Here is a 57,671-nt window from a genome sequence, read left to right on the forward strand (position 1 = left end):
CACCGGCGGGGAGGGCGCGCTGTGGGGGCTCACCGGCAAGTTCGGCAGCGACGACCCGGTCGCCGTGCTGACCGAGGCGCGCCGGCTCGGGCTGACCCCGGCCGGGTTGTCCTTGCACGTCGGGTCGCAGCAGATGACCGTACGGGCGTGGGAAGGCGCCTTTGATCTGCTGGCCGCCGGGATCGAGCGGCTGGCCGGGCAGGGCATCACGCTCGACCACGTCAACCTCGGGGGTGGGCTGCCGGCCGCCGGTTACCCGGATCTCGTCCCGCCGACCGCTGCCGTGTTCGCCGCGATCCGCGACGGGATGCGGCGGTTGCGGGCGCTCGCCGGTGACGGGCTCGGTTTCGTCGTGGAGCCCGGCCGCTATTTGGTCGCCGACCACGGCGCTGTGCGGGCGCGGGTCGCGCGATTGACCGTACGGGGAACGCCTTGGCTCTATCTGAGCTGTGGGCGCTTCAACGGCCTGTACGAGGGGGACAGGGTGCGCTACCGGCTGGAGTTCCCGGGGCACGACGGCGCCGCGCTGACGAGTGCCATGGTTGCCGGGCCCAGTTGCGACAGCGACGACACGCTGGGCGGTGGACCCGTGCCCGTGCCGGCCGGCCTGCGCTCCGGCGATCCGGTGTGGATCCACGCCGCCGGCGCCTACGCGACCAGTTACACGACGGTGGGCTTCAACGGCTTCGAACCGCCGGCCTGCCACACCGTACGGGCCGAACGGATCCGCTCGATCGCGGGCGGGGACTGGGATGCCATCGCCGAGCTCGAGTTCGCCGCGTACGGCAGCCACGGCCTCTCCGAGGGACGAGCCGCCCTGCAGTCACGGGCCGCGAGCTCGCCGTCCACGTCGTTCGTGCTCGACATGGGCGACCGCGTCGGCGGCTATTTGATCGCGCTGCCGTACCCACGGTTCCGCGTCCCCGACCTCGCCCGGCCGGAGCCGGCCGTGTTCGATTCGGCCAACCTGCACCTGCACGACATCGTCGTCGACGAGAAACTCCGCGGGCGTGGGTGGGCCCGGCGTTTGCTGCGGCGGCTCACGGCGGTCGCCCAGGCCCAGGCGTACGAGGGAATCTCGCTCGTCGCCGTGGACGGCCTGGCCGGGTTCTGGTCGTCGCACGGGTTCCGGCCGCACGCCGACGTGCCGCCACCCGGCGGTTACGGACCGGACGCCGTCTACATGTCCCTGGGGATCTGATGTCGTTTCAGCGTTCCCGCGCGGCCGTGGCCGCCCTCTTCTTCACGCTGGGCTTCCAGTACTCGACGTGGGCGGCCCGGCTGCCCGCGCTCACCGACCGGCTCGGCATGAGCGCCGCCCAGGTCGGCGTGCTGCTGCTGGCCGCCGGGGTCGGCGCGCTCATCTCGTTCCCGCTGGTCGCCCGCCTGCTGACCCGGTACGGCTCGCGCCGCCTGGCCGTGGCGGCCGCGCTGGTGCTGGTGGCCGCCCTCGCCGGGCTCGCGGCCGCGCCCAGCTTCCCGGTGGCCGTGGCCGTCGTGCTCGTCGACGGTGTCGCCGTGGGCTGCCTCAACGTGGCGATGAACGCGCAGGGCGCCGCGCTGGAGGCGGCCTTCGAACGCACCACCATGGCCAAGCTGCACGCCCTGTTCAGCGGCGGCATCTTCAGCGCCGCCCTGCTGGCCTCGGCGGTCACCGCAGTCACCGGTTCGGTCGCGGCGCACTTCGCCGTGGCCGGCGCCCTGCTGATCGCCCTGGTCCTGACGGCCCGGCCCGCGCTGCTCACCCACGACCTGCCGGCCGCCGGCAGCACGACCGGCGGCGGCCGCTTCCGCCTGCCCGCCGCGGTGACCGTGAGCGTGGGGCTGGCGATGCTGCTGGCCACCGTCACCGAGGGCGCCATGACCGACTGGTCGGCCCTCTATCTGCGCGAGGTGACCCACGCCGAGGAGTACCTGCTGCCGCTGGGCATCGCGGTCACCTCGGCCGCGATGGTGATCGGCCGGTTGTTCGCCGACGGCTGGCGCGACCGCTGGGGCGACAAGCCGGTGCTGCTGGCGGGGGCCGCGCTGGCCGGTCTGGGCCTGGCCGTGGCGCTGCTCGTGGGCGGGGTCGTGCCGGCGCTGGCCGGGTTCGCCTGCGTCGGCTTCGGCATGGCGCCGGTGAGCCCGTGCCTCTACGTCGCCGCCGCCCGCCAGGGCCCGGCCGCGCTGACCGTGGCCGCGGCGATGGGCACCGCGGGCCTGCTGATCGGCCCACCGGCGATCGGGTTCGTCGCCGAGGGCGCCGGCCTGGTCTGGGGGATGGCCGCGGTGGTCGCGACCGCGTGGCTGGCCGCGCTGTGCGTCCTGCCGGTGCGGTTCAGTCCGTCCGGACGGCCTCAACCATCAGCGACACCCCCGGAAGCGACTGAACCGGCAGGTAACGCTCCGACACGATGACCGCGCTCAGCGCGGCGTTGACGATCGGGTTCATCTTCTTCAGGTCGCTGGTGGTGGACCTTTTCCGCACGTACGCCGCGGTCGGGCGCAACAGCACGTTCCAGCTCCACAGCCGCTCGATGCGCAGGCCACCACGCTCGACCGCCGCGCGCAGCGTGTCCCGCGTGTAGCGCCGCAGGTGCCCGACCGCCACGTCGTGCGCCGACCACAGCTTCATGTCGCAGGGGACGGTGATCAACGCGCTGCCGCCGGGCCGCAGCACCCGGCGCATCTCGGACACCACCCGCTCGTCGTCGTCGATGTGCTCGAGCACGTCGAACGCGCAGACGAGGTCGACCGAACCGGGCCGTACGGGCAGGGCGCGGCCGTCACCCCGTACGGCGGGAAGGGCGCGCTGCCGCGCGGCGGTGGCCCCGTCGTGACCGTACTCGACGGCGATCGGCGACCAGCCGTGCTGCAGCAGCACCCGGGTGTTGCCCCCACCGGCGGCCCCGATGTCGAGGGCGCGGCCCGGAGCGCCCGGCAGGCGGCGCAGGTAACGACGGAGCAGCGCGCGCCGCTCCCGATACCACCAATGGCGATCCTCGAGCGCTACCAGTTTCTGAATCTCTGCCCCGTCCACCCGAGCATTATTGGGGCGGGGCGGTGAATCCGCACTCCCTACTTTCCCCTTCCGATATCGTGTCGTTACCCCATTCATTGAGTCATTTCGATGAAGATGGTGTGCTGAGGCGGTCCGTGACCGCGGTGGTGACGGCGCTGGTGGTGGCTTCGGATCCCGCGCCTGAGCGGGCCGACGATCGCCAACGACGACCAGGCCACCGACACGTCCGGGCCGGGGCGCACGCCCACGGCGGCGTGGTGCTCGAGTCCGTGTCGTACTGGTACCGGTTCGGCGAAGATCGAAACCCACTACCGTTTGAGGCATGTTCGCACTGGTGGTTCGCTTTGATTGCCGTGACCTGGCCGCGGCGCAGCGGTTCGACGAGCTGACCGTCGACGTCGTACGCGAGATCGCGGCCAAGGAGCCGGGCACGCTCACCTACACCACGCACGCCGTGGCGGGGGAGCCGCTGGCCCGCGTCTTCTACGAGGTGTACCGCGACCGCGACGCTTTCGAGGCACACGAGACGGCCGAGCACGTCAAACGGTTCCACGCCACCAAGGACCCCCTGCTGACCGCAACCCGCGTCGAAATCCTGGAGCCATCGCCGCGGTGAGCTGGGCTTTCCATCTCTACGAAGCGATCCGGGCCGTCGGTGACCGGTCACCGGGCCGGCGGCGGATCCCGGCTAGCACGTCCTCGTCGGTGACCGGCTCGGCGTGGGCGAAACCGACCCGCCGCAGCGCGCCGAGCCGGGCCTCGCGGGCGATCATCGCGACCTCGGCGGCGGAGCTCCCCTCGGTCATCGAGGCGTACGTCCCGTACCGCTCGGCGAGCTCGTCGCTTCCCAGGTACATGGCGAACAGCGCGGTCCGGCCCGCCCGGTCGGGCAGAGGCACCTCGATGTGCAGCCCCAGCCGCCCCGGGCGCAGGATGGCCGGGTCGATGGCGTCGGGGTTGTTGGTCGCGCCGATGATCGAGACCTGCCCGAGGTCGACCATGCCGTCCATCTCGGCCAGCAGCTGGTTCACCACCCGGTCACCCGCGCCGCCGTCGGTCGCGCCGCCGCTGCGCCGCCGGGCGACGGCCTCGATCTCGTCGAAGAAGACCACGCACGGCGCCACCGAACGCGCGCGGGCGAACAGGTCCCGCACCGCCTGCTCGGACTCGCCGAACCACTTGGTCAGCAGCTCCGGGCCCCGTACGGCGATGAACCGCGCGCCGCATTCGTGCGCGACCGCGCGGGCCAGCAGCGTCTTGCCGGTTCCGGGCGGGCCGTACAGCAGGACGCCGCGCTCCATGCGCAGCCCGGCCTCGGCGAAGACCTGCGGCCGCGAGAGCGGCAGCACCAGGCGCTCGCTCAGCTCGGCGGCGGTCCGGTCCAGGCCGGCGATGTCGGCGAACGTGGTCGACGGGACCTCCGACACCACGCTGCCGATGGCCGACGGCGACACGAGCGTCAGAGCCTCCTCCCAGTCGCCGGGCTGGATCTGCAGCGGGGCCCGCGCCGTCGGAGTGGCGGACTCCAGTTCCTCGGCGGGAAAGGCGCGGCGAAGCGCGACCCGGCCGGCCTCGTCGCACAGGGCCTCCAGGTCGGCGCCGACGAAACCGGCCGTCCGGCGGGCCAGGTCGGCGTTGAGCTCCGCTCGTTGCGGCTCCCCGAAAGACAACGCCAGGTTACGGTTGTGCACGGTCAGGATGGCGCGACGCTCCTCCTCGCTCGGCGCGGCGACCCCGACCTGATGCCCGATGCGGCCGAGCCGCCGGATCGCCGGGTCGATGTGGTCGCGACGTGTCGTGGTCGCGATGACGATCGGCCGGTCGGGCGCGTCGAGCAGCTGTTGCAGGACGCTGAGCAGCGGCGGGAACGAGCCGGGCAGGGACCGGTCGCCGGCGATGTAGTCGAGGTCGTCCAGGATCACCAGGTGCGACGAGCCGGTCTCGGCGGCGAAGGCCGCCCGCAGTTCCGCCTCGGCCTCCGCCGGCTGTTTCGCGGCCAGCTCCGAACCGCTGAGCATGGTCGTCCGGGCGCCGCTGGTCGCCGCGACGGTGCGGGCGAGGAGCGTCTTGCCGGTGCCGGGCGGGCCGTAGATCAGGACGCCGGAGGGGGCGGTCACACCGAGGGCGGCCAGGTCGGTCCGGCGCCGCAGCGGCAGCTCGACCTCGCGGCGCAGCAGCGCGATGGCGTGGTCGAGGCCGCCGATGTCCTCGTATCCGAGAGCGCGGCCCGCCACGCCGGGAGCCCGCCGTACGCTGATCTCCAGCCGGTCGCTCATCGACGCGACCTCGACCGGCACGCCGGCCACGCGCACCGACACGACCGTGTACTCGCCCCGGCCCTCCGAGCCGAGGGGCTGGTGGGCGAAGCGCAGGCCGGGATACAGCAGGTAGTGGCCGTTGCGGAGGAACTCGCTGAGGCCGGTGCTCGTGTCCGGGTCGGACCCGGTCCAGCTGTCCAGGCGCACGTCGGCCTCGTCGGCCGGCCGGACCTGTCCGGCGTCGAGCGGGGTCACGTCAACCCGCTCGCCGTCGGCGACACCGAGAGCGGCGGACTGCCAGCGGTCCAGCAGCACCCGTTCGGTGTGGGCCAGCCGGTTGGTGAGGTCCCAGGCGAGCCGGCAGAAGATGGTCGCGCCGGCCGACGCGATCCGTACGGGGCTGCCGGCTGCCAGGCCGGGGATGCTGGCCAGGCAGCTGCCGTAGATGGTGTCCGCGCCGGCGCCCTGCACGATCGCGGTGCTGATGGCAGTACCTTCTTTCGTCATCGGGAGCCTCCGAGGAACGCTTTGGGTGCTTGTCCCTCGAGGACTGACATGAGACGGCGTCCTCGGAGGTGACCGGTGGAGGTCTGACGCCTTCGAGGATGTTGTCCCGTGAGGACTGGTCCATCAGCACGACGCCGCGCCTCCACCGCACCTGACCTGCGAGTTGGAAGGAGGTTGCCGTGCTGGGAGTCGGTCTGGACTGGGCCGAGGACCACCATGACGTCGCGTTGGGCGTGCCGGGCAAGGGGGTAATCGAACAGTTCCGCATCGACCACGGCCCCGAAGGGGTGGCCCGGCTGGTCGCCCGCTGCCTGGCCCTGGAAACCGACCCGGCCGAGGTCCGGGTCGTGCTGGAAACCCGGCACGGGCTGCTGGTCGAGGCCCTGCTCGATGCCGGGTTCACCGTGCTGCCGGTCAACCCGGACCTGGTCGCCCGCCGCCGCGGCCCGGCCAAGAAGAAAGACGACGCCGAAGACGCACGGATCTGCTGCCTGCTGGCCCTCGACCCCTTTGTCGAGCTGCGCAAACTGATCCCGCACGGCGAGCTCGGCGCGGAGCTGCGGGCCATTGCTCGTGACGACGACCGGGCCGCCCGCGACGAACGGCGCCTGGGTAACCGGCTGCGCGCCGACCTGCTCGCGGTGTTCCCCGCCGCGATCGACATCGCCGACGGCGACCTGGGCGCGGCAGTGTTCCTGCGCCTGCTCGAGCGCTGGCCCAGCCACACCGAGCTGGCCGCCGCCGGCCGTGACGCCGTCGAAGCCCTGGCCCGCGCCAACCGGCACGGCTGGCCCGACCGGTTCGCCGAACGGGTCATAGCTGCCCTGAACAGCCCGCGGCTTGCGGTGCGCCCGGAGCTGGCCCGGGCGAAGGCCGGCAGCATCCGGCTGGCCGCCGCGCAACTGTTGCTGCTGCGCGAGCAACGCCGGGTCTGGCAGCGGCGGATGGGTGAGCTGCTTCTGGGAAGCCCGCGTGTCGGCCGGGCGAAGCAGCCGAAGGAGCCCCGGCCGGGGAACGCGTTCCCTGGCGGCGAGATCTACCTGAGCATGCCTGGCCTGGGTGATCGTCTCGCCGCCAGGGTCGCCGGTGAAATCGGCGAACACGTCGAGCAGTTCACCACACCCAACGCCCTGCAATGCTATGCCGGGACCGCCCCGGTCACGAGACGCTCCGGACGCAGCGAGTTCGTCATCGCCCGCCGCCTGGCCTACAACCGCTACCTCGGCAACGCCGTACATCAATGGGCCTTCTGCAGCCTGCAGCAATCCGGCTGGGCCCGCGCCTTCTACGACGCCAAGATCGCCAAAGGCAAGAGTCACAACGCTGCCCTGCGTGCCCTCGGCAACCGCTGGCTGGAGATCCTCTGGCACTGCCTGCGCCTGAACGTGCGCTACGACGAAGCCGTCCATACCGCCCACCGCACCCACGCCCTCAAACAGGCTGCTTGAGGTTGACAGAGGATGTCTCATCCCGCCTCCTCGTCCACGACCTTCGAATCGGGCCCGATTCCGGATTCGGCGGCGACGTCGGATTCGTCCGCGACCTGGGATTCGGACGCGACGTTGGATTCGGGCGTGACGTCGGATTCGGGCGCGACGTCGGGTTCGGTCAAGACGTCGGGTTCGGCTGCGGCCTCGGATGGGGGCACGGCCTCCACCTGGGGCGCGGGGAAGATGCTGTGCACACCGGTGGTGCTGACGATCTCCCAGCACCCGCCGTTGCCCTCCCGTTCCACGGCCTCGGCCAGCTGCGCCGACCCCGTCCAGCTCAACGTGTCCTCCGGGGCCGGCTCGACCTCGCGGATCGACTGCCGGTCGGCCGTGCGCGGTCCCGGCTCCACCGGCGCGTCCCGGTCCGGCGCGGACCACCACCCGATCCGGTCGACGTCGTCACCCGGCTGGTACGGGTCGACCACCACGGCGACGGCGGCCGGGTCGAGCTGCGTCCAGGCGGCGAACGTGGTGACGTCGGTGTTGGACAGGTACAGCCCGATCCTCGGGTGGGTGTGTACCCAGCCGACGATCTTTTCGACCGGCCGCAGCACGCCGTCCGCCTCGATCGTGTCCGAGGCGTTGTGCAGGATCTCGATCGCGTTCACCGCGAACGCGCAGTGGCTCGACGCGTGCGCGAGCTGAGGTGGGAAGACCGCCAACGACACCTGGGTCGTTCCCTCGTCGCGGCGGCCGAGCAGCACCCCGCCTCGTTCCACCGGTCCCAGCTGCCGGAGGAACGCGACCAGGGTCCGGGCGAGCCCGGGTTCGAACTGGACCCGAGGCCTCTCATCGCCGGGTTGCACGAGACAACGCTCCCTTCGGCGCGGCGTCGCCCAGCAGGATCAGCGGGGGCTCGGCGCCGGCGTCGGCGTACGCGCCGTCCAGCGCCGTCCGCAGCCGGGCGAGAGCATTCCGGCCGACCAGACCCGTCGCGGTGTTCATCGGCAGGATCTTGCGGCCCTCGCCGTTGAACACGCCGATCGCCTCGGAGAGCGCGGCCTGGCTGATGTCGATGACGATCGGGGTGAAGTTGGGGTCGAGCGCCCGCCAGCGCTGCGACGTGGCGTGGTCGGTGCCGGACAGGAACACGCCGAGCCGCGGATGGGTGTGGACCCAGGTGACGACGATGGTGTCGCCCCGGACGCCGATGGCCGGCGCGACCGCGTTGATGGCGTGACGCACCCGATCGACCTCGGCCGAGGGGAACTCGCAGGCCACGGCGTTGGCGTGGCGCTGAGCGGGGAAGACCGCGCCGAACACCAGCAGGGTTCCGGGCGTCCGAACGAGCAGCGCGACGCCACCCTGTTCGTACGCTCGTGGGTTGAGGTTGCGCCGCGCCTCCGCCCAGAAGCCCTCGTCGAGCGCGACGGCGAGCTCGGCCTGCCCGAGCCGGTCCTCCCAGCCCGGCCGCAGCAGGGCGGGCGAGCCGGTACGCGCCGGTTTCACCCACCGCCATCGCCGGCGGCGGGGCCCGCGGTGGAGGGAGACCGCCAGCAGCGGGCCGGCGGCGAGCGGAGGCAGCAGCAGCCAGGCGCCGATCGGCTGCCGGGCCAGGGTGAGGCTCATCGCGACGGCGATCAGCAGGGCGGTGCCGAGCAGGCAGAGGCCGTAGCCCAGGCGCAGGGCGGCCGGGTCGGCCTGCGCCCAGCTGGCGGTGAGCACGGGCAGGCCGATGACGGCGAGGGCAACGGCGATGGAGAGGCCCCAGGCGGCGGCCTGCTGACCGGACGTGTCGCCGCGACGGCCGGCCACCACGTACGTGGCGGCGAGCGCGACGAAGTAGACGGCCCAGATGAGTACGCCGGCCGTTCGCGGCCCGGGATGAGAGAAGCTATCTGGCTGGGCTGACATGGTTCTCCACGTTCAGGAGTTGCTTGGCGTATTCCAGGGCGTTGCCGAGCGTCCGTTGTGACGGCGGCGCCTGCAGCCAACCGGCCGCGAAGGTGTTCCAGCAGAGGCTGGGCAGCGGGCTACCGGCCCAGGGGCAGTAGTGCTTGGCCGACGGCCAGATGTTGACGTGCCGGATGTCCCGGTCGGCCGGGGAGCGGACCCAGGCCGGAGGGATGGCGGCGCCCAGATTCGAGACGTCGACGATCAGCAGGTAGGGGCAACGGACTAACCTGTCCGGGTCCCGGCCGCCGCGGATGCCGGTCACGCTCAGGCGGATGGCCATCACCGGCCCGGGCGGTTCGGTCGTGGTCCGCCCGGACCGTCGTGGCGGCGGTGTGACACCGCGGGCGATCACCCCGAGGTCGGGATAGCCGCTCGCGGCCAGGCGCCGCACCGCCGCGTCGGTGACGCCCATGTCATCTGGCCGGGCTGTCGGGATTCACATTGGCGAGGACCTGGCGCACGGCCTCCAGAAGATTGGCCAGCCCGCGCTCGGCGGTGGCCGTGCCGCGCCACGCCTTCGGGGTGTCGCCCCAGCAGAGCGTGGGCATCTTCCTGCCGTTGAACGGGCACACCTCCCTCGCGCGGTAGATGTTCCTGTGCTTGATCCGCGAGTCCTCCGGGGACGCTATCCAGATCGGCGGGAGGGCGGTCTCCAAGCTCCGCACCGAGGCCAGCACGCGGTACGAGACCGGAACGCGGTCGCTGCGTTTGCTGCCGGAGATCCCGCCGATGACCACCGCTATGGCGGTGATGAGGTTGCCGCTGGTGGCCAGCGGCTGGAGGCTGGGGAACATGCCGGTCGCCCGGCGGAAGTCAGCGCTGCTGATCGGAATGGACACGGATGCTCAGCTCCTCGGTGGGTGTGGCCTCTAGCAGGTGGGCGGGGCATTCCCCCGGGTCACGGTCGGCCGCGCGATAGCCGGCCAGGACCCCGTCGATGCCGTTCCAGGCGTGGAACCGGGCCACGGCGGCGGCGTTGCCGGTGAGCTCGGCGATCAGCGTCGCGGCCTGGATCCCGCCGATGATCGCCGCGCCGGTGGCGATGGACGGCACCGGCACCGGACCGGTCACGTCGGTGCAGGAGAGCCGGACCGGGTCGAGCGCCACGGATCGGCCCAGCCAGCAGACGACGCAGCGGCCGTTGTCCTTCGGGTCGCACACGTGCACCCGGCCGACGAACCCGTCGACGGCGCCGTTCACCCAGGCGATGCCGAGCCGCTCGGTCAGGCAGTTCAGCACCCACCGGGTCTGCTGGTTGTCCGGGCAGGACAGCACCGCGTCGGCGGAGCGCAGGGCCGAACCGAGCCGGTCGATGCGTCGCCGCTGCTCGGCGACGGCCGGGTCCACGTCGAGCAGCACCTCGTCGCCGAGCAGCTGGTCGCGCCCGTGCACGTCGATGACGGTCTGGATCCCGGTGACGGTGATCTCCGGGTTGATCGCGGCGAGCCGTTCCGCGGCCCGTTGCGCCTTGGGCCGGCCGATGTCGGCGTGGGTGTAGAGCACCTGCCGGTTGAGGTTGTGCCGTTCCACCTCGCCGTCCATGTCGACCACGCACAGGTCGAGGTCGTCGGCGGGCGTGGCGGCCAGGGCGGCGCCGGCCCAGCTGCCGAGGGCGCCGGCGCCGACCATCACGACCCGGGAAGCCGGCAGGCGGCCGGGCACGGCGACGTCCGGTCCGGCGAACGGCGACCAGCTCAGCGCGGGCGCGGGCCGGGCCGGCAGCCGGTTCGGCCGGACGGTGACGCCGGCCGTCGTGGCCCGCGCAGGCAGGCTGACCACCACGGTGTCGTCGTCGATGATCATCGTGATGCGGGCGTCCACCGGGGCGCCGTCGCGGAGGATGCGGAAGCCGGCGGCGACGGCCGGGCCCGCGGCGACGCCCAGCACCGCATGCAGGTCGGGCGCGTCGAGCCCGGTGCCCGCCGCGTACCGGCCGATGCCGGGCTGGCGCAGCCACAACCGTTCCTCGGTCCACCCCGACAGCACCGCGGGACCGCTGACCAGCGCCCCCAGCCCGGCGATCACCGCCTGGGCCAGGAGCCCACCGCAGACGCAGGCCAGGGCCGCGGTCAGCACGTTGGGTGCGGCGGGGCCGTCCGGGCCAGGTTCGGGGCCCACCGACAGGGAGGTGGCGTGCACCTGACCCCAGATGTCCACCGGTCCGCGGGCGTCGATTCCGGCCAGCTCGCCGGCTCCCGGGACGGCCACGGTCAGCGCCCGATGCAGCGGCGCCCCCTCCGCAGTGACGTTCACCGCCGGGTCGAGGTCGTGCATCCGGCGGACGAGCGCGGCGCCGAGGTCCGTGCCGACGTCGTCCGGCCGCAGCAGGAACTGGCCGGAGACGTCGGCCGGGGTGGCCGGGCGAGCCGCGTCCCGCAGATGGATGGCGCCGTGCCGGGTGGCGACGCCCAGCATCGCCAGGCACTGCAGCAAACAGGTGAGGGCGGGACCCGTGCCGGCCACCTCGACGGACGCGTCGGCCAGCACGTCCTGGGCCACGAGCGCCTGCTGTCGTGCGTACTTGTCCACGGTCAGACCCGGCCGGCGGAACCACCGCGGACCTCGTCGCCGGGCAGGCCCACCGACAGGGTCAGCCCGGCGAAATCGGTGGCCTCGCGGTTGTCGACGACCTGACCGTCCTTGTCCCGGACGCTGAACTGGTTGCCGGCCGCGATGAGACCGCTGGCCTCCACCGCCTGCTGCACCGTCTGCCCGGGCTGCACCTCGACCGGCTGGTTGTTGCCGTCCAGGGCGTTGCGGAAGTTGACTACCGTCGTCATGAGGTCTCTCCGTTGTCGTGCGAATCGGCGCTCCTGCGCCGCTTACCGTGTTCTGACGGACAGGGACGCCAGGTGACCGCCTCGGCCGGCAATCCGCGGCGGCGCAAGTCCCCGTCGAGCCGGGACAGGGTTCCGAGCCGGGGCACACCGACGATCCACACGCCGTGCTCGTCCGCGCGGACCTGCAGCGGCGGTTGCTCCGGTTCCCAGTCGAGGTAGGGCGCGTAGCGGCGGCGGCCCAGCTCGGACCGGAGGACCATCTGCTGGTTGGCCGAGCCGCGCCACACCAGGCGGGTCGGCCGGCCGGCTTCGTACCGCCCGGTCACCAGGACATCCGCGTACGAGGCGGCGAGCTGCTGGTGAGCGTCGAGCTCCTCGGGGGTGTGGCCGGTGAACAGCAGGATGTCGGGTTCGCCGGTCGTCCCGGCGCGGAGGCGGTGGACCTCCTCGAGAAAGACGGCGAGCGGGCCGGGCTGGGCCAGCGGTTCGCCGCCGCTGATGGTCAGGCCGTCGGCCCCCTGATCGAGGGCCTGCCGCCACTGGGCGGCCAGCCGGTCCACCGGCACCTCGAGGCCGCCGCCCGGATCCCAGGTGTCCAGCGACATGCAGCCCTTGCAGGCCAGCGGGCAGCCCTGCACCCAGACACCGAACCGCCGGCCGGGGCCGAGCGCGCTGACCGGGAAGTGGGTCCGCGCGACGCGCAGCGTCTCGCCGGTCATCGCCGTACCTGCAGGCCGCGCCGGTGCTGAACGGCCTCGGTGAAGGTCGGGTCGCCCACGGACCGGGCGAGCGCGGCGAAGTAGGCGTCCTCGGCGGCCCCGTACGCGTCCCGGATGGCTCGTTCCTGCACCTCCGGGTCACCGCCGGGCGGGCCGTCCGGAGTGGGCGGCGACAGGTACGCCGGGTTCAGCCGGGTGGCCATCGTGCGCATCAGCAGGTCGACCCGGTTGCGCTGGGTGCGATTGCGGACGTACGCCTCCTGGAACGGATGGCGCCGCGCCAGGCCGAGCATGAACGCCATCGCGCCGACCACCAGCATCAGCGCCACGAACATCAGGATCACCGTCAGCGGTGTCACGGCGACCTGCTCGGGGCGGGTGAGGTTCTCCTCCAGCACCCGGCCACGCAGCAGGCCGAGCACGACGACCACGAACAACCAGCTCGCCACGAGCACGGCCGCCGCGTACCAGCCGTGCCGCTCCCCGCCGGTGGCGTTCCGGCTGCGCAGCAGCGTGCCGGACAGGAACGGGCCGAGCACGATGACCGCCGACGTCAGCAGCGTCATCCAGCGGATCAGGGCGCCCTGCTGCGGCACGTCGCCGAGGAAGTAGTCGAAGACGGCGAACTGCACGACCGCCTCGGCCGCGACGAGGACGCCGAGGATCAGCACCCGCCAGATCAGCCGCAGCGGGATCGACTCACCCTCCCACGGCGTACGGTCGCCCTCATGCGGCTGCTCGATCGGGTCGAGCACGCCGTCGAGGTCGGCGGCGGCGCGGGCCTCGGCCGCGGCGTCCTGGGTGGCGAGCCCGGCCATGCGCGCCCGGGCGTCGTCCATCCGGGCCTGCGACTCGTCGCGCCGGGCCTGGGCCGCCGCGATCCGCTCCTGGGTGTGCTGCTGGGCGGCCCGCAGCGAGGCCAGCGCCGCGTCCCGGCGTTTGCGCAGCTCACGGACGTAGTCGGGGTCGAAGTCCTCGGACGGCGGGTCGTCCGGGCCGCCGAACGACCAGTGGTCGAACATCATGGCCTCGGCGTCCGCGGCACCCTGGCGCTCCGCCTCGGCGGTCAGCTCGGCCGCGGAGATCCGCGGGTCGACCTGGGGCCGCGGCAGGGGTGTCGCGCGGGTCATGACGAGGCCGCCGGCGATGGCCCACAACGACCACCACCGTTCGATCAGGCGCTGGAAGAAGGTCATGGTCTGGCTTCCTGACGGGAATAGACGTGGACGACTCCCTCGGCGTGCAGGGCGAAGCGGACCCGGGTTTCCGGGCGCAGCAACCGGCGCTCGGAGGCGGGGATCTCGATGCCGTCGAGAAAGGTGCCGTTCGGGGTGGGCACAGGCTCTATCCAGGCGCGGCCGTTCGGATCGGTCCCGACGACCGCGTGATGGCGGGACACGTTCGGATACGACCCGAAGAGCGCGGCGTGCGGGCCGCGCCGGCCCAGCTCGACGCGGGCGTCCCGGCCGAGCTCGACCTGGCCGGTGGGGAACCGGACCACCAGCACGGGCGGCGTCAGCGATCTGCGGCACTCGGGATTGAGGCATTCCGTGTTGCCGGGGTGGGGCACCGGCGTGCCGCAGTTCCAGCAGGCCGACCGGTCCTCTTCCGGCTGCGGCATCGGTTCCGGCTCGAGATCCGGCTCGGGCTCGAACCCCGTCGTCGTCTCCCCGGCGTACGGCTCGACCGGCACGATGTGGGTCGGGCACATCCCGGTGTCGTCGTCGAACAAACGGCCGGGACCGCACCGGGGGCAGACCTGGCTCACCACCCCCGCCCGCCCGTGGCCACCCTGGCCTCGAGCCGTGGCCCGGCGGTGGCGGTGGCGGGATAGGCGGCAATGACCTCCACGCTCGAGCCGGGCGGGGCGTCCAGGTCGAACAGCTCGCGCGCGAGCGGGTTGATGAGGTTGCTCTCCAGCAGGTTGCCGATGCCGCGGCCGCCGTTCGGGGTGTCGATCGTGCAGGCCTCGCGCAGCTGCTCGCGGGCGTGGTCGGTCAGGCGGAGCGACATCTGCAGCTCGCGTTCGACGGTCCGGACGACGTTGCTCAGCTGCAGTTCGAAGATCGTTGCGGCCGCGTCCTTGTCGATGAAGTTGAAGACGACGATGTTGTCACCCAGCCGGTTGAGCAGCTCCGGGCGTTCCAGCGTGACGGTGAAGTGCTCCCGCACCGCGGCCTTGACCGTCGCCTCGAGGTCGGGGTAGGGCATGCCCGGGTAGACCTGCTGGACCCGTTCCCCGGTCGCCTTGTCGGTGGTGATGATGCCGAGGTTCGACGTGAAGATCAGGACGCATTCGGAGAAGTGCGTGGTGATGCCCTGCCCGTCGGTGAGCCGGCCGTCCTCCAGGATCTGCAGGAACTTGTCCAGCACCGACTTGTTCGCCTTCTCGATCTCGTCGAACAGCACGACCTGGAAAGGGTTGCGCCGGACCGCGCCGGTCAGCTCGCCGCCGGCCTCGAAACCCACGTAGCCGGGAGGCGCGCCGGTGAGCCGGTCGGCCGCGTGATCCGCCGCGAACTCGCTCATGTCGAACCGCAGGTAGGCGTTGACGTCGCCGAACAGCAACTCGGCGATCTGCTTGGCCATCTCCGTCTTGCCGACGCCGGTCGGCCCGGCGAAGAACAGCACACCCCGGGGTCGGGACACGGAGCTAGTCGCCTGGGCGCCGGACAGCCCGAGCGCGGCGCGTTTGAGGATGTCCAGCGTCTTCTTCGTCGCCCGGGGCTGACCGACGATCCGGTCGGAGATGACCTGCTCGCCCTCGGTGATGTGTTTCTTCACGCTGTCGTGCCGCCACGGGTTGTCGGTGACACCGAGCTTGTAGGCGCGGACCGCGTCGGGGATCTGGTCGGCGCCGAGGCCGCGGTCCCGGGAGAGCCGCACCACCTCGGTCATCGCCCGCAGCGTCATGCCCTCGGTGAGCTTCGCGAACTCGGCGGCGGGGGCGGCGCTCACGGCGCTCCGGGCGGGTGGCAACATCGGCGTGACCACCTCGGCCAGCCGTTCCCGGTCGCCGAGCGTCGGCATGCCGACCGCGATCGTCCGGATCGGCTCCACCCCGGAGGTCAGCCAGGCCGGCAGGTCACGTTCGCCCTCGGTCAGCCAGATGATCGGGTTGTACCGCTCGCCCGGCACCGTCCCGGTCTCGAACGGCTCGGCAGTGAAGGCCAGCTTCTGGCAATACAGGAAGAAGTCGCGCTCCGCCGGGTCGAGCTGACCGGGAACCCGGGTGATCCGGGCCGCGTAGTCGATGACGAACGCGGCCCGTACCGGCGGCCGGACCGTCGGGTCGCGTTTGGCCGGAGCGGCGGCCTGATGCCGAGGGCCGGGCGCGGGCTCAGCCGGGCCCGGACCGGCGGCGCCGCCTTCCGCCGGAGGCTGCTCGGCGACGCCGACGACCTTCGCGAGGTGGGTGCGGAGTCGTTCCAGCGACGGCCGCCGCCCGATGACCCGGTTGCCCAGCAGCCGCTGGGCCGCCTCGACCGGCACCGGCTGGGGCGGGAAGACCGCGACGCCGTCGACCGGGTCGTAGCAGACCAGGCAGGAGTAACCCCGCGGGGAGAGGGCCGCCCAGAGCAGCGGCAGCATCGCCACCGGCCGGGCCGGCCGCCCCGGCGGTTCCATCAGGAACAGGTCCCGCAGATTGCCGTGCAGCACGAACTGCGAATGCACGGCGAGCGTGCCGGCCAGCTCGTTGACGAAGGCCGGGAAGCCGGGCAGGAGCGGTGCGGTGGTCATCGGGCCTCCCGTGCGCGGAGCTGCTGGACATGGGTCTCGGGGGCGGTCGCGGCGCGGCGTTGCGGCACGTGCCCGTGGTCGATGACCACCTCGGCGTCGAGCCGGTGGGCCAGCTCGGCCAGGTCGGCGTTGAAGTCGTCGCAGCGGTCGCGGTCGCGCATGACCGCCTCGTCGCCGTCGACGTCGTGGTCGCGGACCACCCGGCCGTGCACAACGTTGTTCTCGTCGATCCAGACCTCGGCGGAGTGTTCACCCTGCCAGTCGGTGCGGGTCAGATGCAGGTCGGAGCTGCCGTCGACGGTGTAACCCTGATCGGCCAGGCACTGGCTGACCGCCTCCCGGACGAAGTTCGCGCGGACCACACCCTCCGCCCAGCGGGCCGCGCCGGCGCCCTCCTCGAGCAACTCGGGTGTGAGGTCGGCGTCGCCGGCCACGACGGCACGGAGTTTGGCGGCCGTCCCGGTCCAGGGCGCGGGCGGCGGGGTGCGGACCACCACCGGCTCCTCCAGCACGCCGGCGAGCTGCGCGGCCAGACGCCGCCGGCCCGCCCGGCCGTTCACCTCGGCCACCTTCATCTGGAGCTGGCGGGTGAAAGCGGACCCACCCGTACGAGCCTTGGCGGCCGCCTCCAGCACCTCGAACCGGTCGTTCTCGTTCGCGTCCTCGTCGAGCGTCCGCACGATCGCGTCGACATCCGGGCCGCGGCCGGGGGAGCGGGTGGGCGTGGGGGAGGGCGCGGCCGGGCGGTTCCGCAGCGTGGCCTGCAGACGGCTCAGCGCCTCCGCGGTGTCCGGCAGCGCCGAGACCGTCGCGGGCAGGGCGGCGGTCAGCCTTTCCCGCTCGGTCGCGGAGCGCGCGGTGGCGAGCGCGTCGTTGGCAGCGCTCAGCAGCACCCGGGCCCGCGCGGTCCACTGCACCGCTTCCTGCTCGGTGCACCCGTCGAGGCTCAGCGGCGCGGGAACCGCGACCACCACACCGGTCCGGCTCGCCCGCGCGGCCAGCATCCGGATCCGGGCGTTCACCTCCACCACCTCGGCCGCGATGTGCGGCCAGCGCATCGCGGCGATCTCGGCCCGGCTCTGCCGTTCGGCCTCGTTCTCGAGTTCCTGACCCACTCGGCCCAGCGCGCGCAGCGCCGCCTCGGCCGCCTGGTTCACGGCCCAGACGGTCAGCGCGGCCGCGGCGGCCGCCGTGAGCACGACAACGGCCCCCGCGGCCAGCACCGCGGTCATCGGCAGGACCACAACTCCACCAGCACTCATCGTTCCTCCTCATCGGGACACTGACGGACAGGCCCCGGGCCACCGGGTGATCAGGTGGCGCGGGCGGCCAGCAGCTCCTGGGCGCCGCGGTCCGCCTCGGCCCGCTCGTGCTCCTGGTCGGTGCGCCAGCGCATGAAGCGGGGCACGGCCCAGCTCACGATCCCGAGCCCACCCAGCAGCGGCGTGACCATCGGCTGGTACGCGGTCAGCACCGCGGCTACCGCCAGCACCCCGAGGAGCACGGCGACGGCGATCCCGCGCCCGGCGACCGACCGGGCCGCCCGGCCCAGCGCGATGAACGCGGCCCCCAGGGTCGAGTAGCGGGGGTGGAACCGGCCGCCGATCTCCCAGGCCAGCACCGCCTCGGCGGTGAGCGCGGCGAGGCCGGCGAACATCGTGGCGACCCACGCGTTCAGCACCGCGCTGTCCGAGGCGGGGGCGACGGCGTCGCTGACCCCGATGAGGACCGCGCACAACGCGATCATCAGGAAGACCCCGGCGACCGCCCAGGAGAGCGCCACCGGCCGGTTCTGCCGGCGCGACCACTCCCGGAACCGCCGGTTGCGATTCAGCCAGGCGCGCCGCCGGGCGGCGGCCAGCTGTTCCTCGGCGCGCTCCTCGGCGTGGTCGCGGACCAGGTAGGCGAGCCACATGCCGTCCGGCCGTTCCAGCAGGCCGGAGAACCACGGCAGCCGGAAACGGCGTGCCTCCTCCGCCCGGGCCCGCCGGATCTCGGCGCGCGTGTTGTCGTCCGCCACCGTCGCCCACAAGCTCAACGCCAAGGCCCGCGTGCGTGCCCCGCCGGCGCCCTCCAGCTGCGTGCGCACCTGCGGGTCCTCGATCCCGCGGGCCGCCTCGTGCCACTGCCGCCGGCGCAGGCGCCACTGCCGGTCGACCTCGTCGAGCCCGTCGCCGCCGGTGAGGCCCGCTCCGGCCCGGCCGGTGGCGAGCAGCGGCAGCAACTCGAACCGCCACAGGTCCCGTACGATCGCCGGGAGGTTGCCGTCGTTGGTGAACGCGCCCCGGGCGATCGCCGGCAGCGTGGTGCGGACGACGTTCACCCCGCGATAGATCGGCGGGAGCATCGGCGCCATCGAACGCAGCAGGCGCAGCAGGCGGACGTTGGCGGGCTCGCCGGGGGCATCGGTGTATTCCGGGTCCGGCGGGAACTGCTCGCGCCACGTGTTCAGCGCGCGCAGCGGTTCCGGGTCGTCGCCGAACAGCAGCTGCGCGGTGTGCTCCCAGTTCGCCGTCATGGCCACGGCCAGCAGCACCCGGTTGCGGTACTCCGTGTCGGCGTACGGGTAGGGCTGCTCCGCCTCGACCTCGGCCTCCGCGGCGCCGGCCGGAGCGGCGTACCCGGTCGGCACGTCCGGGGAACCGCCGTCGAGCCACTCGGTCACCTGCTCGGCGCCCCAGCGGTCGTCCAGGCTCTGGGCCAGCAGGCCCCGGCAGAGCAGGCGCAGACGCGGGTCGACGACCGCCTCGGTGCTGACCGGCCCGGAGGTGATCTCGACCCGGATCAGGACGTCGTCCAGCCCGTCCAGGAACGGCTGCCCGGTGGCCAGCTCGAGCACGCTGATCCCCAGCGACCACCAGTCGAACGCCGTAGTGACGAGCTGCCCGCTGACGTACTCGGGCGGCATGTACCGCACCGTCCCCGAGGCGTCGGTCACCGACCGGTCGATCGGCGCGTGCAGGCTGATGCCGAAGTCGATCAGCGCGACCTCGAGCGGGGCCAGCCGGCGCACCAGAATGTTCGCCGGCTTGACGTCGCGGTGCACGATCCCGTTCGCGTGCACCTCGGTCAGCGCGTCGGTGAGCTGCCGGACGAGCCCGGTCAGCGCCTCCGCGCCGAGCCGGGCCGGGTCGTCGTGCCGCAGCTCGGCCAGGCTCCCGCCGGCCAGGTGCTCCATGACCTCGTAGCCACGGTCGTCGGCCGTCCCGGCCTCGGTGACCGTCACGACGTGCCGGCTCTGCTTGTTCGCCAGGAACGTGCGCACCGCGGGCTCCGGTCCCGGGCCTCGATAGAGCTTCAGCACCCGCTCGGCGCCGCTGGCCCGCTCCTGGACGAGGTACACATCCGCCTCGGCGCCGGTTCGGTCCAGCCGGCGGAGCACAGTGAAGCGCGCATGGAGGGCCGGCGGCAGCCCCTCCGGGACCGCGGGCCGGCTCCGGCCCGGGTCCAGCAGGGTGATGTCGCCGTCGTCGGGCCGGCGCCGGCCGGGGTCGAGCACGGTGACGGGCGCGTCGGCCTCGGGTGCCGGATACGTCATCGCGGCATCAACCGTCACAGGACAGCTTGACCACCACCGAGCGGTTGCGGACGGCGGCGCTGGGGATGAGAGCTCCCGCGGCGGTGGTGTCGCGCACCCGTCCCGGGTAACGCTCGCCGGCGCCGCTCGCGCTGATGCGGGACCGCGCCACCCCGAGGTCGATCAGGACGTCCTTGACCGCTTCGGCCCGGAGCTCGGAGAGGTCCTGGTTGGACGCCGTGCTGCCCTCGCTGGAGGTGGTGCCGATGAGCTGGACCCGCTGCGAGTGCCCGGCCATCCGGTTCGCCAGCTGTTTCAGCGTGGCCTTGGCGCCCTTGGGATCGCGGAAGTCGGCCGTGTTGACGGTGAAACCCACCGGGCTGTTGTCGGTGAGCACGGTCGTGCCGCATTCGGGGAAGACGGGCGGTTTCGGCAGGGCGACCACGGTGACCGGCACGTCGGTCGGGACCGACGTGCGCGACGCCGCCGGCTTGAGCGCGTGCACGCACTTCGCGCCGGCCTCGTCGGCGATCGTCGTCCACAGCTCGGTGACCTGCTTGTGCAGGTTCTCCGGCAGGGACGGTTGCGGGTCGGCGGTGTCACCCAGCCCCACCAGCACGACGGACCGCTTGTCCAGGTCGGGCATCAGCTTCTCGGAGGCGAGGAACTCGACGACGTCCTTCGGCCGGGCGGTGAACATCTCCGAGTTCGTGAAGCTGAGCGGCCCGGTCGTCGGGATGCCCGAGTCCATCAGCACGACGGTGCCGTTCTCCGGCGTGGTCCGCGCCGCCACGGTCAGTGCGGTGAGCACGTCCGCCTGGGGCTGCTTGGGCTTCAGGGTCTTGACGAACCCGTCGGCCTGGTCCAGGAAGCTCCGCAGGTCGCGATCCCGGATAGTGGCGTTCTGGCCGTCGGTCTTGAAGGCGGCGGTCAACGCCACCGTCGGCTCGCCGTCGACGCGGACGACCTGCACCTTCTTCGAGTTCTTGGCGGCCTCGCGGACAAGGCCCTCGACCTCGTCGGGCAGGCCGGGGGCCGGGCTGTTCGCACGGGCGCCGACGACCAGGGTGACGGCCTGCCCGGCCTCGGCCGGGCACTCGATCGCCACCGGCTCCGGGGGGAAGACCCCGTCGCCGTCGCAGCTGACGAACGAGCCCGCGGCCATCGTCGATGCCGCCAGCAGGCCACGGATCCGGTACTTCACTGTGCCTCCTCTTCAGTCGTCCGTCGCCGGCCGACGCTGATGGGGTGGTGGTGGGGGTATGCAACGGACGGGAGAGGGATCGGCACCGTCGGGTCGTCCGATCCGGCCGGAGCGACCGCGCGGGCCGCGTTCCGGTTGTTCGCGATGATCAGCTCGGCGTCCGCCCGGAGCCGGTTCGCGGTGGCCTCGAACTGCCGGTCGACCTGCGCCATCGCGGCCTCGCGACGCTCACGCGCCCGGCTGATCGCCACCCACACCTGTTCGGCCTGCGAGAGCTCCCAGTGCGTGTCGGCATGTTTGGTGGCCGCCGTGGTCCGCTTCGTGGCCGCCCGGCCGAACTGACGGGCGGCCGGTTCCTGGCGGAAGTAGCCGGCCAGGCTTGCCACCACCCCGGTCGCGATGTACAGCACCAGGAAGAGCAGCGCGGACAGGTACACCGGGGTGGCCGATCCGCCGGTGCCGAGGTCGTCGGTGACGGCGCCGCTCTCCGTGGTGAAGGTCGAGGCGCCGGCACTTCCGCCGGCCGGTTCCAGAACCAGCCGGACGACGAAGGCGGTCAGGCCGAGCAACGCCCAGGTGCCGCCCAGCACCAGCGCCAGCGTCTTCGAGCCGGTGATGTTGCGCGGGTTGATCGTGGCGCGGGCCTGGAGCCCGGCGTAGTGGGCCAGGGTCAGCGCGACCAGGGCGAACCCCGCGACCGCGATCGTCACCATCAGCGGCGGGACGTTCAGGACGAGGATCAGCACCTGATAGAAGGTCACCACGTCGACGCCGCCGGCGGCCAGCAGGACCACCCAGAACAGGCCGTGCGTCCACGAACGCCCCGCGATCTGCGAGATGTCACCGTGGATGACGCGGCGGGACTGCTGTGCGGTGGGCTCGATCATGGCCGGGGCTCCCTCGGCGGGTCGTTCTCACGGGGGTCGTAGATCGGTGTCTCGGGATCGCTCAGCTGGTCGAGGGCGTTGGTCACCGCCGCGTCCATGTGGGACAGCTGGTTGCGCGTGTTGTGCGACATGGTGCGAGCCCTGTCCAGGTACGGCTTGACCATGACCTCGAGCCGGTCGAACCGGTCCATGTAGCCGTCGTGCCGGGCGTGCAGGCCCGCCTTGATCTCGTCGATCGAGTGGCGGATGTAGTCGTCCACGGCCTGCCGGAACCGCGCGTCCTCCGGGTCGGGGGCGTGGCTGATGCGGGCGCGCAGCCCCTCGGCGATCGGCGTGAGGTCGATGGTGTAGTCGACCGGTTCGCGGGACAGCCGTTCGAGCTCGGCCATGGCGTGCCGCAGCGGGCGGGGCATGCGCGGGCGGCGGTTCCACCGCGGAATCAGCGGGATCCTCATCGCGTCACTCCCTCGGCGGGTGGCATACCGGCCGGGGCCGGAAGGGTGATGACGCCGTCCTGGCAGGTCGCGTCGACCCACGGGGGAAGCGTCAGGGAGACGATCGGCAGTGCCGTCGAGAGGTTGCGGCCCTCGGGATGGGTCTGCACCACCGCGTCCCAGTACGACGCGATGCGCAGCACGTAGTAGTCGGCCAGGCGGCGCGCACGGGCCTGGGCCAGCGTGAACTCGTGGTCGATGCGGGCGGTCGCCGTGGTGATCGCCTGCCGGCGGCTGTCCACCGACGCCTCGCGGCGGGCCAGTTCCTCCCGGGCGACGGCGATCCGCTGTTCGCGCATCGCGGCCCGGCGGCCGAGCAGCACCGGCGTTCCGGCCAGCGGCAACTCCTGATAGTTGCGGGGCCGCAGCTCGGACTCGGTCAGCTCGGCCCGGCTCTCGGCCAGGGCTGTCCGGGCCCGTTCGACCAGATCGAGATCGGTCTCGAGGGCGCCGCGCAGCCGGGCGATCTCGTCCCGGATCTCGGTGATCCGGTTGAGGAACAGCCGGTGCTGCTCGTTGATGCGGTACATCCCGGCGTGACTCAGTTCTTCCTGGTACGGGGTGCTGACCCGGGCCGCCGCCTCGACGTGCTCGGTCAGCGTGGTGAACGAGGGGATGCGCTTGCGCCCGTCGCGCCGGCCACGCCGGATGTCGGTCCTGCGGTCGCCGGCCGCGTACGGGATCGGCTCGGGCGGGTTCGCCGCCGGGGTGCGCTGTCGCCGCCATCTCATGCCGCACTTCCACCTTTCTCCGGAGCGCATCGGGTCCGGGCATCGGCCAGCCAGCCGAGCAGTTCGGCCGCGTGCCCGGCCGCGATCAGGCGCAGCGCCGAGGCCTGGCGCAGCACGTCCCGCCGGGTGGCCTCGCCGGGCACGCCGCCCTCCGGCACCGGCGTCTCGGCGTGCGCGATCCGGTGCACGGCCGCCACCAGCCGTCCCTTGCCGGCCAGCGCCTCGGCCTCCTGCCGCCGGACGTCGGCGTCGCGCAGCGAGCCGGCGACGCGGGCGCGCGCCTTCTCATCGCCGACCTCCAGCGCCACCGCCATCAGCACGACGGCGTTGGCCTGCCGGATCCGGTCGGTGAGGGTGGTGAGCATCGCCTCGCAGACCTCCTGGAGTTCCGGCGAGGACTCCAGGTCCGGAACCGGTCCGAGCGCCGAGCCCCGCACCGGGGGCGTCGCCCCGGTCTCGCCCCGGCGCCGGCCGATGGCTCGCAGATCGTCGACGGCGGCGGCGATGTGGTCGATCGGCCGGCCGCCGGCCGGCCGCGTCGTTCCCGGCTTCGCGGGGCCGCTGAGGATGTGCGGCCGGATCTCGTCGTCCACCCGGGCAGCCACCCGATGCTGGTCGGCCAGAGCCACCGCGATCGCACGCTGCTCCCGGGCCGCCGCGGCCGGCCCGGCGGCCAGGCGATCGGCCATGCCCTCGAGCGCCTCGCCGATCACTTGCCGCTGCAACCGGCGGTGACGCCGCACCGCCAGGACGGAGGCCGCCATGATCAGGACGGTGATCCCGATCAGCGCGGCCACCGTCTCCGGCACCGCCAAGGGCCAAGTCGTCACGCCGTGTCCTTCGTAGGTTCGTGGTGTCGCTCTCCGCCGTTCTCTGACGGACGAGATGCCGTTCTCTGACGGACGGGATTTCGCCGCTGTCAGCGGAGCTGGGACATGGCCGTGTTGAGCTGCGCCCGGAGGGCGTCGACGGTGGGGTCGCCGGCCGGGAGCCGGTCGAGGGCGGCCTGCATTCGGGTGGTCGCGGAGGCCGCCGCGGCAACATCCTGTTGCTGGACTGCCGTCATCAGCTCGCCCAGGATCTCCATGAGCGCGATCGCCGGGTGGTGGGCCGGGCCGAAACGGGGGTCGGCCTTCATCGTGGCGACCTGCCGGGGGATGTCGGGCATCATGCTCATGTCCTGCTTGTCGGCGGCGATCCGCACCATCAGGGCGTTACGCAGGCTGGGCCAGAGCGCGGCGTACGAGGTGTCGCGCGGCGGTGACAGCGCGTCCAGCCTGGCCAGCGCGGAAGCCGGGTCGGCGCCGGGCTCGTCGCCGAGCGCGCCGGCCGCGTGGGCCATCGCCCGCAAACCGGCCAGAGCACCGGGGTCGTCGGGGTCGTCGTCGGCGTCGGCCAGCATGCGCAGCACCCGGGACGCGCCGACACGCTGGCCGATCAGTGTGGCCTCGAGCGCCCGCAGCGCCAGGAAACGGGCCGTTGCCGATCGGTCGGCGGTCGAGCCGGTCGCGGACTCCAGGTCGGCCAGCGCGTTCAGCAGGGTCGGCAGCTGGTGGTCGAACTGGTAGCTGCGTCCGTACGCCACCGCGCGGCCGAGCTGGTCCCCTTCGGCGGTGAGCCGGGCGATCACCGTGGGCAGCCGCTCGGCCGGCATCTGGGCGAGAATGCTCAGCACATGGTTGGTCATGCTCTTCTCTGACGGACGTGTCCGTCAGTTACCGGCATGACCGACCTTCAGGCGATGCTCGACCGCACCACGGCGGCGATCAACCAGGTGGGCGCGCCGGACGACGCTGCTTGGCGTTTCGCCCGCGCCTGGATGCACGCGTGTCGATACGAGCAGGCCCACGCCGCGGCCGACCTGTCGGCCGCGGCAGCCGATCTCGACGCGCTGCCGGCCGGGTTCCCGGGCCGGCCGAAGCTGGCCGCGGACCTGGTCACCAGCATGATCCGGGCCCAGCAGATGAGCGATCCCCGGATCGTGGCGCTGACCGCGGTGGCCGACGAGGACCCGCACCCCTTCGACCGCTGGCCCGCCACCGCGGCCGCCGTCCGGGCCCGGACCCTGCTGGAGGCCGGAATGCACGGCGGCCCCGGCTTCAACCTCCGGGCCGCCGTGCACGAGGTGGAAGGTCTCGTCGCGGTTGCCGCGGGTGTGCGCCCGCAACAGGACCTGGTGGAGAACGCCCGGGTGGCGCTGACTATGCTCCGCGACTTCACGGACGGCAACCCCAGCGAAATGATCAAGTCGCCGGAGCGGATCCGCGAGATGCTGGCCATGCTGGAGAGCAGCGGGATCGGCGACACCTCGACGATCCGGATCAAGGCAACCGCCATGGCCGTCATGGCCGAGGGGGCCGCCTCGGCCATGACGGGCGACACGGCCGCACTCGCGGCCGGGATGCGTGAAGCTCAGCAACTCATCAGTGGGCTGGCGCCGGACGACCCCGCACACGGCCAGTTCGCCGATCTCGCCCGCGCTCTCGGTCCGATCCTCGACCTCAACGACAGGTTCACCACCACAGCGTCGTCACCGAACGTGGACGAGAACCTGGAAACTCTGCGGTCCCAGGCCGCGGCGCCGGGGCTGACACCGGCCGAACGGGCGATCCGCCTGCACAACCTCGGCTTCGCCGAAATGGGGTACGGCTTCGACTCGGACGCCACGCTCGACTCGGGCATCGAGCACCTGCGGGAAGCGGTCGCGCTGGCCGGGGAACACGACCATCGCCGGGTCTTCTATCTCTCCAGCCTGGGAACGGCCCTGCTGCGCCGGGTCGAGATGCTCGCCGGCCGCGCCGACCTGACCGAGGCGACCCAGCTGCTCGAAAAGGCCCGCGTGCTCGCCGGCTCGGAATCACACAGCCACTGGACCACGCTGAGCAACGTGCTGGCCCACGCCTACCGGCTGGCCGGGCAGCGGGTGCGCGGCCGCGAGGTGGCCCTGTCCGGGTTGCGGGGCCACGCGTGGAGCGTGCTGCTGCAGGCCGACACCGCGGCCGTCCAGGTGGCGGCACGGCACGCGGCCGGGGACGCGCTGGACGTCGCCTCGTGGTGCCTGCAGGACAACGATCCCGAATCGGCGGCGGCGGCCCTGGACGCCGGGCGGGCCCTGATCCTGTACGCCGCCACCGAGACCCGCGACCTGGCGGCCCGGATGCTCGACGAGGGACGCCCCGACCTCGCCGAGCGCTGGCGGGCCGCCACCGCCGACGGCTCCGAGGTGCCCGGTGAGCTGCGCCGCGAAATCATCAGCGCGCTCGCCCACATCCCGCTCGACCAGGCCGGCAGCACGCAGGCGCCCCCGGACGCCGGCTCCGCGCGTCTGCTCTCGCTGCCCGACCTCAACGAGGTACGCGCCGCGCTCACCTCCCTCGGCGCCGACGCGCTCGTCTACCTGATGCCCGGCACGGAGCGTTCCGGCGCCGCGGTGATCGTGCCTGCCGGGGAACCGCCGACCTGGATGGTGCTGTCGCAGCTGGGCCGCGGCTGGGGAGCGGAGTTCGACGCCTTCCTGACCGCGACCACCCGTACGAGCCGCAGCCCGGACACGCGTGACCTCGCCGCCTCGGTTCCCGTCGGCACGCTGGACGACTTGTGCGAACAGGCGTGGACGGCGGCGATCGGCCCGGTCCTGGAGCGCATGCCGGAGGCGTCGCGAATCGTGCTGATCCCGATGGGGGAACTGGTCCGGATTCCGTGGCATGCCGCCCGCCGGACGGTCGGCGGGCGGCCGCGCTACGCGATCGAGGACGTGACCTTCTCGTACGCGCCCTCGGCCCGGCTGCTGTGTGACGTGGCCTGGCGTGGCGCCGCGATGCCCGCGCAACGGTGCCTGATCGTCGCCGACCCGGACACCGCCGGGGCCGCCGCCGACCTGGGCGCGGCCCGGACCGAGGCGTGGGCCATCCGGGAAGCCTTCTACCCTGACTCCCGCTACGTCGGCCGTGCCCCGGACGGCTCACCGGGCCCCGACGGTTCCGGCACCCGCAAAGAGGTGACGGAGTGGCTCGCCGACGACGAAGAAGCGGGCGCGCTGCTGCATCTGGCCTGTCACGGCGTGGTCGAGCCCAGCGCCGATTCGGCGGACACGTCGTACCTGCTGTTGTCGGGCGGCGAACGGCTGTCGGCCGAGGAACTGGTGTCGTCGGCGGCGGGCGCCGGTCGTCCCATCGCCCTGGCGGTGCTGGGCGCGTGCAGCAGCGGAGTCTGCGGGCGTGGCGACGACGAGGCGTTCAGCCTGAGCACCACGTTGCTGGCCGGCAACGTGGCGACGGTGGTCGGCAGCCAGTGGAGTGTGCCCGACGCGGCCACCTCGGTCCTGATGTTCATGTTCCACCACTACCTGCGGCACGAGAACCTGGCGCCGGCCGAGGCCCTGCGGCAGGCCCAGCTCTGGATGATCACACCGGACGAGGAACCTCCCGCCACGATGCCGGCCCGGCTCAGGTCGCTGACCGCCCGCTCGGAACCCGCGTCCCCGGCCGAGTGGGCGGCCTTCGTCCACTTCGGCCGATAACTGAGAGGTGAAGGCGCACATGCCGGAAGAGGAAAGCTTCGCGCGGCGTCTGGTCAACCGCAACGCCCGCTGGGCGGCACTCGCCGTGAGCGTGGCCGCCTGCCGCGACCAGGTCGGCGCGGCTCTGGCCGCGCCGGGGGATCCGGTGGCCTTCGTCCATGCGGCGCTGGCCACGCTGGAGCTCAACCAGATCGCCGAGGAACTGGCCGATCCCGACTGCACCGAGCTGGCCGCGAACGGGCTGACGGCGTGTCTCCGGGTCGCCTCGGCGCTGCCCGCCGTCGCGCTCGAGTTCGAGGTCATCCGGCACGCTGTGCAGGACCTTCAGGACGCACGCCGCCGGATCGCCGCCCTCACGTTGCGGCACCGGGCGACCCGGGCCGAGAACGCCGGCCGCCCGCGGGAGGGTCGCCGGCTGCGCGAGCAGGCGCTGCCACAGGCGCCCGCCGGGTCGTACCTGGAGGCGGTGCTGCTGATCGAGCTGGAGCGGATGCCCGAGGCACACCGGGTGCTCGACCGGCTGGACCTGCCCGACCCGGTGGTCATGGCCGAGCTGAACATCCGCGCCGACCGGCCGGACGTCGCCCGGGACATCCTGGCCCGAGCGACAGGGACGCCGCCGGCCGACATCCGGCCCGCAGACGATGAGCACCCGGCCTACCGCGATCCGGCCCACCGCGATCCAGCCCCGACCGATCCAGCCCCGACCGATCCGGGTCTGACCGGTCCGGCGCGCCCGGATCCGGCGTGGGGCGATCTGGCGCGCCGGGCCGGCATCGAGCTCGACCTGGGCGATGCCGCGGCGGCCGACAAACTGGCCGCCCAGGCGATCGCCGTGTTCGAGCGCGGTGCGATGGCCAACGACTACTACCGCGCGCTGGCCGGTGACCACGTGGCGGTCGCCGGGTTGTACCACGTCGCCTCCCGGGCACGGCTGGCGCTGGGCGACGCCGGCGGCGCGTTCCGGCTGGCCGACCGGGTGCGTGCGGCGGCCGCCCAGCCGGGCCGGAACCTGGCGATCCGCGCCGCCGAAGCCCGGCTGGGCGCCACCCATGAGCGGCTGGCGGCGGCCGCGCTGCGCGGCGAGCAGCCCACGCACGCCGAGGTGGCCGCCGAGGCGATGGCGGCCGAAACCGCTGTGGACCGGGCTTCGGCGGGCTCTCCGGTCACCTGGCCGCCCGGGGCCGGCCTGGACGAGATCCAGGCGGCACTGCCCGCCAGGGCCGCCCTGCTGTACTACCAGTCGTTCGACCGGGAGCTGATCATTTGGGTGGTCCGGCGCGACGGGGCCGAGTGGCGGTCGCGGAACCTGTCGCGCCGCGACCTAGCCCGCGCCGCCCGCGAGCTGCACACGGCGTGCGCCGACCTGACCGGCCGCGGGGAACGTGTGCCGGAGCTGGCGGCCCGCTTGGCGGCAGACCTCGTCACACCAGTGGCGGACGAGCTGGCAGGGGTGGACCGGCTGTTCGTGGCGCCGCCGGGAAACCTGATGCTGCTCCCGTTCGCCGTGCTGCCGCTGAACCGGGTTCCGCTGGGCGAACAGTTCGTGCTCTCGATGCTGCCCTCGGCCGAGCTGCTGACCCGGCCGGGAACCGGCCCGCGGCTCGACGACGGCCGGGGCGCGTTGCTGGTCGGCGATCCGCTGTACGCCACGCTGCCCCGGCTGCCCGGCACGGGTGTTGAGATCCGGGCGATCGCTGAGCGGCTCCCGACCTCGGTGGTGCTCGAGGGCGAGGCCGCCACCGCCGAGGAGTTCGCCCGCCACGTGGGCGGCAAGTCCGTCATCCACCTGGCCACCCACGGCGCCGTCGACGAGCTGCGGCCGTATCTGAGCGAGCTCGCCCTCGGCGGCCGGGACCGGATCACGTTGCCCGGCCTGGCCGCGCTGGACCTGGACGTCGATCTGCTGGTGCTTTCGGCCTGTCACACCGGCCGGGGCCGGGCCACCGCCGGAGGGGACGTGCTCGGCCTGACCCGGGTGGCTCTGGCGGCCGGTGTCCGCCACGTGATTGTGTCGTTGTGGCCGGTCGACGACATCTCGACCTGCCTGCTGATGACCGACCTGTACGAGCGACTGGTGCACGGGCAGAGCGTGGCCGAGTCCCTGGCCGGCGCCGCGCGCCACCTGCGGACGGTGGACGACAAGCAGCGCCTGGCCGCGTACGACGGGCTGGCCGGAGCATCCCACGTGAGCCGGGTCCGTGACTTGGAGGCTGCCGAGACGAGTGTCCCGGCCGGCCACCGTCTGGCACCGGCGCACTATGCGCCGTTCATCCACATCGGCGTCTGACCGCCCGGCGGAGGCGCCACCCCGCCCGCGGAGGGCGTCACCGCTCGGCCCGGCGAAGGGCATCGCCACCCGGCGCGCGGAGGGGGTCACCGTCCGGCCCGGTGAAGGGCATCGCCACCCGGCCCGCGGAGGGCGTCATCGCCGCCGCCCGGTGGGGGTTTTCACCGGTCAGGGCCGGCGGACAGCAGGGCCGTCACGGCGGCGACGACGCGGTCGAGGCGGGCCGGATCGCCGAGCAGCGTGAGCACCTGTTCCGCTCCGGTCTCGTCCGCGTCCGGGGTGCGGTCGAGACCGTCCGACGGCGGTGTCGAGCCGAACACCGCCCGCAGCACCGCCGGAACGAGCACGGCCGGGTCCGAGCCCTCGGCCAGGCGATCGTTCAGGATCTCCACCGCACGGGCGGCGAGCTCCCGCAGCTGCGCGTCGGCGTGCTCGTGCGCGGCCACCACGACCGGGTCCGGTTCGGCATGGGTGTTGGCCGCCCCGCGCGCGGGGATCCAGACCGGAGGCTGCTTGTGCTCCATCGGGCGCTCCACGTTCTTCGAGTACCAGCGGGGGCGGCGGCGCATGGCCGTCAGCACTGTCTCGACCTCGCGGGCGGCCACGGCCTCGCTCGTCGTGCCCAGCCGGTCGGCCCAGGCGGCCAGCGGCCACAGCGAGAACCCGGCCGTGGCCTCGCTTCCGGCCCAGTCGAGGATGGCCACGGCGAGCCCCACCCGCCGGCTGTCGTGGGCGAGCTCGTCGGCCAGCCACTTCGGCGCCCGTGGACGCTGCGCGGCGCCCCGGCGACCCCGGCGCTTGCGGTTGCCGTCCACGGTGGCCGGGTGCAGGCGCTTGGTGAGCCACCCTTCGAGGTTGCGGACGGGGGAGCCGGCCCGCGTGAGCAGGTGGTCCACCAGGGCCTCGAGGTCGTCGTGGTAGGCGTCCAGGCATTCGGCGGCCAGGCCGTGCAGGCCGGCGGCGCACCGGTAGTGGCCGCGCCGGCGCTCGAGCGGCCGGGTCAGCCGCAGGAACAGCAGGGGCGCGGCGATCTCCGCGGCGCCCGACCACAGGCGCCGTCGCCGGGCGGGCCCGGCGGTCCGGAACTCCTCGGCGAGCCTGCCCTCACGCGCCAGCAGGCGGACCTCGTCCGCCGCGGCGATCCCCCTCGTTCCGGCCACGGCAACTCCTCTGATCTCGGCGTTTGCCCTGATCCTGGGGATCGGCGGAGATCGTTCGGGGTTTTCGGCAGCCGCGTGCGCAGATATACGTATGCGGCAGACGAGACGCCTGCCGCATACGTACGAGCCCGGTGATCAGGACATCTGGCTGGGCCGCGGGCCCGAGTTCAGGTCGAGCACCACCGTGGGCGTGGCCGCGCCGTTGAGGAACACCGACACCGCTTCGCCCGCGGCGTCGTAGAGGGTGAGCTCCACCCGGGCGCCGTTGAGCATGGCGTCCCGGACCAGGCGGGCGACCCCTTCGGCGTCGGCGTCCGCGATGCCCCACTCCTGGGCGCCGATGATGAGTTTCTTGGTCATGTGTCTGCTCCTTCGATCGTGAACGTGAACGAGAAATCCTGGGGGTGGCGCCGGTGACGGCCGAGCCCGAACTGTTCCTGGGCGAGCAGTGAGGTGCGGTACAGCCCGACGGTGCGGCCCGCCGCCTCGAACAGCAGCTCGTACGCCGCGTCGACCAGCACCGCCGCCCGGGCAACCGCCGCGCCCAGGCCCACCCGCGGGGCCGGGCCGGTGAGCTTCTGTTCGAGCAGCGTGCCGAGGGCGGGGCTGCCGGCGGTGTCGCGGGAGACCCACACGGCGATGTCGAGGAAGTCGATCGCCGGGCCGTGATGGATCAGCAGGTTGTCGAGGGGGAGTTGTTCGCCGTCGCGGACGTTGCCGAACCGGGCCGTCCCGGTGTGGCAGGCGGGTGCGCCGCCGCCCGCGTTCGTCAGGACCATCGTGTCGACCCGGATGTTCGTGCTGCCCAGGGCCCGGGTGCTGGGCACGATCAGTTCGTCGATGCGGACGACGACCCGCCCGGGTGCGGCGCCGCGCGCCGACAGCAGGCGTACGGGCAGTTCGGGCCGGTCGTCGACGAGGAACGACGCCGTCTCGGCCGGTGGCGGCTCGGTCGGGCTGACCATGAAGTCGATCGGGACGACGGCGTACCGCACGCGGGAGGCCGGGGCGTCGCCGAGGTCCCGGGTCGCGCCGGTGGCGATCTGGCTGAGCAGGTTCTCCAGCTGCGACTTGCCGTCGTGGCGTTCGGCGACCGCGCGTACGCCCTGTTGCCGCAGCACCCCGACGTCGACCGGCCCGTCGCTGATCAGCGCGAGCACCGTCTCGGGCCGGGCGACTGTGGTGTCGGCGCCCTCGGGCCAGGTCAGGTCGACCCCGGCCAGCCGCGCCCGGTCCTCGTCCCACCCGTACGTGTAGGCCGCCCCCGGCGCGAGCCGGACGCCACCGGGGTCGGCCGCGGTCAGCGGGGTGATCCGCGAGGCGATGCCGATGTCGATCAGCGAGACGAACACCGCCCGATCGCCGTCGTTGCGCAGCCGGACGAAGATGCGTTCACCCCCGTACGCGAAAAGCAGTGCCCCGCCGAGCGGCAGCGGCTCCTTCCGGCCGTCGCGCACCCGTCCCCACTCGATGTGGACGTGGTGCACAAGGGGCCCGGTGAGCCGGCGCAGCGCGGTGGCCTGGGCTATGCGCTGGAGGTTGGCCATGATCGAGCCGATCCCGAGGGAGGTCGGCGGGTAGGGCCGGTGCAGCGGGCCGTCCGCGTCGTGCACGGTCAGGCGCCCCTGCGAGTCGGCGACCACCGCGACAACCGCGTCCGGTTCGGGCCGCAGCAGAGGCCGCAACCCGACGGCCTTGGTGAGCTCGTCCGCCGCGGGATGGCCGAGGGGAAGCCGTACGGGCAGGGCGGCGGCGGCCGCCCGGGTGCGGTGCGCGCGGGCATCGGGCGGCACAACCTGCCCGGCCGTGGTGAGCTGCAGCGAAGCGCTCGCCGAGGTCGCCTGCACCCGGTCGACGGTGGCGACGCCGATCGGGGTGTCAGTGGCGGCCGGCACGATGGCGAACTCGTCGCCCGGCTCCACCCCGAGCAGCGGCGCGCCGAGCAGTTGCACCCGGTCCGGCCCGAGCGGCACGACCGGCAACGAGTTCAACGGCTCCAGGTCGTCGACGGCGAACGGCGAGCGGGCCGACGGGCCCTCCGCCTCGGGCCGCTGCGCCGGTTGCAGGTCCTGCACGTCGCGGCGGACCGCGTCGATCAGCGTGGACCAGCTGACCCGTACACTCCGGTGGTCGCGCAGCGCCCGGGACAGCGCGTCGGTGAGCAGCCCCATCGTCACGCCGTCGCGGTTCGCGGTCTCCCAGGCCGATTCGGACGGGGAGCAGGCGACGACCCGTACGGCGTGGGGGTTGCTGATCAGCGAGCGCCGGTCGATCTGAAGGCCGTCCGCGATCATCCGGGCGTTGTGCCGGCGGATCGTGTCGTAGGTGAGCTTCACCGCCGGGGGCCGCAGCAGCGCCTTGACCCGCATGCCGGTCTGCCGGGACATGTGCGCGGCGTGGCAGCAGTCGAGGATCACCGTGGTGTTGAGGGCGACGTCGGTGAGCCGGGCCAGCCGGACGGACAGCTCGACGCCGGTGATGCCGCGGAAGTCGTCCTCGCCGGAGTCGAGGTAGTCGTCGGGGACGATGAACTGCAGGTCGGGCCCGTCCACGGTCTGGGCCCGGCCGCCGTGACCGCTGTAGTAGAGGACGTACGCGTCGTCCGGGCGGGCGTCCACGATCAGCTTCTCGTACGCGTCGAGGACGGCGTCGCGGGTGGCGGCGGGCGTGACCAGCCGGGTGATCTCGAACCCTCGCGGTTCCAGGGCCGCCGCCATCGCCTCGACGTCGTTGGCCACACCGGTCAGGCCGTTGGTCTGGGAACCGATCAGGAGGGCTTTTCGCGTCATGCCTGCCTCTGACGGACGGGCCGTGAACTGTCAGGTGAAGACGCCGTCGGCGCGCGCCTTCGCCATCGCCTGGGCCTGGGTGTGCACGCCCATCTTCTGGTAAAGGCGGTGGATCTGGGTCTGGGCGGTGCGCGGCGTCACGCGGCGGGTCCGGGCGATCCCGGCGGCGTCGAGGCCCTGACACAGCAGCCGCAGGGTCTCGAGTTCGGCCTCGGTCAGCCCGTACGGCCGGTCGGCCAGGTCGATGCCGAACCGCCGGCCCAGCCGCGCCACGTCGGCCACCAGCGGACCCGCGCCGAGTCGTACGGCCTCCCGGTGCGCCGCCAGCAACGCCTCACGCCCACCCCCCGCCGCGGCCTGCCGCCACCGCGCGTACGCCGCCTCGTAGGGCCGCCGCAACCCGGTCCAGCCGTCGGCGACCTGGCCCCACAGCACCGCCGTGCCGGCGCCCCGCAGCCGCTGCCGTTCCGCCCGGCACACCAGCAGCAGCTGGTCCGTCTCCGGCGTGGACTCCGGCGGCCGCGCCTCGAACCCCTCGCGGGCCAGCTCGTCGCCGAACCGCATGGCCGCCGCGCGATCGGTGACCGCCTGGTCGGCCGCGCAGCGCAGCCCGACCGCGCACAGCCGCAACCGTTCCAGGCTGTTCTCGCCGTCGCGCAGGGCCGCCACGCCGCGGGCCACCTCCCGTTGCGCCTCCGGCAGGTCGCCCCGGCCGAGCGCGACCAGGGCCCGGATGGTGTGCAGCGGGCCGAGGAACCGGGGATCGCCGTTGAGCTCGAGGCCCTCGATCGAGGCCAGCAACTCCCGAGCCCGGTCGAAGGAGCCGCGGGCGGTCCGCAGCTCGGCCAGGGTCAGCCGTGGATAGACGCTCTCGGCCGGCGGCCTGTCCAGCAGGCCCTCGGTGAGGATCCGCTCGGCCTCGTCCCACTCGCCCAGCATGATCAGCGCGACCCCGGCGTTGTTGGCCAGGATCATGGCCTGGGTGGTGGCGCCGATGTCGAGCCTGCGCGCCTCGGCCAGCCCGGCCATCGCCGCGTCCGCCGCCTCGCGCAGGTCGCCGGCGTTCTCCAGGATCAGGCCCAGGTTCGCGTACGCCCGCAGGAGGTCCTCGATGTGGTTCTCCTGCCGGGCGAGCGTGATGGCCGCCCGCAGCAGCTCGACCCCGTCGGTGACCTGGCCGAGCATGCCGCGGGCGAGACCGGCGACGTTGCGCGCCCGGCCCTCCTCGGCGCGTGCCCCGGCCTCGACGGCCACCCGCATCGCGGCGTCGGCGACCTCCTTGCCGTCGGCGTAGCGGCCCGCGTGCAGCCGGGCCAGCGCGATGGCCGCCAGCACCCGGGCCTTGACCGCCGACGCCGGCCGCCCGTCCAGCATTCCGGCCGCCTCGCGGTAGACCCGGCCCGCCTCGCGCCGGCTGCCCGTCTCCCACAGGTAGTTGGCCTGCCGCTCCAGCAGGTCGGGACGCTCCTCGCCGGCCTCGGCGACCGCGGCCTCGATCCGGGCCATGGCCCGCCCGGTGTCACCCGACCAGCGGGCGGACTCGGCCGCGTCGGCCAGCAGCCGCACGTGCGACAGCCCTGCCGTCCGCTCCGGTTCGGCAACCCGCGGCCACAACTGCAGCGCCCGCTCGAACTGCACCGCCGCCGACGTGAACGCGTACGTGCGCATCGCCTGCTCGCCGGCCCGCACCGCGGCCGCGAGCGCTTCCGGCCGGCGGCCCGCCTGATACCAGTGGCCGGCCATCTCGGCCGCCGCGGAGCCCTCGGTCAGGCTCAGGCTGGGGTCGTCGGCCAGCGCCCGCGCCATCGCGGTGTGCAGGTCGACCCGGATGTCCCGTACGGTCGTCCGGTACACCGCCTCCCGCAGCAGCGCATGCCCGAAGCGGTACGTCTCCTCGTCGCGCCCGGTGACCAGCATCTGCCGGTCGAAGCACTCCTGCACAGCCGCGCCCAGCCCGTACGCCTCGAGCCCGCTGACCCGGCGCAGCAGCCGCCGGCTCGTCGCCCGCCCCGCCACCGCGGCCACCCGCAGCACCCGCAACGCGTCGTCACCCAGCCCGCTGAGCCGTGCCAGCAGCACCGACTGCAGGTCGGCCGGGAGCAGCAAGTTCTCCGGGTGGTCCAGCGCGCCCGCCGCGATCAGCTGCTCGGCGTAGAACGGGTTCCCCTCCGACCAGGTCAGACACCGCTCGACCAGGGCCGGTCGGGGCGGGCCGGAGCCCGTGTCCAGCAGCTCCTCCAGCTCGGTCAGGGTGAACGGCTCCAGTTCTGCCCGCTCGACCCGGCGGGTGAAGTTCGCGCCGGCCAGCAGCTGCCACAGCGGCTCGGTGCGGGCCAGACCGCCGGAGCGGTAGCTGCACACCAGCAGCAGGCGGCGCTGCTCGGGGCGGCACTGGGCCAGATGCCGCACGAGGTCGAGGGTGGACGGGTCGGCCCAGTGCAGATCCTCGATGATCAGCACGAGCGGGGCCTCGACGTGCTGCAGCATCCGCCGGACGTGGACGAACACCTGCTGCGGGCCGGAGAGGTGATCGTCGCGGCGGTCGAAGAAGTCGACCAGCCGCCGGTACGCCTCGTCGTCCTCGCCGAAGTCGCGGCCGAAGACCTCCAGGATCTCCAGGAGCGGCCCGTACGGCATGGGGTCGCCGAAGTGTTCCTCGCACGCGGCGGTCAGCACGTGCGCCCCCGACTCGTGGGCCGTGGCGGCGAACCGGCCCAGCAGCCGCGTCTTGCCGATGCCCGCGTCGCCGCCGATCAGCACCGTACGGGCCGTGCGTTCGCGCACCTCGGCCAGGCACCGGTCCAGCAGCTTCATCTCGGCCGCGCGGCCGACAAAACCCGGCATGCGTCACACGATGACGGATCCGCGACGCCCCCTGAACCACCGTTGGGGTCCACTACGAAGGATCGACAGGTGATGCATTCCGGCAAACGACGAAGGCGCCCCGGCCCTTGGCGGAGGACCGGGGCGCCCGGCTTCGTCAGCCCACGATGCCGTGAACCGGGGGAACGGTCAACGTGCGCTTCTCCGGGGTGCCGCCCAGGATGATCTCGCGCAGCGAGGAGTTGTTGCTGGTGTCCAGCTCGGCCAGCTTGTTCTCCGGGTTGGCCAGCGTCTGGATGTAGTAGGTGCCGTTGGGCAGGTCGGTGATCTCGAACGACTGACCCGGCCGGAACTGGCTGTAGGTGTCGCCGTTACCGATGTCCAGCACCTCGCGGACGGCGATCACGGTGTTGGCGCCGCACGACGTCGACAGGTCGGTGTTGTCCGGCCGCCACTTCGCGCCCGGGATGGTGAAGTCGACGGCGTCGGTGTTGGCCAGGCAGAACGCCTCCTTGCCGCTGCGCACCGCGAGCTTCTGGGTCGAGTCGAGCAGGTTGTACTGCGCGAAGTCGGTGAAGTGCCAATGCTTGTGCCCCTCGCGCGCGTCCCACTCCATGGTTCCCGCGGGCCGGCTGCCGACCTGGTTGCCCTTGGCGTCGAAGAAGTACTGGTACGCGTCCATCAGTTCGGTTCCCGTACGCCGGAAGCCGTCGACGAGAAGCGGCGAGGTGCCGGCGTTCCAGACCGTCGCGCCGAAGTTCACGTACGTCTTGCCGTCCTCCTCGGACAGCGAGATGTCCCACGCGGGCAGCGAGCGCAGGTCGGGGCGCGGGCCGCCGGTCGGGGTCGCCTTCAGCGGCGTCGGGCGCTTGGCCGGGGCGCGCAGTTCCTTCACGTACTCCGAGACCTGACGTTCGGCGTCGCCCTCGGCGCTGTGGATCGAGTGCTCGTCGGGCCGGTCGGGCGAGGCGACCCGCGCGTCGGCGGCCTTCACCCGGGCCAGGCCGGCGCGGTCGATCTCGGCGTCCACCACGGACAGGTCGACCTTGACGGTGCCCTGGTCCTTCGGGATGCCGAACAGCTCGCGGTAGGCCGGGTTCACCGTGGCGGTCACGGCGTACTCGCCGACCGGCAGGATGAACTCCTCGTTGCGGTCCTGGGGCTGGTCGACCACGGCGGCGTCCCAGCCCGCCTGCACGCCCCAGACCGCGCCCAGCGTGAACGGGTTGTAGCCGCCGCAGTCGGTCGGGTACGGGTTCGTGGCGGGGGCGTCGGGCCGGGTCCGCGCCGACGACCAGGTGTTGCCACAGAACGGCGTCTTGTACTCGGTGACCACCTTGCCCGCCTTGTCGGCGATGCTGATGGTGGTGAAGTCCTTGAGGCCGGTGAAGTCGGTGACGAGCCCGGCGGGCAGCGCGACCTTCTTCTTCTTGCCGTTCTGCACCACGGTCCGCTCGGCCACGATCGGCTTGTCGTAGCCGGTCCGCTTGGCCCAGATCTCCAGCGGGTCCTTGCCCGCGATCACGTGCAGACCCAGGTCGAACGAGAAGTAGATCTCGCCGTCGTAGTCGTACCGCTCGGCGGTCACCTGTCCGGTGGCGGCGACGAACGACAGCGGGGGCGGGGTGGCCGCGGCATTGGCCACGCTGACTCCGGCCGCGGTGAGCGCCAGCGCCGCGGCCACGGCGCCGTACGACATCAGGCGCGATCGGCGGCGTCGCTTCTTCAGCGGATCCGTCATGGGGTCCTTCCGGTCGGGCGGCCGCAGGGAGCGCGACCGCTGCCGACACATCTAAGGAACGGAATGTATGGATCCTGTGAGTTTTCTGTGCGATGGCACGAACCCGTGAGAAATCCCCACTTCCGGCCGAGACGGGAACGGGATGACAATCGGCCGAAAGTCAGATGTGCCCGGCGGGCGGACCTGTCAGAGTGCGCGGTCCGCCGGTCCACCCAGGACAGTCCAGCCCGCGTCTCCTTGATCACCCATCGGTACGGTGGCCTATAGGGATGGAGCGGCATGGATTAGCATGTCGTGATCCACGCGCGGAACATCGGGAGAGACGCATGAACATGGCCAAACACGCCCGCCTGGCGGCCGTAGCGCTGCTCGCGATCGGCGCCGTCGCGGGGTGCGCCAAAGATGACGAGGGCGGCACGACCGAGGGTGGCGTCGCGCTGGTCAAGGCGGGTGCGCTGACCACCTGCACCCACCTGCCGTACGCGCCCTTCCAGTCCAAGGACGCCAGTGGCAAGGTCGTCGGGTTCGACGTCGCGCTGATCGACCTGGTGGCGAAGAAGCTCAACGTCACGCAGGAGATCGTGGACACCCCGTTCGAGGGCATCAAGTCGGGCGCCGACCTCAACTCGGGCAAGTGCGACGTGGCCGCGGCCGGCATGACGATCACCGACGAGCGCAAGCAGGTGCTCGACTTCTCCGACCCGTACTTCGACGCCACCCAGGCCCTGGCCACCCAGACCGGCAAAGAGGTCAAGACCCTCGAGGAACTCGCCGGCAAACGGCTCGGCGTGCAGGGCGGCACCACCGGCGAGGACTACATCAAGACCCAGGTGAAGGAGAAAAACCTCAAGATCGAGGTCGTCTCCTACAAGGACCTGGCCGCGCTGCAGCAGGCCCTCGCCACCAACCAGGTGGTGGCCGCGGTCAACGACCTGCCGGTGTGGAACGAGTACATCAAGGCCAACCCCGGCAAGGTCGTCGTCGCGGCCGGCTTCGACACCGGCGAGCAGTACGGATTCGCCGTCAAGAAGGGCAACGCGGAACTGCTCAAGACCGTGAACGACGCCCTGGCGGCGGCGCGCTCCGACGGCACGTACGACAAGATCTACGCGGAATGGATCGGCGAGAAGCCGAAGGCCTGATGAAGCTGACCCCACGGCGCCGGCGACGGATCCTCCGCGTCGCCGGCTACGTCGTTTTCGTCCTGGTCATCGCCGGCGTGGTCGCCGCCGCCGACTGGGGTCGCCTGTCCGACGCGTTCTTCCGGTCCGATGTCGCCCGCAGCATGTTTCCCGAGGCGATCACGGTCGCGCTGCGCAACACGATCGTCTACACGCTGCTGGCCTTCGTGTTCGGCCTGACCGTCGGGCTCGTCCTCGCGCTGATGCGGCTGTCGACGATCCTGCCGTACCGCTGGTTCGCCACCGCCTACATCGAGCTGTTCCGCGGACTGCCCGCCCTGCTCGTGCTGTTCATGGTCGGTTACGGCGTGCCGCTGGCCTTTCCCGACCGCGAGATCCCGGGCGGGGTGTACGGCTCGGTCACCGTCGGCCTGGGCCTGACCGCGGCCGCCTACATGGCCGAGACGCTGCGCGCGGGCATCCAAGCGGTTCCCAAGGGGCAGCTCGAGGCCGCCCGTACGCTGGGCATGTCGCACCCGCGGGCGATGGTGTCGATCGTGCTGCCGCAGGCGTTCCGCATCGTGATCCCGCCGCTGACCAACGAGATCATCCTGCTGACCAAGGACACGTCGCTGGTGTACGTGCTCGGTGTCACCGCGACGACCATCGAGCTGACCAAGTTCGCCGGCGACACGCTCAACACCCGGGTCAACCCGACTCCGCTGGTGGTGGCCGGGCTGCTCTACCTGGTGATCACGTTGCCGCTGTCCCAGGTCGTACGGGGTCTGGAACGCCGGGCGGCGAGGGAGAGGTGACCGGCATGTCCACGATCGAGATCGACGGCCTGCACAAGTCGTTCGGCAAGCTGGAGGTGCTGCGCGGCATCGACCTGTCCGTCGAGCCGGGCGAGGTGGTCTGCGTCATCGGCCCCTCCGGCTCGGGCAAGTCGACCCTGCTGCGCTGCGTCAACCTGCTCGAGGAACCCACCTCCGGCTCCATCCGGGTCGCCGGCGCCGAGGTCACCGACCCCGATGTCGACATCGACGCCGTACGCCGCGGCATCGGCATGGTGTTCCAGCAGTTCAACCTGTTCGGGCATCTGACCGTACGCGAGAACGTCACGATCGCGCAGCGCCGCGTCCTCAGACGCAGCCGGGCCGAGGCGAACCGGATCGCGTCGGAGAACCTGAACCGGGTCGGCCTGGCGGAGAAGGCCGACGCCTACCCGGCGCAGCTCTCCGGCGGTCAGCAGCAGCGGGTGGCGATCGCCCGAGCCCTGGCCATGGACCCACGGTTGATGCTGTTCGACGAGCCGACCAGCGCGCTCGACCCGGAACTGGTCGGCGAGGTGCTCGCGGTCATGCGCGGCCTGGCAGCCGACGGCATGACCATGCTGGTGGTCACGCACGAGATGGCGTTCGCGCGTGAGGTCGCCTCCCGCGTCGTCTTCATGGACGCCGGCGTCATCGTCGAGCAGGGCCCGCCGGCCGAGGTGTTCGGGAGGCCCCGCGAGGAACGCACCCGCGAGTTCCTGCACCGCGTCCTCGAACCGACCCGGGTCAGCGAGACCGAGATCGGCGCCCACCTCAAGGATTGACCAGCCTGAGCCGGGCGGCCTCGGCGGCGGCCTCGCGCCGGTTGGCCACACCCAGCTTGCGCAGCACTGCCGACACGTGATGGTCCACCGTCCGCTGCGACAGGCACAGGCGGCCCGCGATCGCCGCGTTCGACTCGCCGCGCCCCAGATGCGCCAGCACCTCGGCCTCGCGATGGGTCAGGTGCGCCGGATGCTGTCCGGTCTCGGCCCGCGGCCCGCGGGGCAGATCCCGTACGCCCCGTTGCCGTAGTCGCCGGGCGATCAGCGCGGCGGCCGGTCGGGCCCCGAGCCGCCGGAACTCGGCCAGGGCCGTGCGCAGGTCGGTCTCGTCGTCCGAGCCGGCCAGCGCCAGCGCGGCGTCGTACGGGCAGCCCAGCTTGGTCCACCGGGCGGCGGCCGATCGCGTCTGCCCGGCCAGTTGCGCCGCGTACGGGTCGATCGCCCCGGCCGCCCCGGCCCGGAACCCGGCCAGCCGCCGCAGCCAGGCGAGCTCGCCGGTCACCCAGGACGCGCCCCGCTCCACCGCGAGCGCGAACGTGCCGTCGTCGGCGTCGGGATCGCGGCCGTCCAGCCAGGCCGCCTCCGCGCGGGCGATGGCCACCGGCGCCCGGTACTGCAGCTCGGTCTGCCCGTCCGACAGGGTCAGCGCCTCGTCGAGCGCCTCCCACTGCCGCGCGTCACCCTGGCGGGCACGGGCCAGCCCGAGCACGCACAGCGCCAGCAGCCGCAGCAACGGCACGGACCCCGCCGAGCGCAGCACCTGCTCGGCGTCCTCGACGGCCGTGTCCGTCAGCCCCAGATCGAGGCGCATCCGGGCCCGGTGCACCACCACATAGTGTTCCCAGGCCTCCAGCCCCAGCTCCTGGCAGGCCGCGACACCCCGGTCGAGCCAGGGTTCCAGGTCGTAGGCGCGGGTGCGGGTCATGGCCCAGCCGAGGTGGATGTAGGCCCGTCCGATGTGGTCGTCCAGCCCGGCCCGCTCGGCCAGCGTCAGGCTGCGCGACAGATTCGTCCAGCCCTCCGGACGGCCGGCCAGCAACTGCATCGTGCCGATCGTGTTGAGGCTGTGCGCGGCCACCTCGACGTCGTCTTCCGCCGCGGCCAGGGCACGTTCACCCCAGGCGATCGTCTCGTCGAGGCGCTCCTCGTTCAGGTGGGTGGCCGCCGCGACGCCGTACGACAAGGCCAGCTCGCGCCCCGGCGGCTGCCCCTCCAGCAGCCGTAACGCCTCGTCGCCGGACTTGGCCGACTCCGCCGTCCGGCCGGCGCACCACAGCCCGCGTGACAACTGCGCCAGTGCCGAGCCCAGCCGCAACTCGTCGCCCGTCGTCCGCCAGTGCGCGACGGCCTGCTCGAGGGCGACGATCGAGGCGTCCATCCGGCCGGCCAGATAACACTCGTACGAGCGGGCCTCGAGCAGCCCGGCACGCGCGTCGGGCGGCAGCGCGTCACCGAACCGCAGGGCGTGCGCGTAGTGGGCGGCCGCCTCCCGGTGCGCCCCGGCCGACGCCGCCTGCTCGGCCGCGGCCGGGGCGAACCGCAGCACCGCCTCGGTGTCCCCGGCCGCGTCGGCGTGGTGCGCCAGTCGCGCCACTTCCCCCGTACGGGACAAGGCCTGCAACGCACGGCGATGCAGAGCGACCCGGCGGTGCGGTGGCAGCGACTGCTCGACGGACTGCCGGGCCAGCTCGTGCCGGAACTCGACGCCGCCCGGGGCCTCCCGCAGGATGCCCGAGCTCAAGCACTGTTCGAGCGGCTCGGCCGCGGCGGGCACCAGCGCGTCGATCAGCCACAGCTCGGCCCGGGGGAGCGCGATCGCTACCGCCTCCAGCACGGTGTTGGCCTCGGCGCTGAGCCAGGCGGCCCGCGCCATCACCGCGTCGCGCACTGTCGGCGGGATTCCGCCGCCGCCGGGGGAGGCGAGCACCTCGCTGACGAAGAACGGGTTCCCGGCCGTCGCGCGATGCAGCTCGTACGGGTCCAGGCCGCGCGGCGCGGCCAGCGCAGCCACCGCCATGACCGTCAACGGCGGCACGTCGAGCCGGCGCACCGGGACAGCGCCGCCGAGCAGCCGGCGCAATGGGTGGAACCGGTCCAGCCCGTCCTCGCGCCAGCTGCCGACGATCAGGGCCGGGATCTTCTCGGCGCGGCGGCCGAGCACGCACAGCACGTCGATCGTCGCCTCGTCGGCCCAATGCAGATCCTCCACCACGACCACTGCGCCCGGAGCGGACTCGGCGTGCCGGATCAGCGCGGCGGCGATCCGGTACGCCTTCGCGCCCGCCGCTACGAGCTCGGCCAGCTCGCCGCCGGTGTCACGCGCGATGTCGGCGAACGGGCCCAGTGGGCGCGGCGTGAACAACGGATCGCACGAGCCCCACAACACGTCCGGCCGGCCGGAGCAGAACTGCCGCAGCAACGCCGTCTTGCCGCTGCCGGCCTCGCCGCCGAGCAGCACGAGGACGCCCTGGCCCGCGGCCCGATCCAGGGCGGCCAGCTGGTCCCCGCGCTCGACCAGTTCGGTCATCGCTCCACCGTGGCAGGGCGCCGTGCCCGCGTCGATGCTCGTGTAGGCAACCCGACCGCTGATGACCGGGTAAGGCGCCGCCCAAGATGGGCATTCGCTGCCCTGTCCGCCCGCGAGCGGCCGCTCCTAGCGTTCTGACCAGGCCGGACTCGCCGGCCTGGGAACGGGAGGACAGACCATGCTCCGCAGAATTGTGGCCCCGATGGCCTCGCTGGCGTTGCTCGCCGGGATCGCCACGCCCGCGTACGCGTCGTGGTGCCGCTCCGACCTCGAGCGGCTCCGGCAGCAGACGGCGAAATACCGGACGGTCGCGGTGGCCGAGCGGGCCGGTTACGCCAAGTTCGCCGACGTCGACGGCGTCACCTGTATCGACATGCCGGGCCGGGGCGCGATGGGCGTGCACTACGTCAACGGCGCCCTGGCCGGCGACGGCAACATCCGAGCCCGTACGCCGGAGGCCATGGTCTACGAGCCCGACCGGGCAGGCCGCCCGCATCTGGTCGCGGTCGAATACGTCGTGCTCCGGAAGGCGTGGACCGATGCCGGTCACCGCCGGGCGCCCCGCCTGTACGGGCAGACGTTCGACTTCACGGCGAGCCCCAACCGGTACGGTCTGCCGCCGTTCTACTCCCTGCACGTGTGGGTCTGGAAGCACAACCCGGCCGGGGCCTTCAGCATGTGGAACCCGCGCGTGCACTGCCCGGGCCGCCCCGCCGAAAGCCACGCCAGGCACCACTCATGACCCGCCCAGCCGGTCTCCTCGCGGCGGTGCTCGCCTTCCCGGCCGCTGTTCTGGCCTTCCCGGCGGCTCCCGCAGCGGCGGCCCGGCCGGACATGCCGGACCCCCCGTCCTGGCCGGTGTGCACGGCCGGGGCGCCGGTTGCCGCCGACGACTCGGTTGCCGAGACGGTGCGGATGGCCATGGCCGCCGCCCTCGGAGCAGCTTCCGCGGCGGCCTGGACCAGAGACCGGCGACGGCGCGGCCCGACCGCACCGGATCCCCGGGCCGGGCCGGTGTGCACGGTCGAGGTGCCGATTGCGGCTGACGACGCGACGCCGCTCGCGATGTCCGCGGAGAGCCTTCCTCGGCCGCGGGCTTGACCTTGACATCGTGACAAGGTCTTCACTGGGTGCCGGAGGTGGTCCCCATGACCCTGATCAACGCGCTCGCCGCCCGGGAATCGTCGGTTCGGCTGCAGGCGGCGCTCGCGGCCGGCACCCGGGCCGACCCCGCCCTGCTCGAGCCGCTGGTGGCCCGCTGCGCCGTCGAGCCCGACTTCTTCGTCCGCGACATGCTGACCTGGGCGCTCACCCGGCTGCCGGCCCAGCTCACCGTGCCCCGGCTGGTGGTCGAGCTCCGATCGGCGATCCCACAGGCCCGCAGCCAGGCGTTGCATACGCTGTCGAAGACCGGGGACAGGCGGGCCTGGCCGGCGATCACCAGCTCGCTGCTGCGTGACCCCGACGACGAGGTCGCTCGGGCGGCGTGGCGTACGGCGGCCGGGCTGGCGCCCGAAGGCGAACAGGAAGGGTTGGCGGTGGAGCTGGCAACGCAGCTGGGCCGCGGCGACCGGAACACCCGGCTCAGCCTGAGCCGGGCCCTGGTCGCGCTGGGCGAGGCGGCCGAGCCGGTGCTGCGTCGCGCGGCGGCCGGCGCCGACCCGGAGGTGCAGGCGCACGCCCACGCCACCGAGACGCTGCTGCGCGACCCGGAGGCGGGTTTCGACGTCGCGATCGAGGAGGCCAAACGGATCGTCGCGCTGGGACCGCGGCATGCCGACCTCTGACGCCGCCGGCCCCGCCGTGGCAACCCGCCGTCGTGACAGGACCGGACGGCTTCGGTATGGGGTGGCGGCGTGCTGATCGGTGAGGTGGCCCGGCGGTCCGGGGTGAGCACGCGGATGCTGCGGCACTACGACCGGCTCGGGCTGGTGCGCCCGACGGGCCGCACCGTGGGCAACTACCGGGAGTACTCCGACGCCGACATCCGCCGGATCTTCCACGTGGAGAGCCTGCGGTCGCTGGGTTTGTCGCTGAAGCAGATCGCCCAGGCTCTCGAGGACCCCGGGTTCACCCCGGCCGCCCTGGTCGGCGACCTCATCCGCTGGACCGAGGAACGCCTCGAACGCGAACAGGAGCTGCTGCAGCGGCTGCGGGCGGTCGACGCCACCCGGCCCGAGGGCTGGCCCGACGTGCTGCGGATCGTCGAGCTGATGCACGGGCTCGCCTCGCCCGACGCGGCCCGCCGCCAGCAGGCCGTGCTCGCCCCGGCCGACGACGTGCCCGTCCCCGTCGACCTGCTGGCCGGGGCGGTGCTGTCGGAGTCCGACCCGAACGTGGCGGGCGCCCTGCGCTGGGCGCTCGCCCGAGCCGGCGACGACGCCCTGTCCGGCGTGGCCCCCGGCATCACCTCCGGCGACGTCGACGTGCGCCGCCGAGCCGTGTCGGCAATCGCCAACATCCCCGGCGACGAGGCAACCGCGGTGCTCGCCGACGCGCTCGGTGACGGCGATCCCACCGTACGGGGAAATGCCGCTCTTGCCCTGGCCGCGCGAGGCGTCACCGCGGCCGAGCCCGAACTGGTCGCCATGGTCGTCACCGGCCTCAAGGACGTCGACGCCACCGAGGCGCTGGGCGTCCTGGCCCGCGACCACGGCCGCGCCGCCCACATCGTCCTGGCCCTGGCCGCCGAGCTGAACGCCGACGCCCCCGTCCGCATCCGCCTGGCCCAGGCCCTGTACGAGATCCCCGGCGGCGAGGCGGTTCTGGAACGGCTGGCTCAGGACGAGGACCGCGCGGTCGCCCTGATCGCCACCGCCTTCCTCAGCACGCGCGACCAGCCGTGACCCGCCGCGCGCCCGCCTGCCGCTCGGCCTCGGATCGCCACGGTCCGCCCCGCTCCCGCCGGTGGCAGCCGTTTCGTAGCGGCGGTGACGGCCCCACGCGTTCCTGCCGGCTCTCGTCAATTGAAATAGAGGTAAGGCAGGCCCGAGCGATCGCACAGTTCCTGAACAAGGCGCAATTTCCCGACCTGGCGAGGACCCCGGACGGGAACCGCGAGACCCGTTCCGGTGCGGCCGATGTCATCGAGCCGCTTTGTCAGCAGGGACAGCTCTGTGTTCCGGCCGACGAACACGACCGGCCCGCGGGAGACGTAGATTTCATCTACGTAGATTCAATCTACATAACGGCTTAATGGGGTGCTCGCAAATCGGTTCGGTCTGCGAGCACCCCGGGATCTCAGCCGCGGACGGTGAAGGTGTAGGCGCCCGAGCCCACCGAATAGTCTCCCGCGCCCTGCGGGACGGCCTCCGGCGGCGCGCTCACCGTCGAACCCGCCCCGGCCGGCACCCGCACCAGCGCTGTCGCGTTCGGGGGGACGACGACCTTCAACGTCAGCGTGCTGCCGCTCCGGGTCCAGGAGGAGCTTGTCACCCCGTACGGGGAACGCAGTGATGACGACGCGGCCGTGAGCGAACCGCCGGGTTTCGGCGCGATCAGCACCTGGCGGTAGCCGGGCGACGCCGGCGCCACCCCGCCGACCGAGCGGTAGAGCCAGTCACCGACCGAGCCCAGCCCGTAGTGGTTGAAGCTGTTCATCCCCGGGTCCTGCAGCGTCCCGTCGACGCGGATGCCGTCCCAGCGCTCCCAGATCGTGGTGGCGCCGCGGGAGTTCATGTAGCCCCAGCCGGGATAGCCGGGTTGCTGCAGGATCCGGTACGCGGTGCCGGCGTGCCCGTGCTCGGCCAGCACCGGCAGCAGGTTCTCCACGCCCATGAACCCCACCGACAGGTGACCGCTGCGCGCATCCACCTTGGCCACCAGCTTGTCCGCCACCGCCTGGGTCCGCGCGGGCGGCACCAGACCGAAGGCGAGCGCCAGCACGTACCCGGTCTGGCTGTTGTTGCCCACGGTGCCGTCGGCGGCCACGAACCGGTCCGTGAACGCCGCCGCGATCCCGTCGGCCAGCGCGCCGTACGAGGCCGCCTCCGCCGTGCGCCCGGTGGCCGCCGCCATCCGCGCGACCAGGCGGGCCGACCAGCCGAAGAACGCCGTGCTGGAAACGTCGTTGGGGGTGTGGTCGTCGACGTTGAGCCAGTCGCCGTGCGTCTCGTGGTTGCGGATCAGGTCGGCTCCCGCGGTGGAGCGCAGGTAGTCGACGTACTTGGCCATCGCCGCGAAGTGTTTGCCGGCCGGGGCCAGGTCGCCGTAGCGCTGCCAGATCGTGTACGGCACGATCACGCCCGCGTCGGCCCAGCCCGCCTTGCCCGCACCGTCGATCACGGCCGGCGCCACGTCGGTGAACGCCCCGTCGGCGCGCTGCGCGTCCACCATGTCGTCGGCGAACTTGACCAGCAGCCCGTGCGTGTCGAAACCGAACGTCGAGGTGGCCGCGAACGAGGCGATGTCCCCGGTCCAGCCCAGCCGTTCGTCGCGCTGCGGGCAGTCGGTCGGGATGGACAGCAGGTTGGAGCGGGCGCCCCAGAGGATGTTGTGCTGGACCTGGTTGATCAGCGGGTCGCTGGTGGTGAAGGTGCCCGTCCCGGCGCCGTTCGTCCACGCCGCCCGCCCGGTCAGGTTGTCGGCGGTGAGGGTGCCAGGGAAGCCGGTGACCTCCACGTACCGGTACCCGTGCACCGTGAAGTGCGGCTCGAACACCTCCGGCTCGCCCGTGCCGGCCAGCGTGAACGTGTCGGTGGCCTGGGCCGCGCGCAGGTTGGCGGTGTAGAGGGTGCCGTCGGCGTTGAGGATCTCGCCGTGCCGCAGCGTCACCTTGGCGCCGGCCGCGCCGGTCACGGTCAGCCGGTTCCAGCCCGCGAAGTTCTGCCCCAGGTCGACGATCCAGACCCCCGGCGCGGGCTGGGTGATCGCCTTCGGCCGGAACTCCTGCTGCACCGTCACGCCCGGGTCCACCTGGGCGACCAGGTTCGGTTGTGAGTCCGTACGGACGGTGACCGGCTTGCCCTCCGTGCCGGTGATCCGCGCGTCCTGGTCCTCGCCGTGGTACAGGTCCTCGGACACGATCGTGCTGGCCGTGGCCGTCCACGAGCCGTCGGTGCGCACGTCGGCGCGGGTGCCGTCGGTGTACTCGACGCTCAGCCGGGCCGAGTACCAGGGCCGCGTGCCGTACCGCTGACTGCCCGCGAACCCGAGGTTGCCCGAGTACCACCCGTTGCCGACCAGCGCCCCGATCGTGTTCCCGCCCGTACGCAGCTTGGCCGTCACGTCGTACACCCGGTACTGCAGGCGCTTGTTGTAGTCGGTCCACCCCGGCGCGAGCCGCTCGGCGGTGACCGGCTGCCCGTTCAAAAACGTTTCATGCAGGCCGAGCGCGGTGGCGAACAGCCTCGCCCGGGCCACCGGCTTGCCCAGGTCAAAACCTTTGCTCACGTACGGGGTGAAGGCCGTGACCGAGACCTGCGAGCCCCACGGCCCACCCCCGTGCGCCGCACCGACCCGCGCGGCGGCCCACGAACCGTCGTCGAAGCCGGGCTGCTGCCAGCCGGACGGCCCGCTCTGGCTCGCCTTCCACCCGCCGTCGGTCACCACGTCCCCGAGCTTGGCGATCACCCCCGCCGGCCCCGACGTGGTGTTGGTGGCGGCGATCGCGACGGTGTTGCTGCCCGCCCGCAGCCGCGCGGTCACATCCACCGTGGTCGCGCGTTTCCACGAGTCGGCGACCCGGCGCGACGTGCTGACCGGCTCGCCGTTGACCCACACGTCGGCGGTGTCGTCACCGGTCACCACCAGGGTCGCCGGTGTGCCCGCGGCGGCCCGGTCGAACGTACGCCGGAAGTAGCGTGTCCCGGCCGGCACCGAGTTGGCGGCATCGCCGTCCGGATACCAGATCCAGCTCGCCCCGGTCAGGTTCGCGCCGTCCGCCGCGCCGATGAACTGGGCCTGCCACTCCGCCGCCGGGTCGAACAGCCCGGTGTCGAACCGCGCCGGCGCACTCCACGGGCTCGGCCGTCCCTGCGTGTCCCACACCCGCACCCGCCAGTGATAGGTGCGATCGGAGGCCAGGGCGTTTCCCCCGTACGCCACGTCGACGCTCTGCCCCGAGGCCACCTGCCCCGAGTCCCAGACGTCGGCCGCGTCCGGCCTGGTGCCCACGGTCACCTGGTAACGGCCCTGCACCTGCCCGTTCGTCCCGGAGCCGAGCCGCCACCCGAAGCGGGGCTGCCTCGCGTCGACCCCGACCGGGTTGCTCTGCCGCTCGGTCGTCAACCCGGTCACCGTGACCGGCGAGGCGCCACTCCCCGGCGCCCCGACGTTGCGACCCCACGGCGCCATCCCGTACGCCCCCAGGGCGCGCGCTGCGACCCAGCTCTCCGGCACGGAGTTGGCGGCCTGCCAGCCGCCGTCGGTGACGAGGTCGACCGTCCCGGCGGCGGAAGCGACCCGCAGCCGGCCGATCACCCCCGCCGGCCCGGCATTCGTGTTGCGTGCGGCGACGCGCAGCGTGTTCGCCCCGGGCTGCAGTGCGGCTGCCAGGTCGAAGTAGCGGGCCTGCTTCCACGCGTCGGCCGCGCGCGGTGAGCCGCCCAGATAGGTGTCGTTGAGCCAGACGTCAACGGTGTCGTCGCCGCTGACCACGAGCTGTGCGTCGGTGTACGGCCCCGCCGGCGCGGTGAACGTGCGCCGCAGGTATCGGGTGGCGGCCGGCGCGCCCTGGGCGGGATTGCCCTCCGGGAACCAGACCCACTGAGCCGAGTCGAGCCGAACAGGAGCCGGTGCGGCCGGGCCTCCCGGGGCTGCGGCCCGATCGGCGTGGGCCGCAGTGGGCTCGCTCGCGGGAGTGCCACCCGGTTGTCCGGTCTGGGTCGCGGCGGCTTTGTAGGTGTGGGCCGTCCCGGTTCGGTTGGCGGAGGCGGCGCCGGTTCGGTTGGCGTTGGTGGCTGTCAGCTGGTTCGCGGGGCCGGTGGAGCCAGGCTCGACGCGGGCGGGGACGGCGCCGGCGGATGTGCCGGGGACGGCGAGCGCGGCGGCAAGAACACTGACCAGTGTCAGCGCATGCCGCGAACGGATACGGAACATCGGGTTTCTCCTCGGTGGGGGAGCGCTCCGGGGGGATTCACACATTTGAACGTTTCAATGTGTGTCGCGTTTTACGTTATGGTCACGACGGTGATCCACACAAGACATTGACGCGGAAGTTGCCCGGAGATCCCCGCCGAAAGGCCGCACTCCGGGACCGGACTCGCTCCCATGGCCTTCGGCAGAGCGTCCGTGTTGTCGTCCGATGGGGTGACCGTGCGGGCCACCCGGAACGGGTAGGGCGATCGGGGGGTAGGTCATCGGCCGGTTGCCAGATGGGTGGGAGGCCGAGCTTGGCCTAGCGTGCTCAGGTGACAGGGGCGTGGCGGAGCGTGATCTTTACCGGGGTGGGCATTGTCGTACGTGCTTCGTGAGCTCGGCGAGACCGTGGCGGTGCGGTGGCGTCGCGACGCGGCGAGCGCACAGACCCACTGGGCCACCAAGGTCAAGTACTACCGGGCCGTCCAGGGCCTGCTCGCCGGCGGGGTGGACGCCGCGGAACTGTCCTGGACGGACGTCGTCGCCGCGGTGCAGCCCCGGGGCTCTCGCACCACCTTCTTCTCCGTGGCCGGGCCGCACGCCAAGAGGCCGCTGCTCGGGGCGTACAGGGCTGCGCTCGCGCGGGATCTCGCTGAGTGCCTGACCACCGACGGCGCGGCGCGGATGCTGGTCGACGAGACCAAGGTGTGGAGCTACTGGCCGCATCGCGGCGGCTGGACCGACGAGCTTTTCCAGGTGGGCGGTGAGGCCGTGGCCGCCGAGTGCCTCGTGCGGGTTCTGCTCGACTGGGCCGAGCGGGAACCGCGGCTGGCCTCGGCGCTCGGCCACGCGCCGCCCGTCTGCGCTGTCGAGGACCTGGTTGTGCTGAGGCGCGGATCGATGACGGTGGCGTCGGCCGCGGCGCTTCTGCGCGCGGCGATCAGGCTGCGGCTGGCCGACGGGCACAGCGTCGATGAGGTGTTGCGGCAGCTTCGGCCGGCCGAGGAGGCGGAGCCGGGCAACCAGCCGCTCGCCCGGGCCATCGAGCAGCTGATCCGCAATTCGCACACGCCGTCGGAACAGCGCCGCGAGGCGGTGACGATGATGCGCGACGCCATCACCGCGCTCGAGTCGTCGCCGGAGTGAGCGTGCCCGGCCGCCACAACGAGACCGCCCGTCCGCCGACACTCGCCGGGGCGGGCAGCACCACCGGTTTCGCCGAGCTGCGCGACGAGGCAGCCCGCCCGGCGTACGCGCTTGACGCCCGCGCTTTCGCCCCAGCCCACCGGTGCGCCGGGCCGGCCGACCGGGCCCGCGGCGCCATCCGGTCCGCGTTCGGCCGGCGTGCGGGCCGGGCCTGCGGCGTCGTCCGGTCCGGGTTGGGCCGGCGTGCGGGCCGGGCCTGCGGCGCCACCCGGTCAGCACTGGGCCAGCGCGCGGGCAGCCATTACGTCGTCGGGGCGCGCCGACTGGCCGAGGAGCCGTCCCGTTGCTGATCGCCGACCCGTTCGCCCTGCTCGGCCGGATCCCGGAGCTGTCCGCGACCGAGCTCGACGAGCTGATCGCCGAACTGGTCCGGCCCGAGTTGCGTCCCACCCCGGCGCACGACCTGGTCCGGGCCCGCGCGCTCGGCGCCCGGTTCCGCCACGATCAGGACCCGGCGACGCTGGCCGAGGCCCTGCGCACGTACGAGGAAAGCTCTTATCGCGGGCCGGCCCGGGGGCTGGTCGGACGGGCGCTGGTCCTGGTGACCCTGCAGGCGGGCATGTCCGGGCAGGCGGTCGACGGTGACCGGGTGCGGGCGCTGATCGGGGACGCGGGCGACGACCCGTCAATGCCCGGTTCGGCGGCGGTGCTGACGATGATGACCGACCTGGTCGCCGCGGGCTGGGACGAACCGTTCCACGACCGTACGGAGACGCTGCGACGGCTCGACGAGGCGATCACCGTCATCCCGCCGGAGAGCCCGCTCGTCGGGATGGTCTCGGTTTCGCGGATGGCCCTGGACGCCCGGCAGGGCGCGTTGACCGGCAGTTACAGCGCCGCCGGGGATGCCGCCGAGAAGGCCCGGGTGATGCTCCACCAGGGCGGCCTCACCGAGCACGAAAGGACTGTCACCGAGGCGATGCGCGCCTCCGCCGAGGCCATGGCCGCCGTGCAGCACGGCGATGTGGACGGCGCGCTGACCCGGGCCGGCGCCCTGGCGGAGCTGCTGGACAGGTTGCCCGCCGACGATCCGGCCGTCGCGCCGGCACGTGCCGCGCTGCGGGCCCTGCGCAGCACCGACGAGAGCGATGCCGACGACCCGCGTCTGTCACCGGCCGAACGCACGTGGCGGCTGATCGCGGTGGCCGGCAACACCGTACGGGCCGCGATGGACAAGCGTGACGCCGCCGGCCTTTCGCGCGGTATCGGGCTGCTGCGCCGGGCCGAGCGGGCAGCGCCCGCCGGTTACGAGCACCACCTGCTGATCCAGACGATGCTGGGCGGCGCGCTCGTGCCGTACTCCCAGCTGGAGGGTGGCCGGGCCGCGCTCGACGAGGCCGTACGGCGGCTCACGACCGCCCATCGTCAGGCCGGCCACCCCGGCCATCCCATGTGGGCGTCGAGCGCGCAGGCCCTCGCGCTGGCCCATCGGGTCGACGGCCGCGCGGCGCTCAGCCGGGAGACCGGACGGCGGGCGCTGCGGGGGCACGCCTGGTCGGTTCTGCTGCAGGCGGGCGCGGCCGACGCCGCGGCGGCCGCCCGGGACGCGGCGAACGACGCCCGGCAGATCGCGCGCTGGTATCTGGCCGACGGCGACCCGGCCGGCGCGGCGCTGGTGCTCGACGCCGGCCGTTGCCTGATGCTGTATGCCACCACGGTCACCATGGACGTGCCGGCCCGCCTGGCCGGGCTCGGCCGCGACGACCTGCTGACCCGGTGGCGGCACGACCCGAAGGACCCCGACCTGCGGTACGAGGTGCTGACCGTGCTCACCGGCTCCCCGGTGTCCGAGGCGGCGATCCCCGATGTGCTCGATCCGCCCGGCCTCGACGAGGTCGGGCGGGCGCTGACCGAGGTGCGGGCGGACGCCCTGGTCTATCTGATACCCGCCGACGACGAGGGGCCGGGCGGGGCGGTGCTGGTGCCGGCGGAGGGTCTGCGCGGGGTCCGGCCCGCGTTCCTGCCTTTGCCGCGCCTGGCCTCCACCGAGCCGGTGACCCGCCACGTCACGGCCCTGGGCAGCCGCGACGCGGGCGAGGACGGAGGCGGGGACGGCCCGGCGCGGCCGCTTGACGAGGTCTGCGACTGGGCGTGGCCGGCGGTCGTCGGCCCGCTGCTCGGCACCCTCGACCGCTGGCCGATCGGCCGCGCGCCGAGGGTCGTGCTGATCCCGACGGGTGACCTGGCCACGGTGCCGTGGCACGCCGCCCGTGACCGTGACGGCACCCGGGCCGTGCAGGTGGCGACCTTCTCGTACGCCCCCTCGGCCCGGCTGCTCTGCCAGAACGCCGAACGCCCGCCCGTGCCCCTGGACGCCCCCGCCCGGATCATCGCCGACCCCGAGCACAACCTGCCGGACGCGCGGGCCGAGGCCGACGCGATCAGCCAGGCTTTCCTCCCGTCGGCCGACGTGCTGCGCGGCGCCGAGGCGACCCCGGAAGCCGTCCGCGACTGGCTGGTGGCCGGTGGCGGCTCGGTCCTGCATCTCGCCTGTCACGGGGATGTCCGACCGGGTGTCGACGGTTCCTTCCTGCGCCTGGCGGGGTCCCGGCGGCTCACCGCGCACGAGATCCTGCGCACCCGTCGCGCGACCGGGATCGGGGTGGTGGCCCTGGCCGCCTGCACCACCGGGGTGGCGAGCGGCGCCTACGACGAGGCGTTCAGCCTCACCACCGCGTTCCTGGCGACCGGCGCCCGCAGCGTCTTCGGCTCGCTGTGGCCGGTGCCGGGCGAGGCCACCTCGGTGCTCATGTTCATGGCCTACCACTACCTGTTCGCCGAGGGGAAACGCCCCATGGACGCGCTCAACCACGCCCAGCGCTGGATGCTCGACCCGGACCGGGCCGTCCCGCCGACGATGCCCCCGGCCCTGCGCGTACTCACCCACCGGCTGACCGGCGACGTCGCCGCGTGGGCGGGCTTCACCCACCAGGGCCGATAGCGGCCGGTGACTCCGGTGAGTGAAATGGCCGGGCCGACGGCGGACGGCGGACGGCCGACGGTTGATGGCCGGTCAGCGGCCCTGGTGGGTGAAGGCGGCCCAGCAGCGCGGCGCCGCCGGAGCCGATCCCGTGCAGTGCCGGGCGAGCGCCGGCGGCATCCCGGCCGGTGTCACCCGCTGCGAGTCGAGCATCCACAGCTGCGCCCGGTGCAGCGCGTCGGCCGGGGCGTGTCCCGCCGCGAGGTGGTGGTGCACCATGAACATCAGCGCCGACGTCTCCGCGTCCGGCACCGGCCACAGCGAGCCGAACGCCGTACGGGCCCCGGCGGCGAGGAACGCGGTGGCCAGGCTGAACGCCTCGTCGTGGTCGACGCCCGTCAGCCCGGTCGTGCAGGCGGCCAGGAACACCTGCTCGATCTCGAGCTCGGCCGTGCGGGAGGCGTCCAGCAGCCGTCGTGCGGTCAGGTCGCCCCCGGCCAGCCGCAGGCTCGCGTCCGCCGGTCGCGCCGGGTCGGTGCGCCCGTGGCAGGCGAGGTGGAGGAGCGAGGGGCCGGTCGCCGACGCGCCGATCCAGCCGAGCACCTCCCGCGGCGAGCCGGCGAACACCGCGTCCGGATAGAAGGCCGCCCCGATCGCCTGCGCCTCCTCCCCGGCGAACGGCAGGTCCCCGGTAGGGTCTCCCACGATCAAGACCGATTTCACCGTACGGGCCGGTTCGCGCGAGCTTTCCACGAAGGCGCGACCGGAGACCGCGTACGAGAAAACCGCCTCCTCGATGGCGTAGCGGCGCTGCTCCCCGTCGGCTCGGAACGCGGCGTGCCACGGCACCGACGACAGCGCGCCGGTGGGCACCAGCACCAGCCGCAGCGGCCCGCCGTCGTCGCGCCGGAGCCCGGACCGGTGCAGCAGCGGGTCCATCGCCGACCGCCACGCCCACCGGCACAGGTCGTCGGGTCCCGCCTCCGGCCGCTCGTCGCCGTCGGCGGGACCGGCGTCGCGGACCCGGGCGGCCGTCTCGACCAGCCGTGAGCCCGGCCCGGTGATCAGCCCCGGCAGCAGCAGCGTGGACGGCTCCCCGGCCCTCGGCACGACGATCGCCGCGCCCGGTTGTTCCACGCTGGAGGGCATCAGATAGACCAGGGCGTCCGACCCGGTCGCGGCGAGCCCGGCCCGGATCTCGGCGATGGACGCGGGTGTCGGCGAGCTCAGGTCGAGCACCCGCATGACCCGGGCCCGCAGTTCGTCCGGCACCTCCCGGCCCGTCGCGCCGTCCGGGTTCAGCGGGTCGCCGGTGACGGCGTCGCGGCCGTAACCGGCGGATTCGCGCCACTGCTCGGCCAGGTCGGGGTGACCGGCCTCGATCAGCCGCTCGGCCACGGTGCGCGAGGCGGTGGCCGCGTGCAGCACGAGCCCGCGGCCGGTGTCGAGGGCCGCGATGAGGTCGTCGATCGCGCCGTCGGCCTGGCACCAGCCCGCGACCCGGCGGGCCACCGCGCCGGCCTGCCCGGCCATCAGCACGGCGTCGTCGGTGCCGGACTGCAGCAGCACCTGCCATGCCAGGCCCCGCAGCGCGGCCAGCCCGCAGCGGCGCGACTCGGCCCGGTCGCCGCCGTCGAGGTGCCGCAGGGCCGCACCCCGCGACAGCGCGAACGACGACCATCGTGGATGGTGCGGGCCCGCCGCCACCCGCAGGCCCTCCTCCGTCCAGCGCAGCACCCGCCGGGCGGCGTCCTGGTCGCCGGGCTCGTCGTGGAGCAGCGAGTCGCCGATCAGGACCGCCAGCCCGAGCGCCACGAGACGCAGCAGATGGCCGGGTGGGAAGACCGCGATCAGCTCGTCGAGCCGGTCGGCGCACTCGCGCAGCGCGGCGATGTCGTGCCGGGTCCGGGCCGCCTGCGCCGGGCCGATCAGGGCCTGCAGCGCGCGGTCGGCCGCTGGCACGTCACCGGTCGGGATCGGGGTGCGATCGACCGGCCGGTACGTGCCGTCGTTGCCGGTCACCGCGGACTCGATCATCGTGAGCAGCGGGGTGATGACCTGCCGGGCCACGTACGACAGCGGCTCGGCGCGCACCCGGACGACCAGCCCGGCCAGGTCGTCACGGGCCAGGGCATCGCCGTGCTGCGCCCGGTCGGCGACGTCGACGACCGTGCCGAGGAGCCTGTCCTCGGGGTCGGCGGAGGCGAGGAGCCGGTCGACCGCGGTCCGTAGCGAACGCCGGTCACCGCTCTGCACCGCCCGCGCGGCCATGAACAGCGTGGCGACGCCCTGCAACTCCGTGCCGAGCCCGTCGTCGGCTGTTCCGTCGCGCAGCGGGCCGACGAGCGTGTCGAGCGCGTCCTCGGGCAGCCGGCCGGCCGAGCGGGCCTGCTGGGTGTACATGGCCAGCGCCTGCATCGTGGTCATCTGCTGGTCCCAGCCCGGCGGCGCGTCGCGCAGGTCGCGGGCGGCCTCGGCCATCTCGCGCACCCACGCGGCGTCGATGGTCTCGGGGTGGGCCTGCGCGGCGATCAGGGACGAGGCGCCCATGATCCCGGCCAGCCGGGCCCGGTCGCCGGGCTCGCCCGCGCCGCTCTGCCACGCCCGCCGGGCCTCGGCGACCAGCTGCAGCAGTTCGGTGGCGCTCGGCGGGGTGCGGGCCGGGTCGTCGGCGGTCTCGGCCTCCAGCATCTCGCGGGCCACCGTGAGCCGGTCGACCCACGACGAGATCAG

44 protein-coding genes (2 of these 44 running past the window's edge) are annotated in these 57,671 nt (G+C 73.1%); 16 read left to right on the top strand and 28 right to left on the bottom strand.

Going from position 1 to position 57,671, the window contains the following annotated elements:
• Both C8E87_RS29110 and C8E87_RS29115 read left to right on the top strand, forming a co-directional pair.
• On the top strand, nt 1-1,201 hold the 3' portion of the coding sequence (locus C8E87_RS29110; protein WP_133876030.1) for a GNAT family N-acetyltransferase. The gene continues 398 nt to the left of window position 1, outside the view; only the last 1,201 of its 1,599 coding nucleotides appear in the window; its start codon lies off the left edge, out of view; it ends in the stop codon at nt 1,199-1,201.
• Nucleotides 1,201-2,400: an MFS transporter gene (locus tag C8E87_RS29115; protein WP_133876031.1), complete on the top strand. Its 1,200-nt coding sequence runs from the start codon at nt 1,201-1,203 to the stop codon at nt 2,398-2,400. The genes C8E87_RS29110 and C8E87_RS29115 overlap by 1 nt, the downstream gene beginning before the upstream one ends.
• On the opposite strand, the gene C8E87_RS29120 is transcribed toward C8E87_RS29115, so the two are convergent.
• Nucleotides 2,321-3,022 (bottom strand): class I SAM-dependent methyltransferase, encoded by a 702-nt coding sequence (locus C8E87_RS29120; RefSeq protein ID WP_133876032.1) that lies wholly within the window; start codon nt 3,020-3,022, stop codon nt 2,321-2,323. The genes C8E87_RS29115 and C8E87_RS29120 overlap by 80 nt on opposite strands.
• A 304-nt stretch (nt 3,023-3,326) precedes the next feature.
• On the opposite strand from C8E87_RS29120, the gene C8E87_RS29125 reads away from it, so the two are divergent.
• On the top strand, nt 3,327-3,620 hold the full coding sequence (locus C8E87_RS29125) for a putative quinol monooxygenase (protein ID WP_133876033.1): 294 nt from the start codon (nt 3,327-3,329) through the stop codon (nt 3,618-3,620).
• Between the two features lie 16 nt (nt 3,621-3,636).
• Here C8E87_RS29125 and C8E87_RS29130 read toward each other — a convergent pair whose 3' ends face one another.
• Nucleotides 3,637-5,769, bottom strand: a complete 2,133-nt coding sequence (locus C8E87_RS29130) for an AAA family ATPase (RefSeq protein ID WP_133876034.1) — start codon at nt 5,767-5,769, stop codon at nt 3,637-3,639.
• 179 nt (nt 5,770-5,948) lie between these two features.
• Here C8E87_RS29130 and C8E87_RS29135 point away from each other — a divergent pair, with 179 nt between their 5' ends.
• A complete protein-coding gene (locus C8E87_RS29135) occupies nt 5,949-7,217 on the top strand; it encodes an IS110 family transposase (protein ID WP_133872118.1) in 1,269 nt (422 codons plus the stop codon).
• Between the two features lie 17 nt (nt 7,218-7,234).
• On the opposite strand, the gene C8E87_RS29140 is transcribed toward C8E87_RS29135, so the two are convergent.
• The 18 genes from C8E87_RS29140 to C8E87_RS29225 form a co-directional block, all read right to left on the bottom strand.
• Nucleotides 7,235-8,065: a Mov34/MPN/PAD-1 family protein gene (locus tag C8E87_RS29140; protein ID WP_133876035.1), complete on the bottom strand. Its 831-nt coding sequence runs from the start codon at nt 8,063-8,065 to the stop codon at nt 7,235-7,237.
• Entirely contained in the window at nt 8,049-9,113 is a 1,065-nt protein-coding gene (locus C8E87_RS29145; RefSeq protein WP_133876036.1) for a hypothetical protein, read from the bottom strand. The genes C8E87_RS29140 and C8E87_RS29145 overlap by 17 nt, the downstream gene beginning before the upstream one ends.
• Nucleotides 9,094-9,567 carry a hypothetical protein gene (locus C8E87_RS29150; protein ID WP_133876037.1) on the bottom strand — a complete coding sequence of 158 codons (474 nt, stop codon included), beginning with the start codon at nt 9,565-9,567 and terminating at the stop codon, nt 9,094-9,096. Before C8E87_RS29150 ends, C8E87_RS29145 begins: the two co-directional genes overlap by 20 nt.
• Nucleotide 9,568: 1 nt before the next feature.
• Nucleotides 9,569-9,994, bottom strand: a complete 426-nt coding sequence (locus C8E87_RS29155) for a hypothetical protein (RefSeq protein ID WP_133876038.1) — start codon at nt 9,992-9,994, stop codon at nt 9,569-9,571.
• Complete coding sequence (locus tag C8E87_RS29160; protein ID WP_133876039.1) at nt 9,969-11,684, bottom strand: ThiF family adenylyltransferase; 1,716 nt, start codon at nt 11,682-11,684, stop codon at nt 9,969-9,971. The genes C8E87_RS29155 and C8E87_RS29160 overlap by 26 nt, the downstream gene beginning before the upstream one ends.
• Nucleotides 11,685-11,686: 2 nt before the next feature.
• Entirely contained in the window at nt 11,687-11,935 is a 249-nt protein-coding gene (locus C8E87_RS29165) for a hypothetical protein (RefSeq protein ID WP_133876040.1), read from the bottom strand.
• Nucleotides 11,932-12,654, bottom strand: a complete 723-nt coding sequence (locus tag C8E87_RS29170; protein WP_133876041.1) for a 4Fe-4S single cluster domain-containing protein — start codon at nt 12,652-12,654, stop codon at nt 11,932-11,934. Before C8E87_RS29170 ends, C8E87_RS29165 begins: the two co-directional genes overlap by 4 nt.
• The gene (locus C8E87_RS29175) at nt 12,651-13,850 is read right to left on the bottom strand and encodes a hypothetical protein (protein WP_133876042.1); all 1,200 of its coding nucleotides are present in this window, start codon (nt 13,848-13,850) and stop codon (nt 12,651-12,653) included. Before C8E87_RS29175 ends, C8E87_RS29170 begins: the two co-directional genes overlap by 4 nt.
• On the bottom strand, nt 13,847-14,386 hold the full coding sequence (locus tag C8E87_RS29180) for an FHA domain-containing protein (protein WP_133876043.1): 540 nt from the start codon (nt 14,384-14,386) through the stop codon (nt 13,847-13,849). The genes C8E87_RS29175 and C8E87_RS29180 overlap by 4 nt, the downstream gene beginning before the upstream one ends.
• 32 nt (nt 14,387-14,418) lie before the next feature.
• Nucleotides 14,419-16,395, bottom strand: coding sequence for an AAA family ATPase (locus C8E87_RS29185; RefSeq protein ID WP_133876044.1), 1,977 nt, complete (start codon nt 16,393-16,395; stop codon nt 14,419-14,421).
• Nucleotides 16,392-17,657, bottom strand: a complete 1,266-nt coding sequence (locus tag C8E87_RS29190; protein ID WP_133876045.1) for a serine/threonine-protein kinase — start codon at nt 17,655-17,657, stop codon at nt 16,392-16,394. The genes C8E87_RS29185 and C8E87_RS29190 overlap by 4 nt, the downstream gene beginning before the upstream one ends.
• A gap of 50 nt (nt 17,658-17,707) precedes the next feature.
• A complete protein-coding gene (locus C8E87_RS29195; protein WP_133876046.1) occupies nt 17,708-19,933 on the bottom strand; it encodes a protein kinase domain-containing protein in 2,226 nt (741 codons plus the stop codon).
• A gap of 7 nt (nt 19,934-19,940) precedes the next feature.
• Nucleotides 19,941-21,116 carry an OmpA family protein gene (locus C8E87_RS29200; protein ID WP_133876047.1) on the bottom strand — a complete coding sequence of 392 codons (1,176 nt, stop codon included), beginning with the start codon at nt 21,114-21,116 and terminating at the stop codon, nt 19,941-19,943.
• Nucleotides 21,113-22,003 (bottom strand): hypothetical protein, encoded by an 891-nt coding sequence (locus C8E87_RS29205; protein ID WP_133876048.1) that lies wholly within the window; start codon nt 22,001-22,003, stop codon nt 21,113-21,115. The genes C8E87_RS29200 and C8E87_RS29205 overlap by 4 nt, the downstream gene beginning before the upstream one ends.
• The gene (locus C8E87_RS29210) at nt 22,000-22,458 is read right to left on the bottom strand and encodes a hypothetical protein (RefSeq protein WP_133876049.1); all 459 of its coding nucleotides are present in this window, start codon (nt 22,456-22,458) and stop codon (nt 22,000-22,002) included. The genes C8E87_RS29205 and C8E87_RS29210 overlap by 4 nt, the downstream gene beginning before the upstream one ends.
• On the bottom strand, nt 22,455-23,228 hold the full coding sequence (locus tag C8E87_RS29215) for a hypothetical protein (protein WP_133876050.1): 774 nt from the start codon (nt 23,226-23,228) through the stop codon (nt 22,455-22,457). The genes C8E87_RS29210 and C8E87_RS29215 overlap by 4 nt, the downstream gene beginning before the upstream one ends.
• Nucleotides 23,225-24,058, bottom strand: coding sequence for a hypothetical protein (locus C8E87_RS29220; protein ID WP_133876051.1), 834 nt, complete (start codon nt 24,056-24,058; stop codon nt 23,225-23,227). Before C8E87_RS29220 ends, C8E87_RS29215 begins: the two co-directional genes overlap by 4 nt.
• A gap of 89 nt (nt 24,059-24,147) precedes the next feature.
• Nucleotides 24,148-24,915 carry a hypothetical protein gene (locus C8E87_RS29225; protein WP_133876052.1) on the bottom strand — a complete coding sequence of 256 codons (768 nt, stop codon included), beginning with the start codon at nt 24,913-24,915 and terminating at the stop codon, nt 24,148-24,150.
• A gap of 36 nt (nt 24,916-24,951) precedes the next feature.
• Here C8E87_RS29225 and C8E87_RS29230 point away from each other — a divergent pair, with 36 nt between their 5' ends.
• Together C8E87_RS29230 and C8E87_RS29235 are read left to right on the top strand one after the other, a co-directional pair.
• Nucleotides 24,952-27,747, top strand: coding sequence for a CHAT domain-containing protein (locus tag C8E87_RS29230; protein WP_133876053.1), 2,796 nt, complete (start codon nt 24,952-24,954; stop codon nt 27,745-27,747).
• 19 nt (nt 27,748-27,766) lie between these two features.
• Nucleotides 27,767-30,037 (top strand): CHAT domain-containing protein, encoded by a 2,271-nt coding sequence (locus tag C8E87_RS29235; protein ID WP_133876054.1) that lies wholly within the window; start codon nt 27,767-27,769, stop codon nt 30,035-30,037.
• A gap of 161 nt (nt 30,038-30,198) precedes the next feature.
• On the opposite strand, the gene C8E87_RS29240 is transcribed toward C8E87_RS29235, so the two are convergent.
• The 5 genes from C8E87_RS29240 to C8E87_RS29260 all read right to left on the bottom strand — a co-directional run bounded on the left by C8E87_RS29240 (nt 30,199) and on the right by C8E87_RS29260 (nt 38,550).
• Complete coding sequence (locus C8E87_RS29240; protein WP_133876055.1) at nt 30,199-31,197, bottom strand: hypothetical protein; 999 nt, start codon at nt 31,195-31,197, stop codon at nt 30,199-30,201.
• Nucleotides 31,198-31,332: 135 nt separating this feature from the next.
• On the bottom strand, nt 31,333-31,557 hold the full coding sequence (locus C8E87_RS29245; RefSeq protein WP_133876056.1) for a hypothetical protein: 225 nt from the start codon (nt 31,555-31,557) through the stop codon (nt 31,333-31,335).
• Nucleotides 31,554-33,986, bottom strand: a complete 2,433-nt coding sequence (locus C8E87_RS29250) for a caspase family protein (protein WP_133876057.1) — start codon at nt 33,984-33,986, stop codon at nt 31,554-31,556. The genes C8E87_RS29245 and C8E87_RS29250 overlap by 4 nt, the downstream gene beginning before the upstream one ends.
• Before the next feature lie 30 nt (nt 33,987-34,016).
• On the bottom strand, nt 34,017-36,830 hold the full coding sequence (locus C8E87_RS29255; RefSeq protein ID WP_133876058.1) for an ATP-binding protein: 2,814 nt from the start codon (nt 36,828-36,830) through the stop codon (nt 34,017-34,019).
• A 136-nt stretch (nt 36,831-36,966) separates the two neighbouring features.
• On the bottom strand, nt 36,967-38,550 hold the full coding sequence (locus tag C8E87_RS29260; RefSeq protein WP_133876059.1) for a lysyl oxidase family protein: 1,584 nt from the start codon (nt 38,548-38,550) through the stop codon (nt 36,967-36,969).
• A 326-nt stretch (nt 38,551-38,876) separates the two neighbouring features.
• Here C8E87_RS29260 and C8E87_RS29265 point away from each other — a divergent pair, with 326 nt between their 5' ends.
• Genes C8E87_RS29265 through C8E87_RS29275 form a run of 3 tightly spaced genes read left to right on the top strand, consistent with a single transcriptional unit; the run spans nt 38,877 to nt 41,268 of the window.
• Nucleotides 38,877-39,692 carry a basic amino acid ABC transporter substrate-binding protein gene (locus tag C8E87_RS29265; RefSeq protein WP_133876060.1) on the top strand — a complete coding sequence of 272 codons (816 nt, stop codon included), beginning with the start codon at nt 38,877-38,879 and terminating at the stop codon, nt 39,690-39,692.
• Nucleotides 39,692-40,486, top strand: a complete 795-nt coding sequence (locus tag C8E87_RS29270) for an amino acid ABC transporter permease (RefSeq protein ID WP_133876061.1) — start codon at nt 39,692-39,694, stop codon at nt 40,484-40,486. The genes C8E87_RS29265 and C8E87_RS29270 overlap by 1 nt, the downstream gene beginning before the upstream one ends.
• Nucleotides 40,487-40,491: 5 nt before the next feature.
• Nucleotides 40,492-41,268 (top strand): amino acid ABC transporter ATP-binding protein, encoded by a 777-nt coding sequence (locus C8E87_RS29275; protein ID WP_133876062.1) that lies wholly within the window; start codon nt 40,492-40,494, stop codon nt 41,266-41,268.
• Here C8E87_RS29275 and C8E87_RS29280 read toward each other — a convergent pair.
• Nucleotides 41,258-43,795, bottom strand: a complete 2,538-nt coding sequence (locus C8E87_RS29280; RefSeq protein WP_133876063.1) for an ATP-binding protein — start codon at nt 43,793-43,795, stop codon at nt 41,258-41,260. The two genes, C8E87_RS29275 and C8E87_RS29280, sit on opposite strands and share 11 nt — an antisense overlap.
• Before the next feature lie 178 nt (nt 43,796-43,973).
• Here C8E87_RS29280 and C8E87_RS29285 point away from each other — a divergent pair, with 178 nt between their 5' ends.
• The 4 genes from C8E87_RS29285 to C8E87_RS29300 all read left to right on the top strand — a co-directional run bounded on the left by C8E87_RS29285 (nt 43,974) and on the right by C8E87_RS29300 (nt 46,641).
• The gene (locus tag C8E87_RS29285) at nt 43,974-44,537 is read left to right on the top strand and encodes a hypothetical protein (RefSeq protein WP_133876064.1); all 564 of its coding nucleotides are present in this window, start codon (nt 43,974-43,976) and stop codon (nt 44,535-44,537) included.
• Nucleotides 44,534-44,896, top strand: a complete 363-nt coding sequence (locus tag C8E87_RS29290; RefSeq protein ID WP_133876065.1) for a hypothetical protein — start codon at nt 44,534-44,536, stop codon at nt 44,894-44,896. The genes C8E87_RS29285 and C8E87_RS29290 overlap by 4 nt, the downstream gene beginning before the upstream one ends.
• Before the next feature lie 47 nt (nt 44,897-44,943).
• On the top strand, nt 44,944-45,582 hold the full coding sequence (locus C8E87_RS29295; RefSeq protein ID WP_133876066.1) for a HEAT repeat domain-containing protein: 639 nt from the start codon (nt 44,944-44,946) through the stop codon (nt 45,580-45,582).
• Nucleotides 45,583-45,651: 69 nt separating this feature from the next.
• A complete protein-coding gene (locus C8E87_RS29300) occupies nt 45,652-46,641 on the top strand; it encodes a MerR family transcriptional regulator (protein ID WP_133876067.1) in 990 nt (329 codons plus the stop codon).
• Nucleotides 46,642-47,035: 394 nt separating this feature from the next.
• Here C8E87_RS29300 and C8E87_RS29305 read toward each other — a convergent pair whose 3' ends face one another.
• Nucleotides 47,036-50,833, bottom strand: coding sequence for an alpha-L-rhamnosidase (locus C8E87_RS29305; RefSeq protein WP_275409140.1), 3,798 nt, complete (start codon nt 50,831-50,833; stop codon nt 47,036-47,038).
• Nucleotides 50,834-51,187: 354 nt separating this feature from the next.
• On the opposite strand from C8E87_RS29305, the gene C8E87_RS29310 reads away from it, so the two are divergent.
• The 3 genes from C8E87_RS29310 to C8E87_RS29320 are packed head-to-tail and all read left to right on the top strand — an operon-like array spanning nt 51,188 to nt 54,959.
• Entirely contained in the window at nt 51,188-51,958 is a 771-nt protein-coding gene (locus C8E87_RS29310) for a hypothetical protein (RefSeq protein WP_133876068.1), read from the top strand.
• A gap of 2 nt (nt 51,959-51,960) precedes the next feature.
• Nucleotides 51,961-52,308 carry a hypothetical protein gene (locus tag C8E87_RS29315; RefSeq protein WP_133876069.1) on the top strand — a complete coding sequence of 116 codons (348 nt, stop codon included), beginning with the start codon at nt 51,961-51,963 and terminating at the stop codon, nt 52,306-52,308.
• The gene (locus C8E87_RS29320) at nt 52,302-54,959 is read left to right on the top strand and encodes a CHAT domain-containing protein (protein ID WP_133876070.1); all 2,658 of its coding nucleotides are present in this window, start codon (nt 52,302-52,304) and stop codon (nt 54,957-54,959) included. Before C8E87_RS29315 ends, C8E87_RS29320 begins: the two co-directional genes overlap by 7 nt.
• 72 nt (nt 54,960-55,031) lie before the next feature.
• Here C8E87_RS29320 and C8E87_RS29325 read toward each other — a convergent pair whose 3' ends face one another.
• Nucleotides 55,032-57,671, bottom strand: partial view of a CHAT domain-containing protein gene (locus tag C8E87_RS29325; protein WP_133876071.1) — the 3' portion only. 543 nt of this gene lie beyond the right edge of the window; 2,640 of the gene's 3,183 nt are visible here — the last part of the coding sequence; the start codon falls outside the window, past its right edge — the gene reads right to left on this strand; the stop codon is at nt 55,032-55,034.

This window comes from Paractinoplanes brasiliensis, from assembly GCF_004362215.1.
In the GTDB taxonomy this organism is placed as follows: Bacteria; Actinomycetota; Actinomycetes; order Mycobacteriales; family Micromonosporaceae; genus Actinoplanes; species Actinoplanes brasiliensis.

What these genes read in the sequence shown, in the direction of transcription:
- C8E87_RS29115 (WP_133876031.1), top strand. Translation starts at nt 1,201, where the DNA reads ATGTCGTTTCAGCGTTCCCGCGCGGCCGTGGCCGCCCTCTTCTTCACG.
- C8E87_RS29125 (WP_133876033.1), top strand. Translation starts at nt 3,327, where the DNA reads ATGTTCGCACTGGTGGTTCGCTTTGATTGCCGTGACCTGGCCGCGGCG.
- C8E87_RS29130 (WP_133876034.1), bottom strand. Translation starts at nt 5,769, where the DNA reads ATGACGAAAGAAGGTACTGCCATCAGCACCGCGATCGTGCAGGGCGCC.
- C8E87_RS29145 (WP_133876036.1), bottom strand. Translation starts at nt 9,113, where the DNA reads ATGTCAGCCCAGCCAGATAGCTTCTCTCATCCCGGGCCGCGAACGGCC.
- C8E87_RS29150 (WP_133876037.1), bottom strand. Translation starts at nt 9,567, where the DNA reads ATGGGCGTCACCGACGCGGCGGTGCGGCGCCTGGCCGCGAGCGGCTAT.
- C8E87_RS29165 (WP_133876040.1), bottom strand. Translation starts at nt 11,935, where the DNA reads ATGACGACGGTAGTCAACTTCCGCAACGCCCTGGACGGCAACAACCAG.
- C8E87_RS29170 (WP_133876041.1), bottom strand. Translation starts at nt 12,654, where the DNA reads ATGACCGGCGAGACGCTGCGCGTCGCGCGGACCCACTTCCCGGTCAGC.
- C8E87_RS29175 (WP_133876042.1), bottom strand. Translation starts at nt 13,850, where the DNA reads ATGACCTTCTTCCAGCGCCTGATCGAACGGTGGTGGTCGTTGTGGGCC.
- C8E87_RS29185 (WP_133876044.1), bottom strand. Translation starts at nt 16,395, where the DNA reads ATGACCACCGCACCGCTCCTGCCCGGCTTCCCGGCCTTCGTCAACGAG.
- C8E87_RS29190 (WP_133876045.1), bottom strand. Translation starts at nt 17,657, where the DNA reads ATGAGTGCTGGTGGAGTTGTGGTCCTGCCGATGACCGCGGTGCTGGCC.
- C8E87_RS29195 (WP_133876046.1), bottom strand. Translation starts at nt 19,933, where the DNA reads ATGACGTATCCGGCACCCGAGGCCGACGCGCCCGTCACCGTGCTCGAC.
- C8E87_RS29205 (WP_133876048.1), bottom strand. Translation starts at nt 22,003, where the DNA reads ATGATCGAGCCCACCGCACAGCAGTCCCGCCGCGTCATCCACGGTGAC.
- C8E87_RS29210 (WP_133876049.1), bottom strand. Translation starts at nt 22,458, where the DNA reads ATGAGGATCCCGCTGATTCCGCGGTGGAACCGCCGCCCGCGCATGCCC.
- C8E87_RS29215 (WP_133876050.1), bottom strand. Translation starts at nt 23,228, where the DNA reads ATGAGATGGCGGCGACAGCGCACCCCGGCGGCGAACCCGCCCGAGCCG.
- C8E87_RS29225 (WP_133876052.1), bottom strand. Translation starts at nt 24,915, where the DNA reads ATGACCAACCATGTGCTGAGCATTCTCGCCCAGATGCCGGCCGAGCGG.
- C8E87_RS29230 (WP_133876053.1), top strand. Translation starts at nt 24,952, where the DNA reads ATGACCGACCTTCAGGCGATGCTCGACCGCACCACGGCGGCGATCAAC.
- C8E87_RS29235 (WP_133876054.1), top strand. Translation starts at nt 27,767, where the DNA reads ATGCCGGAAGAGGAAAGCTTCGCGCGGCGTCTGGTCAACCGCAACGCC.
- C8E87_RS29245 (WP_133876056.1), bottom strand. Translation starts at nt 31,557, where the DNA reads ATGACCAAGAAACTCATCATCGGCGCCCAGGAGTGGGGCATCGCGGAC.
- C8E87_RS29250 (WP_133876057.1), bottom strand. Translation starts at nt 33,986, where the DNA reads ATGACGCGAAAAGCCCTCCTGATCGGTTCCCAGACCAACGGCCTGACC.
- C8E87_RS29255 (WP_133876058.1), bottom strand. Translation starts at nt 36,830, where the DNA reads ATGCCGGGTTTTGTCGGCCGCGCGGCCGAGATGAAGCTGCTGGACCGG.
- C8E87_RS29260 (WP_133876059.1), bottom strand. Translation starts at nt 38,550, where the DNA reads ATGACGGATCCGCTGAAGAAGCGACGCCGCCGATCGCGCCTGATGTCG.
- C8E87_RS29265 (WP_133876060.1), top strand. Translation starts at nt 38,877, where the DNA reads ATGAACATGGCCAAACACGCCCGCCTGGCGGCCGTAGCGCTGCTCGCG.
- C8E87_RS29270 (WP_133876061.1), top strand. Translation starts at nt 39,692, where the DNA reads ATGAAGCTGACCCCACGGCGCCGGCGACGGATCCTCCGCGTCGCCGGC.
- C8E87_RS29275 (WP_133876062.1), top strand. Translation starts at nt 40,492, where the DNA reads ATGTCCACGATCGAGATCGACGGCCTGCACAAGTCGTTCGGCAAGCTG.
- C8E87_RS29280 (WP_133876063.1), bottom strand. Translation starts at nt 43,795, where the DNA reads ATGACCGAACTGGTCGAGCGCGGGGACCAGCTGGCCGCCCTGGATCGG.
- C8E87_RS29285 (WP_133876064.1), top strand. Translation starts at nt 43,974, where the DNA reads ATGCTCCGCAGAATTGTGGCCCCGATGGCCTCGCTGGCGTTGCTCGCC.
- C8E87_RS29290 (WP_133876065.1), top strand. Translation starts at nt 44,534, where the DNA reads ATGACCCGCCCAGCCGGTCTCCTCGCGGCGGTGCTCGCCTTCCCGGCC.
- C8E87_RS29295 (WP_133876066.1), top strand. Translation starts at nt 44,944, where the DNA reads ATGACCCTGATCAACGCGCTCGCCGCCCGGGAATCGTCGGTTCGGCTG.
- C8E87_RS29305 (WP_275409140.1), bottom strand. Translation starts at nt 50,833, where the DNA reads ATGTTCCGTATCCGTTCGCGGCATGCGCTGACACTGGTCAGTGTTCTT.